Source organism: Citrobacter sp. Cpo015 (assembly GCF_030333035.1).
In the GTDB taxonomy this organism is placed as follows: domain Bacteria; phylum Pseudomonadota; class Gammaproteobacteria; order Enterobacterales; family Enterobacteriaceae; genus Citrobacter; species Citrobacter portucalensis.
On sequence record NZ_JAOWGS010000039.1, the window covers coordinates 1 to 57,671 of the forward strand.

The window sequence follows — 57,671 nt, forward strand, 5'->3', positions numbered from 1 at the left end:
GGGTGGATCAGGGTAACAACCATTTTGATGTTGTCGCCCGGCATTACCATCTCTACGCCTTCCGGCAGTTCGATGGTACCAGTCACGTCAGTAGTACGGAAGTAGAACTGCGGACGGTAGCCTTTGAAGAACGGAGTATGACGGCCGCCTTCGTCTTTGGACAGAATGTACACTTCAGATTCGAACTTGGTGTGCGGCTTGATAGAGCCCGGCTTAGCCAGTACCTGACCACGTTCGATTTCTTCACGTTTGATACCACGCAGCAGAACACCAACGTTCTCACCAGCACGGCCTTCGTCCAGCAGTTTGCGGAACATTTCAACGCCAGTACAGGTAGACTTAGCAGTCTCTTTGATACCAACGATTTCAACTTCTTCACCAACTTTGATGATACCGCGCTCTACACGACCGGTAACAACGGTACCACGACCGGAGATGGAGAATACGTCTTCGATAGGCAGCAGGAACGGCTTGTCAATCGCACGCTCTGGTTCTGGGATGTAAGAATCCAGGAAGCCAGCCAGTTCGATGATTTTCGCTTCCCACTCTGCTTCGCCTTCCAGCGCTTTCAGAGCAGAACCACGAACGATCGGAGTGTCGTCGCCCGGGAAATCGTACTGAGACAGAAGTTCACGAACTTCCATTTCTACCAGTTCCAGCAGCTCTTCGTCATCAACCATGTCGCATTTGTTCAGGAACACGATGATGTACGGAACGCCTACCTGACGACCCAGCAGGATGTGCTCACGAGTCTGCGGCATCGGGCCGTCAGTCGCAGCAACAACCAGGATCGCGCCGTCCATCTGCGCAGCACCGGTGATCATGTTTTTAACATAGTCGGCGTGGCCCGGGCAGTCTACGTGTGCGTAGTGGCGAGTCGGGGTGTCATATTCAACGTGAGAAGTGTTGATGGTGATACCACGAGCTTTTTCTTCCGGCGCGTTATCGATCTGGTCGAATGCACGAGCAGCACCGCCGTAGGTTTTAGCCAGTACGGTAGTGATTGCAGCGGTCAGGGTAGTTTTACCGTGGTCAACGTGGCCGATGGTGCCGACGTTAACGTGCGGTTTTGTACGTTCAAATTTTTCTTTAGACACGGCTATATTCCTTACTATAGTGCTCTCCCCTATGGAGAGAGCACGGGACTTAGGTTTTAATCCTGTGGATTATTTACCACGGGCTTCAATAACGGCCTGAGCAACGTTGTTCGGCGCATCGTCGTACTTCAGGAACTCCATGGAGTAAGAAGCACGGCCTTTGGTCAGAGAACGCAGCTGGGTTGCATATCCGAACATTTCAGACAGCGGAACTTCAGCATGGATAACAACGCCAGTGACGTTGGATTCCTGACCACGAAGCATACCACGACGGCGGCTCAAGTCACCGATTACGTCACCGGTGTTCTCTTCCGGAGTCTCTACTTCAACCTTCATGATAGGCTCAAGCAGAACTGGTTTCGCTTTCTTAAAGCCATCTTTGAAGGCGATAGAAGCGGCCAGTTTAAACGCCAGCTCAGAGGAGTCAACGTCATGGTAAGAACCGAAGTGCAGACGCACGCCCAGATCAACAACCGGGTAACCAGCCAGCGGGCCAGATTTCAGCTGTTCCTGGATGCCTTTATCAACGGCCGGGATGTATTCGCCAGGAATTACACCACCTTTGATGTCGTTGATGAACTCGTAGCCTTTCGGGTTTGAACCCGGCTCCAGCGGGTACATGTCGATAACAACATGACCGTACTGACCGCGACCACCAGACTGCTTAGCGTGTTTACCTTCGATATCGGTAACTTTCGCGCGAATCGCTTCGCGGTAAGCAACCTGAGGTTTACCGACGTTCGCTTCAACGTTGAATTCACGCTTCATACGGTCAACGATGATGTCGAGGTGCAGCTCACCCATACCAGCGATAATGGTCTGGTTAGATTCTTCGTCAGTCCATACGCGGAATGACGGGTCTTCTTTAGCCAGACGGCCCAGAGCCAGACCCATTTTTTCCTGGTCAGCTTTGGTTTTCGGTTCTACCGCGATGGAAATTACCGGCTCAGGGAATTCCATACGTTCCAGAATGATCGGGTGATCCGGGTCACACAGAGTGTCACCAGTGGTCACGTCTTTCAGACCGATTGCAGCAGCGATATCGCCCGCGCGAACTTCTTTGATCTCTTCACGTTTGTTAGCGTGCATCTGTACGATACGGCCGAAACGTTCACGTGCAGTTTTCACGGAGTTCAGGATGGTGTCACCGGAGTTAACCACACCAGAGTACACGCGGAAGAAGGTCAGGTTACCCACGAACGGGTCAGTAGCGATTTTGAATGCCAGAGCAGCAAACGGCTCGTCATCGCTAGCATGACGCTCAGCAGGAGTATCTTTACCGTCGTCCAGAATACCGTTGATCGCAGGTACGTCTACTGGGGATGGCAGGTAATCAATTACCGCATCCAGCATCGCCTGAACACCTTTGTTCTTGAACGCAGAACCACAGGTTACCAGGATGATTTCGTTGTTCAGAACGCGCTGACGCAGAGCTTTTTTGATCTCTTCTTCAGTCAGTTCTTCACCACCCAGGTATTTCTCCATCAGCTCTTCTGAAGCTTCTGCAGCGGACTCGATCAGGTTCTGGTGCCATTCTTCAGCCAGTTCCTGCATGTCAGCCGGGATATCTTCATAAGTGAAGGTTACGCCTGCATCTTCTTCGTTCCAGTTGATGGCTTTCATTTTCACCAGGTCAACAACACCGGTGAACGCTTCTTCAGCGCCAATTGCCAGCTGCAGCGGAACAGGGTTCGCGCCCAGACGGGTTTTGATCTGACCAACAACTTTCAGGAAGTTCGCACCCATACGGTCCATTTTGTTAACGAACGCAATGCGCGGAACTTTATATTTGTTTGCCTGACGCCATACGGTTTCAGACTGAGGCTGAACACCACCAACTGCGCAGTAAACCATTACTGCACCATCAAGCACACGCATGGAACGTTCTACTTCAATAGTGAAGTCAACGTGCCCCGGGGTGTCGATGATGTTTACGCGATGCGGTTCATACTGCTTAGCCATACCAGACCAGAATGCAGTAGTCGCTGCGGAGGTGATAGTAATACCACGTTCCTGCTCCTGCTCCATCCAGTCCATGGTGGCTGCGCCGTCATGAACTTCACCGATTTTATGGTTTACACCGGTGTAGAACAGAATACGTTCGGTAGTAGTGGTTTTACCGGCGTCGATGTGCGCACTGATACCGATGTTACGGTAGCGCGCGATGGGTGTTGTACGAGCCATTTGATTCCTCGTTTATCTTTTAGGCGTTCAATTTAAGTAGCCCAAAGCGGGCTGCTTACTAGAAGCGCCCGCCTGGTGACTAAAACTCCGAAGGGATTACCAACGGTAGTGTGCGAACGCCTTGTTGGCTTCTGCCATACGGTGAACGTCTTCACGTTTCTTAACTGCAGTACCTTTGTTTTCTGCAGCATCAGAAAGTTCGTTCGCCAGGCGCAGAGCCATGGATTTATCACCGCGTTTACGAGCAGCTTCAACGATCCAACGCATTGCCAGAGCATTACGACGGACCGGACGGACTTCAACTGGTACCTGATAAGTAGAACCACCAACGCGGCGAGACTTAACTTCGACAGTCGGGCGCACGTTTTCGAGAGCTACTTCGAAAGCTTCCAGTTCGTTTTTACCAGAACGCTGAGCCAGGGTCTCCAGCGCGCTGTATACGATAGTTTCGGCAGTAGATTTTTTACCATCTACCATCAGGATATTTACAAATTTAGCCAGCAGTTCTGATCCGAACTTCGGATCCGGCAGAATTTTACGCTGACCAATGACGCGACGACGTGGCATGGAAATACTCCGTTGTTAATTCAGGATTGTCCAAAACTCTAAGAGTTTAGTTTGACATTAATATAAAACGTTTGGCCTTACTTAACGGAGAACCATTAAGCCTTAGGACGTTTCACGCCATACTTGGAGCGTGATTGCTTACGGTCTTTAACGCCGGAGCAGTCAAGCGCACCACGAACGGTGTGGTAACGAACACCCGGGAGGTCTTTTACACGACCGCCACGGATCAGGATCACGGAGTGCTCCTGCAGGTTGTGACCTTCACCACCGATGTAGGAAGTCACTTCAAAACCGTTAGTCAGACGAACACGGCAAACTTTACGCAGTGCGGAGTTCGGTTTTTTAGGAGTGGTAGTATATACACGAGTACATACGCCACGTTTCTGCGGGCATGCTTCCAGCGCAGGCACGTTGCTTTTTGCAACTTTGCGTGCACGTGGTTTGCGTACCAGCTGGTTAACTGTTGCCATTAAATAGCTCCTGGTTTTAGCTTTTGCTTCGTAAACACGTAATAAAACGACCTCATACAATATGAGGACGCAGAATTTTAGGTCGGTGTCGAAAAGGTGTCAAGAAATATACAACGATCCCACAATTACCAGGACATCTGGCTGGGATGCTTCACCGTAAGTCTGACGAAGTCAGTATAGCTAACCCTGACGACACTGTCTGAAATTTGACCACTCAAACCGCGAGCCTTAATGTCTTCTTCCAGTACATAGACCTTAATGGAGGCATTTTGCAGACTTTCAAGGAAACGGCTTCCTTCGATTGCCGCCGTCACGCCATCCTGGAGCAATAAAAGCTCATCGTCTTTATCTACCAGGCGAAGAAGAGAGGAGAAATCGGTAAGCCACGCGGAGCGATGTAGTGTGTGCAGCATGAGGGTCTCAAAACCTTAAAATGACGTCAAAGTTGCCTAACTCACGGCGTAAATCTTCCGGTTCAAGCGCTGTCGCATCGACCACAAAATTAACCCCCTGCTGAAGGCCCCGCTCGCGTAATGAAGCGGCGCACAGCCAACATTGATCGATATCGTACAACCCTAACAGCTTGAAGGTTGCGATATAGTCTCGCGCCAGCACGGCATCCGGTTGTTGTCCCTGGAGGATTTGAAAGACGCCATCGCCGATAAAAAACACGCCGAGGTCTTCCGTTAATGCAGATGTCGCCAGCAATGCATCTAACCCTTCACGGCCAGATGCGCTGCCGTGCGGCACGGTAGAAAAAACAAAAGCAACACGTTTCATCAGAACTGCACCACGCGATCGCAGGTCAGGGATGCCTCAGCCAGCGATCCAAGTCCGCTGAGGTTAAAACCTGATTGTAAATTAGCCCCTGCCAGTCCCAGCCGCTTTGCCTCAGTTTCATCAACAATGCCGCGACGCAACGCCGCCGCCACGCAGATATTCAGCGTTACACCATGCTGTTGGTTCAGCTGTTGCCAAGCCCGCACCAGATCATATTCATCACTGGCGGGTGAAGTCAGTAAGTTGGCGTTATATACACCTTCTCGATAGAAAAAGACGCTGCATAACTCATGCCCTTCTTCGAGAAGCGCATGAGCAAATTGCAACGCGCTGCTCGCCTGCTGCGTGCCATAAGCAGGCCCTGTCACCATGATGGCAAAACGCATTACTTGTCTTGCCCCTGGAAATCGCCGCTTTTGAACTGACGAATATAGAGGTAGACCGTATGTTTGGAGATGTTCAGCCGATCGGCGACCTGATTGATGGCATCTTTAATATCGAAGATGCCTTTCTCATATAAATTCAGGACGATCTGGCGGTTCTTCGCGTTGTTGGAAACATTGCGATCGGCATTCACTTCTTCGATCGTGAATTCCAGCGTCTGGGTAACCAGATCTTCCACCGAAGAAGCGAAGTTGACCGCAGAGCCCACTTCCGGGGTTTCCGGTGGGATAAAGGTATTCATTATCTGCGAGAAAGGAACATCAAGGTTCATGTTGATGCACAGCAGACCAATCACGCGATGCTCACGGTTGCGAATGGCAATCGTCACCGACTTCATCAAGACACCGCTTTTCGCACGTGTGAAGTAACACTTCGACACGCTGCTATCCGCACCCGTCATATCATGCAGCATACGCAACGCAAGGTCAGTAATCGGTGAGCCAATTTTACGGCCCGTGTGTTCACCGTTAGCAATGCGGATGGCCGAGCATTTCAAATCCTGCAAAGAGTGCAATACGATTTCACAATGGGAACCAATGAGCATCGCCAACCCGTCCACTACCGCTTCGTAGGATTTGAGGATATCGAAGTCGGTTTGATCGAAAGGACGTTGATCCAGCAAATCTAGCTCACTGGTTTCGTTGGTTAAAAGCGACCTGGACATGAAAAAAAGCACTCCTTTTCAGGAGCCTGTCGTTATGTTGTCAGGGCAGGCTCATCACTATTATAGGGGCATCTAAAGTAATACAGCGCACAAGGCGCTTTCCAGTATTAATTATATCCTGTCGATAATAAAAAACCGCCGCCCTGTGGGCGGCGGTTTCTGTTAGCTTATTTTTTGCTGCTGTCTGCAGCTTTATCTGCCGGTGCAGCATCTGGCTGCGCGTCAGCTTTCGGTGCCGGTTTGATGTCTAACAGTTCAACATCAAAGACCAGCGTAGAGTTGGCCGGAATACCCGGGACGCCCGTTTTGCCGTAAGCCAGATCCGGTGGGATAACCAGCTGGATTTTGCCGCCTTTCTTGATGTTTTTCAGGCCTTCAGTCCAGCCAGGGATGACACCGTCAAGACGGAAAGACAGCGGCTCACCACGGGTGTAGGAGTTATCAAACTCTTTACCATCGATCAGCGTACCTTTGTAGTTGACTACCACGGTATCGCTGTCTTTCGGTGCAGCGCCAGTACCTTCTTTCTCTACTTTGTAGACCAGGCCAGTAGAAGAGGTTTTAACGCCTTTCTCTTTAGCAAATTTCTCGCGGTAAACTTTACCTTTGGCTTCGTTGTCAGCCGCGTCTTTTTCCATTTTCGCCTGGGCGGAGCTCTTCACGCGCGCTTCAAACGCCTGCAGAGTTTGTTCGATTTCCTGGTCAGACAGTTTGCTCTTGTCTGCAAACGCATCCTGAACACCAGCGATCAGCTGATCTTTATCCAGTTTGATGCCCAGTTTTTCCTGCTCTTTCAGAGAGTTTTCCATATAACGACCCAGGGACGCGCCCAGCGCGTAAGCGGCTTTTTGGTCGTCATTCTTGAATGCTGCTTTGCTGTCAGCAGTAGCGGCTGGTTTCGCAGCATCAGCAGCGAAGGTGATCGGGGCATGCAGAGCAACAGCCATTGTGGTCGCCAGCAGCGTTACTTTAAACAGTGATTTCATCCATATCTCCAGGGCCGGGGCATCTCACCCCAGGGTTAGCTAACATAAAAATGTACTATAAAGCGTTGCAGAACAAATCAACATACAGGCACGCCCTATTATCACCACTTTTCAGACTCTTTTTGTTTAAATTAGTTTCGTTACCGAAGATTGAGTGCTGTGCAAACAGGCAAAGTTAAGTAGAATTCGCCGCAGTCCGCGATCTGCCGGAGAAAAAAGAAAGAGGTGAATCATGCAGGATACAACAATGGAAACTCGCCTGGCTGAACTGGAAAGTCGCCTGGCATTTCAGGAGATCACCATTGAAGAGCTCAACGTGACGGTGACCGCGCATGAACTGGAAATGGCCAAACTGCGCGACCATCTGCGTCTGCTGACGGAAAAGCTCAAAGCAACGCAGCCGTCCCACATTGCGTCGCAGTCTGAAGAGACCCCGCCGCCACATTATTGAGACGTAAAAAAAGCGGGGATATCCCCGCTTTTTTGTGCCGGATGACGACGTAAACATCTTATCCGGCCTACGGTAGGCCTGATAAGCGTAGCGCCATCAGGCAATCATACCGATCAGTGGCAACCGCAGCCGCCGCCGTTACCTTTACCGCCACCGCCGCAGCAGCCTTCGCCGCCGTGCTCGTGACCATGGTCGTGACCGTGGCCGTGACCACCGCAGCAACCGTCATGGCCGTGGTCATGATCGTGGTCGTGACCGTGCGCACCGTGAACGTGGCCGTGAGCCAGTTCTTCTTCGGTCGCTTCGCGGATAGCAACAACTTCTACGTTGAATTTCAGATTCTGGCCAGCCAGCATGTGGTTACCGTCAACCACAACGTGGTCGTCTTCCACTTCGGTAATTTCTACCGGTACTGGACCCTGGTCAGTTTCAGCCAGGAAACGCATGCCAACCTGCAGTTCGTCAACGCCCATGAAGACGTCTTTAGGAACGCGCTGCACCAGGTTTTCGTCGTACTGACCGTATGCGTCGTTTGCGCCAACAGCAACATCGAATTTGTCGCCAACTTCATGACCGTCCAGCGCTGTTTCCAGGCCAGAAATCAGGGAACCGTGACCATGCAGGTAGTCCAGCGGTGCACTCACCGGAGACTCATCAACCAACACACCGTCTTCTGTACGTACCTGATAGGCCAGGCTGACCACCAGGTCCTTTGCTACTTTCATGATATCTCCTGAGCATGGAAAGAATAGTGGCGCAGATTGTAGCGGAATTCTGCACCCGTGTACCCTCTAGCTTAAAAAAAGCTGCGCCATATCGCTAGTCCGGATGAAAAATCCCGATCACTTGCTCTTCTTTGCGAACGTGCTCGCGCGCCTCTTTATCTGCTTCCCGCATCTGATGACCGCACTTAACACACTCAACAATATCGATATTATTTTCGCGCCACATCGCCAGCGTATCCTGCGACTGGCAGGACGGACATTTTGCACCTGCGATAAAACGTTTACGAATTGCCATGGTTATCCTCTACTCAAATTCATCCCAGCCATCCAGCTGACGTCGCTCTTGCTGCATCTCTCGTTGGAAAATTTCCTCCAGCTCGCGCCGGGCTTCCCTGGCTCGAGAGATTTGTACCGTATCTGTATGCATGGGGATCAGTTCCCGCAGCATGCGCATATCCAGCCGCCGAAAATGCAGCTGAGCACGCTGAGCCTGGTGCGGATGCATTCCCAGTGTAACCAGCGTTTTACGCCCCAACTCCAGCGCACTGGAGAACGTTTCGCGGGAAAACTGCGTCACACCAGCCTGTAATAACTCATGCGCCTCTACACGTCCGCGCGCTCGCGCAAGAATATGCAAATGCGGAAAATACTGTTGGCACAGTTCCACCAGTTTCATGGTGTCTTCAGGCTCATTACAGGTAATAACAATAGATTGCGCCGCCTCTGCCCCTGCGGAGCGCAACAGTTCCACCTGCGTGGCATCACCGTAATAAACCTTATAGCCATATTTACGCATCAGATTCACCGCGCTGATATCCCGCTCCAAAACGGTAATGCGCATTTTATTGGCCATCAACAGGCGACCAATAACCTGACCAAAACGCCCAAACCCCACCACAATCACCTGCGGTTTATCATCTTCCACCCAGGGTTTTTCGTCTTCCTCATCCGTGCCGTTAAACTGGCGGGAGAGCCATTTATCAATCAGCTTCATCACCAGCGGTGTGGTCATCATCGACAGCGTGACGGTCACCAGCAGCAACGCCATTTGGTCGCCCTGAAACAGCCTTTGCGAGGATGCCGTTGAAAACAGCACGAAAGCGAATTCACCACCCTGACTTAAAACCCCGGCAAATTGCATCCGTTCAGAGCTTCTCATGCCGTTAAAACGCGCCAGCACATACAGCACCAGCATTTTTACGACCACCAGCACGATCACGCTCGCTGCCACCCACAGAATATGGGTGTAGAGCACGCCGAGGTTGAGCGACATGCCAACGGAGATAAAAAACAGCCCGAGCAACAGGCCTTTAAACGGATCGATTGCCGTTTCCAGCTCATGTCGGTATTCGCTTTCCGCCAGCAGCACGCCCGCAATAAACGTTCCCAGCGCCATTGACAGCCCCAGCGCATCCATAAATAGAGCAGACCCCAGCACCAACAGCAGCGTGGCAGCGGTGAACACTTCCCGCACGCCAGAATCCGCAATAAAGCGGAAAACCGGACGCAGCAAATAGCGACCGCCAATCAGCATGCCGGCAAAGGCCAGCACCTTCATTCCCACTTTGATCCAGTCAAAATGTTCGTCAGCAGAACCCGCCAGCAGCGGAACCAGCGCCAGCGCGGGGATCACCGCCAGATCCTGAAACAGCAGTACCGAAAAACCCAGTTGTCCGGATTCACTGCGGTTCATGCCTTTTTCGCGCATCAACTGTAGCGCCATAGCGGTAGATGACATCGCCAGACCAATGCCGCCAACCACTGCCGCCTGCCAGGAGAACGCAGTGAGCATCAATAATCCGGCCAGCACCACCGCGCTCAGCATCACCTGCGCGGCACCGACGCCAAAAATTGAACGCCGCAGTTGCCACAGTTTGGCGGGATTAAGTTCCAGCCCAATGATGAACATCAGAAAGACTACGCCCAGCTCGGAAAAATGCAGGATTTCATCCACATCGCTGATAAATCCTAATCCCCACGGGCCGATAGCAATACCCGCCAGCAAGTAACCCAGCACCGGACCGATACCCAGCTTTGAGGCCAGGGGAACTGCGGCCACCGCCGCGAAGAGGAACAACACTCCCGCTGTCAATAAATCAGAACCTTCCATCAGCGGCCTCCCACAGGGATCGGATTCGCCAGCCAGTCACCATACGCTTTCGCATGGCTGTCCAGCTCCTGCTTCGTTTGCCGTCTGGCCCAGTAAACGATAATTGGGCTCATCCAGTGCATGCGGCACATACCGGCCGTTAGCTCGAAAGGACGCAGCACATCGCTCATTGGATAACGGTTTAGCGCGTCATAGCGGTAGGCACTTTCCGGTTCTCCGGTAGTGATAACGCTACGCCAGTACTTTCCCGCCAGTTGATTCCCTCCGGGACCGCTGGCAAATCCGCGGCTCAGTACGCGGTCAAGCCATTCCTTTAACAGCGCCGGACAGCTATAGGTATAGAGTGGGTGCTGAAAAACAATCACATCATGCTCACGCAGCAGCGCCTGTTCATGCGGAATATCGATAAAAAAATCAGGATAGTGCGCGTAAAGGTCGTGCACGGTAACATTGCTGAGCTGCATGGCCGGTTTAAGCAGAACACGGTTCGCGACCGAATCCTGAGATTCCGGATGGGCATACAGCAGCAAGACTTTCGCTGGCTGGAACATCATCCCCCTCCCGGTTTTGTCTTTTGTCTATTTTCGACGTTTTGGGCTACCATTGCGCCTCGGTGCGGCAAACGGCCCACACATTACATTATCATAATGATAAATTAACATAGTCTGAACATACGGCGCCTTATGATTGTTTTCTCATCGTTACAAATTCGTCGCGGCGTGCGCGTCTTGCTGGACAATGCCACGGCCACCATTAATCCAGGGCAGAAGGTTGGCCTGGTGGGTAAAAATGGCTGCGGTAAATCTACCCTGCTGGCATTGCTGAAAAATGAACTCAGCGCCGACGCTGGAGGATTTACCTATCCGGGAAACTGGCAGCTCGCGTGGGTGAATCAGGAAACGCCTGCGTTGCCACAGCCCGCGCTGGAATACGTCATTGACGGCGACCGCGAGTATCGTCAACTGGAAGCGCAGTTGAACGACGCCAACGAACGTAACGATGGACATGCCATTGCCACCGTCCATGGCAAGCTGGATGCCATCGACGCCTGGACCGTGCGCTCACGCGCCGCCAGCCTGCTGCATGGCCTCGGCTTCTCCAACGAACAGCTTGAGCGCCCGGTCAGCGACTTCTCCGGTGGCTGGCGTATGCGTCTCAACCTGGCCCAGGCGCTGATCTGCCGTTCAGACCTGCTGCTGCTCGATGAACCCACCAACCACCTCGATCTCGACGCGGTAATCTGGCTGGAAAGATGGCTGAAAAGCTATCAGGGCACGCTGATTTTGATCTCCCACGACCGCGACTTCCTCGATCCGGTGGTGGATAAAATTATTCATATCGAACAGCAAACCATGTTCGAGTACACCGGCAACTACAGCGCGTTTGAAATCCAGCGTGCGACCCGCCTCGCACAGCAACAGGCAATGTACGAAAGCCAGCAGGAGCGCGTGGCGCATCTGCAAAGCTATATCGATCGTTTTCGCGCTAAAGCAACGAAAGCGAAGCAGGCACAGAGCCGTATCAAAATGCTGGAACGCATGGAGCTGATTGCCCCAGCGCACGTGGACAACCCGTTCCACTTCAGCTTCCGTGAGCCGGAAAGCCTGCCAAACCCGCTGCTGAAGATGGAAAAGGTTAGCGCAGGCTACGGCGATCGCGTCATTCTCGATTCGATCAAACTGAATCTGGTGCCGGGTTCCCGCATCGGCCTGCTCGGTCGCAACGGCGCGGGTAAATCGACGCTGATTAAGCTGCTGGCCGGCGAACTGGCCCCAATCAGCGGTGAGATTGGCCTGGCGAAAGGCATCAAGCTGGGCTACTTCGCGCAGCACCAGCTGGAGTTTTTACGCGCCGATGAATCACCCATTCAACATCTGGCACGCATGGCGCCGCAGGAACTGGAGCAGAAACTGCGTGACTACCTGGGTGGATTCGGCTTCCAGGGCGATAAAGTCAGCGAAGAGACACGCCGCTTCTCCGGTGGCGAAAAAGCGCGTCTGGTACTGGCGTTGATCGTCTGGCAGCGCCCTAACCTGCTGCTGCTCGATGAACCGACCAACCACCTGGACCTGGATATGCGTCAGGCGCTGACCGAGGCGCTGATCGATTTTGAAGGCGCGCTGGTTGTCGTCTCGCACGACCGTCACCTGATCCGCTCCACCACCGACGACCTCTATCTGGTACACGACAAGAAAGTCGAGCCGTTTGATGGCGATCTGGAGGATTATCAGCAGTGGCTGAGCGATGTCCAGAAACAGGAAAACCAGGGCGACGAACCGGCGAAAGAGAGCGTTAACAGCGCCCAGGCGCGTAAAGACCAGAAGCGCCGCGAAGCGGAACTGCGCTCCCTGACGCAGCCGCTGCGTAAAGAGATTACCCGTCTGGAAAAAGAGATGGAGAAACTGCACGCACAGCTGGCGCAGGCGGAAGAAAAACTCGGCGACAGCGAACTGTACGACCAAAGTCGCAAAGCCGAACTTACCGCCTGTTTGCAGCAGCAGGCCAGTGCGAAATCCGGGCTGGAAGAGTGTGAAATGGCCTGGCTGGAGGCTCAGGAACAGCTTGAGCAGATGCTGGCCGAGTAGTCATCATTGCCGGATCCGACGCCAACACGTCTCATCCGGCATTTTTGTTGAATTATCCCTGTGTCGCCAGACGCTGGCGGATTTCTTCGAAATGCTCGCGGTTAAACAGCTTGCCGTTGAGAAAACGAGTTTTCAGCTCCCCTTCCTGCTCTTGCTCCCAGGTCTGTTCGTCATGCAGACGCAGTTCCCCTTGCTCATCACGTGTGACGCGAAGCAGACCACGGGCTGAACGTTTCAGACCATTATCAGTTTTCGGTTCTTTAAAAATCGTCCGGCCTTTGCCGTCGACTTCTCCCCACGTCGCTTTCATCGCAAAACCAAAGGTGTCACGTGTGTTGTATTGATAAGTAAAAGAACCAACGCCAAACACGATGTTTGAACTGGCAAATCCTTTCGCTTCCAGACGACGCAGGATCTCATTCGCTCGCTCAAGGGTGATGGAGTCGCCATAAATCAGTCCGACATGCGGGTCGAGCACCTTGTAACCTTTGGCGTTAATCGTGCCGCCAAAAATCTCCCACAGCACTTCCACGGACCCTTTCTCCTGAGCGGTACGATCGCTGCGGGTATCCTCATCTGCGCCAGTACCACACAGGATCTCCACCGGGTTGCCGCTATCCGGACGGAATACCACCCGACCTTCACGCGCCAGAATGATGCTTTTCAGTTCGCGGGTATATTCCGTCAGCACCTGCCAGTAGTCCCAGGTATCAGAGACTATCGATACAAATCCTTGCGGGTAGAGATCGGCAATCAGGCGGCGGAAGGTTTCAATCTCATGTTCGCGCTCACCCATACACATCACGCTGTGTTCGGTAGCCGGAATGCTGGCGCCGATAAAATAGGGCTCGCCGTCGGTGTAGTAATCGCGGGCGTACAGCAGAGATGGAATACTGTCGGTCCCTTTAAAGCTCAACAAATGCCCACTGCCCGCCTGCATGGTGTCCTGTAATCCGGACATACCGCGAAATGAAAAGTCATGGCACTGGAAGTCAAGGTGCGTCAGGTCGCTACAGGTTTGCTCTGCCCAGCGAGCGCAGATTTTGCGGTAGTGGTGAGCTATCGTGGCGTTGGTTGAAGCCTTCCACAGCTCCGCCGACAGCACGGTCTCCAGGTAATTCACCAGCCAGAAAAACTCGGGTTGGGTGTTGATGATAGTTAAAACCGGTACCGCCATCGGGACTTTGCTGCCTTCATCCAGCGCCTTGATGTGCAGCGGCAGATAGCCCATCTGATGCAGTGCACGAATATGGTCCACCGCCACCGAATCTTTGCCCAGATAGCTGTCCATGACCTGTTTGTATTCGCTGACCACCTCGTCTTCCGGGCGGGCAAAGAACGCCTCATTAAACAGGTCGACTAAAAACCACTGCATAAAACCCTGCAGGCCGAAGAATACCAGTTTGCCATCCGCCAACGGCGAGGAGAAAAAGCGATCGCTGCGCGGGGTAAAGTTGGAATACACGCGATGGGTACCCTGCGGATACTGTACGCGATGAGAAACTTTGTAGCCGTCGATAGCCAGAATCGGGTTCATTTTCATAATCAGTCTCTCCCTCAGGCGCGGTAAATCGCGTCAATATCGATAAGCTCAAGCTGCGGATGTACCAACGCTGGGGCAGCTAAAGAGGTGGTGGTGTAGATAGCGTCAATACCGTTTGCAAACAGGTGATCAACGCCCTTAGAAAAGATACCGTGGGTGACATACAGGCTGACACTGCGGGCGCCAGCATCACGTAATACTTGTGCAGAGCCTATAAACGTACCGCCTGCGTCACACAGATCGTCAACAATCAGTAGATCCCTACCCCTGACGTCTCCGGCCAATAACGCAAATCCCGTCAGGCTGCCGCTTGCCACATCACGTTTTTTGCTCAGGATGGCGTACTGCTCCACACCGGCTACTCTGGCTACAGCATCAATCTTCTTCAGCGATCCCGCATCGGGAGCAACCAGCATCAGCGCGTTTTGCTGAAACAGCCGCGATAATGACGCGCTTTGCATCAGGCAGACCTCCTGGGGGATCGCCACAAAGTTGTCGATTGCAGCCGCCGCCGCATCGCTGTGCGGGTCGAGCACGTTGACCTTGTCAAATTTCAACGTATTGAGCTGACTGGCGAAGACTTTCAACGCAAAGCTGTCACCCGATACCATATGTCTGTCCTGACGCGCCCACGGCAGCCAGGGGAGGTCGAGATGGCTGACCAGTACATCGGTCTGATGGCGTACCGCCTCAACCAGTTGCGCCAGCAGCATAAAATCGTTCATATCACGCATAGCCGTGGCACGGATGCGCATCAGGCGAGCAAAGGTTGGCAACGCATCGGTGACTTTTAACCAGACAGCACCATCAGGAAAAACACCGCTGGCAACGGCATAGGTCTGGTCGTCCAAAGTTAGTGTCAATTTTATGTTCATCGCGCTCACCCCTTAATTGTGTCCCTTCGACACAATTAATAATGTCTCTGTGACACATATTAAGCAAGCATAAAATGAATTATTTTTAAGCCGTGAGCTAATCCATTGATAAGCATTGATAAAAAACGAACCTTGCCCCCCGGTGTCGGGCTGGTACACTTGTCAGCGTTACAAATCATCGTGAGTACCTTATGACCACCGAAGCCGACTACCTGAATCAGTACGATGCCAGCCGCTTCCCTTCACCTCTGGTGACGGTAGATAGCGTGTTATTTACCCTGCATCAGCAGGCGCTGTGCGTATTACTGGTCGAGCGGGCAAACCAGCCGCAAAAAGGGCGTTGGGGATTACCCGGCGGCTTTATTGATATCGAAAACGATGATTCAACCCGCGCCACCGCGCTGCGCAAACTCACCGAAAAAACAGGCGTTTCGCCTTCGTGGCTGGAACAACTGGATACCTTTTCCGGCCCTGATCGTGACCCGCGCGGCTGGAGCCTGACGGTCACCTGGTTTGCACTAATCGCCTGGGTAGACTGCGCGCCCCATATCGCCAGCGTCAGCAATGCCCGTTGGGTGCCGGTTGATGAACTGAAAAACTATTCACTCGCGTTTGATCACGAGAAAATTATTACCGCGGCGCTACACCGCTTACGGCAAAAAACGATGTACTCGCTCCTGCCCGTATACTGCTTGCCGGAAACATTTACCCATGGGCAACTGCTCGAAGCCACTGAGGTGATCCTCGGCCAGTCGATCCAGCGTAAAAGTCTGATTCGTCGCTTTGAAGCGTCAGGAATGTTTGAAGATACCGGAGAAAGCGTGGCGACAGGGACGCGTAAAGCCCGCCTGTGGCGACGTAAACCCAACGTCGATTTTCATCTTTTCTCGCGTAACCTGCTGACTGACTAGCGACAAAATCACATATTGGCTAACCCGCACGCGCTGTGCGCGGTATAGTTATTCTTTCCGATTATTAATTGCTCCGGTGTTATGGTTGAAATCACGTCCACAGAAATGACCCCACCTACCGACGATTCGCGAGAATTCCGCCCGATGCGCGGTATCAGTAACCGCCATCTGCAGACGATGCTGCCGCGTTTAATTCGCCGCAAGGTGAAGTTCGACGCCCACTGGCAGCGTCTGGAATTGCCCGACGGTGATTTCGTCGATCTGGCGTGGAGTGAAGATCCGCAACAGGCGAAACACAAACCGCGCCTGGTGGTTTTTCACGGTCTGGAAGGCAGTCTGAACAGCCCCTACGCACATGGCCTGATTGAAGCAGCACAAAAGCGCGGCTGGCTGGGTGTGGTAATGCATTTTCGCGGTTGCAGCGGCGAACCCAATCGACTGAACCGTATTTATCACTCCGGTGAAACAGAAGATGGCACCTGGTTTTTACACTGGCTGGAGCGTGAGTTCGGTCGCGTACCGACCGCGGCGGTAGGTTATTCACTCGGTGGAAATATGCTGGCTTGCCTGCTGGCAAAAGAAGGCAACGATATTCCGATAGATGCGGCGGTTATCGTTTCTGCGCCTTTCGTGCTGGAAGCCTGTAGTTACCATATGGACAAGGGCTTCTCCCGGGTCTACCAGCGCTACCTGCTCAATCTGTTGAAAGCCAATGCCTCACGTAAGCTTGAAGCTTATCCAGGTTCGCTGCCGGTGAGTCTGGCCCAGTTGAAATCTTTGCGCCGCATTCGCGATTTTGACGATCTAATCACCGCCAAAATTCACGGTTTCGCCGATGCTATAGACTATTATCGCCAGTGCAGCGCCATGCCGTTGCTCAATCGGATCGCCAAACCAACGCTGATTATCCATGCGAAAGACGATCCGTTTATGGATCATCATGTGATTCCGAAACCGGAAAATCTGCCCTCACAGGTGGAGTACCAGCTTACTGAACACGGCGGCCACGTCGGATTTATAGGTGGCACGGTGCGCCGTCCTGAGATGTGGCTGGAATCAAGAATCCCGGACTGGCTGACAACGTATCTGGAGGCATCATCATGATTATCCCATGGCAAGATATCTCCCCGGACGCGCTGGACAATTTGCTTGAAAGCTTTGTCTTGCGCGAAGGCACCGATTATGGTGAACATGAACGCTCGCTCGAACAAAAAGTCGCCGACGTCAAACGCCAACTACAATCAGGTGAGGCCGTGCTGGTGTGGTCTGAACTGCATGAAACGGTCAACATTATGCCGAGGAAGCAGATTCACGAGTAATCCGTAGCCGCCGGCCGACTTTACTATAATTACAACCATTTCATGGAGTTGTTATGTCTGCCAAACATCCGGTGATTGCGGTAACAGGATCCAGCGGCGCGGGGACCACTACCACCAGCCTCGCGTTTCGTAAAATTTTCGCGCAGTTAAATCTGCGCGCCGCCGAGGTGGAAGGTGACAGTTTTCATCGCTATACCCGTCCGGAAATGGACATGGCGATTCGCAAAGCGCGCGATGCCGGACGGCATATCAGCTATTTTGGCCCCGAAGCTAATGACTTCGGCTTGCTGGAACAAACCTTCATCGAATACGGTCTGACGGGCAAAGGCCAGTCGCGAAAATATCTGCACACTTACGATGAGGCCGTACCATGGAACCAGGTTCCGGGGACATTCACGCCCTGGCAGCCGCTGCCTGAACCGACGGATGTACTGTTCTACGAAGGGCTGCACGGCGGTGTCGTCACCCCACAGCAAAACGTGGCCCGACATGTCGATCTGCTGGTTGGCGTGGTGCCGATCGTAAACCTAGAATGGATCCAGAAGCTGACCCGCGATACCAGCGAGCGTGGACATTCGCGTGAAGCGGTGATGGACTCGGTGGTACGTTCAATGGACGATTACATCAATTACATCACACCGCAGTTTTCCCGGACGCATATTAACTTCCAGCGCGTACCGACCGTCGATACCTCCAACCCCTTTGCCGCTAAGAGCATTCCATCACTGGATGAAAGCTTTGTCGTGATTCATTTTCGTAACCTGGAAGGGATCGATTATCCCTGGTTACTGGCCATGCTGCAGAGCTCATTCATTTCCCATATCAATACGTTAGTCGTACCTGGCGGCAAGATGGGTCTGGCGATGGAATTGATTATGCTGCCACTGGTACAGCGACTGATGGAAGGTAAGAAGATCGAGTGATGTGGTCTTTTGCCGGATGGCGGTTGATGCCTTATCCGGCCTACGCGTTTATATCCTGTAGGCCTGATAAGTGTAACGCCATCAGGCATGGCATCACGCAGCAGCAACCACTTCATAGGAATGGGTAATGTTCACCGCCTTTTCCAGCATCAACGCCACGGAGCAGTATTTTTCCGCGGAAAGATCGACGGCGCGGGAGACAGACGCATCTTTGAGATCGTTACCCGTTACGATGAAATGCAGGTTGATGTGGGTAAACAGGCGCGGCGCTTCATCACGACGCTCTGAAGTCAGCTTCACTTCGCAGTTGGTCACATCCTGACGACCCTTTTGCAGGATCGATACCACATCAATTGCGCTACAACCGCCAGCAGCCATTAATACCATTTCCATCGGGCTCGGCGCTTTATCACCGGAGTTACCGTCCATCAAAATTTGGTGGCCAGAGGCGGACTCACCGAGGAAGGTTAACCCCTCAACCCACTTTACACGCGCTTGCATATTTCGTAACTCCAATGTTTCAATTTTCCTGACAGATTACGCGCACATAACAATTCTCGCAACGGAAGGCGACCTGCGTCATGCTGAAGCGAGACACCAGGAGACACACGGCGAAAGCTATGCTAAAACAGACGGGATGCTACAGTAATACATTGACGTACTGCATGTATGCAGAGGACATCACATTACAGGCTGCAGTATATTTTTGACAGCCCCTTTCCCAGGTAGCGGGAAGCATATTTTTGCAAACCCAGAGGCAGCGTCGTTTTCTGGCTCTGGAGACAGCTTATAACAGAGGATAACCGCGCATGGTGCTTGGCAAACCGCAAACAGACCCGACTCTCGAATGGTTCTTGTCTCATTGCCATATTCATAAGTACCCATCGAAGAGCACGCTGATTCACCAGGGTGAAAAAGCGGAAACGTTGTATTACATCGTTAAAGGCTCCGTGGCAGTGCTGATCAAAGATGAAGAAGGGAAAGAAATGATCCTTTCTTATCTGAATCAGGGCGATTTTATTGGTGAATTAGGCCTCTTCGAAGAAGGTCAGGAACGTAGCGCCTGGGTACGTGCCAAAACCGCATGTGAAGTCGCTGAAATTTCCTACAAAAAATTTCGCCAATTAATCCAGGTCAACCCGGATATTCTGATGCGCCTGTCTTCTCAGATGGCTCGTCGTCTGCAGGTCACGTCTGAAAAAGTGGGCAACCTTGCCTTCCTCGACGTAACCGGTCGTATCGCGCAGACTCTGCTGAATCTGGCGAAACAGCCTGATGCGATGACCCACCCGGACGGCATGCAGATTAAAATCACCCGTCAGGAAATCGGCCAGATCGTTGGCTGCTCCCGTGAGACCGTCGGTCGTATTCTGAAGATGCTGGAAGATCAGAACCTGATCTCCGCACACGGTAAGACCATCGTCGTCTACGGCACGCGTTAACCCCATCGAAGTGGCGCGTTACCCAGTAATGCGCCACTTTTGTTTACTCCGATGTGGCGAAGACTGATATACCACCCAGAGATCAACTACGCACTACGACAAACGCTGGTGCTATGTTTACCTGTGGCTGTTGGTCTGATCATCGGTCAGCTTCATTTGGGGCTTCTCTTTTCCCTCGTCCCTGCCTGCTGCAACATTGCCGGTCTTGATACCCCGCACAAGCGCTTTTTCAAACGCTTAGTCATTGGTGCATCGCTGTTTGCCGGGTGCAGCTTGATCATGCAGCTACTGCTTGCGCAAACTATACCGCTACCATTGATCCTCACCGGCCTGACGCTCATTCTTGGCGTAACCGCCGAGCTAAGCCCCTTGCATGCGCGATTACTGCCAGCCTCGCTTATCGCGGCGATTTTCACGCTCAGCCTGGCCGGGAATATGCCCGTCTGGGAGCCGCTGCTGATCTACGCGCTGGGCACGTTATGGTACGGCCTGTTCAACTGGTTCTGGTTCTGGATGTGGCGCGAGCAACCGCTCCGCGAATCGCTCAGCTTGCTGTACCGTGAATTAGCCGATTACTGTGAAGCCAAGTACAGCATGCTGACCCAGCATGCCGACCCAGAAAAAGCGCTGCCTCCCCTGCTGGTTCGCCAACAAAAGGCGGTGGATCTGATTACCCAGTGCTATCAGCAAATGCATATGCTGTCGGCACACCACAACAACGAATACAAACGCCTGCTGCGTGCCTTTCAGGAGGCGCTGGATTTACAGGAGCATATTTCCGTTAGCCTCCACCAGCCAGAAGAAGTGCAAAAACTGGTTGAGCGTAGCCACGCGGAGCAGGTAATTCGCTGGAACGCGCGAACCGTCGCCGAACGCCTTCGGGTACTGGCCGATGATATTTTGTATCACCGCTTGCCGACCCGTTTCTCGATGGAAAAGCAGATTGGCACGCTGGAGAAAATCGCCAGGCAGCATCCGGACAATCCGGTGGGGCAATTTTGCTACTGGCACTTCAGCCGTATTGCCCGCGTGCTACGGACCCAGCGTCCGCTGTATGCCCGTGACTTAATGGCTGACAAGCAGCGTCGATTGCCGCTGATCCCTGCCCTGAAAAACTACCTGTCGTTGAAATCCCCAGCGCTGCGCAATGCCGGACGCATTAGCGTTATGTTGAGTATCGCCAGCCTGATGGGCAGCGCCTTACACCTGCCAAAGCCTTACTGGATTTTGATGACAGTCCTGTTTGTTACGCAAAATGGCTACGGGGCGACCCGGGTGCGCATCTTACACCGTTCCGTAGGTACGCTCGTTGGACTGGTTATTGCCGGCGTCACGTTGCACTTTCATATTCCCGAAGGTTTCACGCTGGCGGCCATGCTGCTGATCACCCTGGTGAGCTATCTGATCATCCGTAAAAACTACGGCTGGGCTACCGTCGGTTTTACGGTAACGGCGGTATACACCCTGCAACTGCTGACGCTAAACGGGGAAGAGTTTATCGTGCCGCGGTTTGTCGATACGGTCATTGGCTGCTTAATCGCCTTTGGCGGCACGCTCTGGCTGTGGCCACAGTGGCAGAGCGGTCTGCTGCGTAAAAACGCCCACGATGCGTTAGAAGCCGACCAGGAGGCCATTCGTCTGATCCTCAGCAACGATCCACAGGCCACGCCGCTGGCGTATCAACGCATGCGCGTCAACCAGACGCAAAACACGCTGTTCAACTCGCTGAACCAGGCAATGCAGGAGCCGGGATTTAACTCGCACTACCTTGCAGACATGAAACTGTGGGTTACGCACAGCCAGTTCATCGTTGAACACATCAACGCGATGACGACGCTGGCAAGGGAACATACGATGCTGACGCCGGATTTGGCACAGCGGTATCTGGAGTCCTGTGAAATTGCACTCCAGCGCTGTCAACAGCGGCTGGAATATGATGGGCCGGGAAGCTCGGGAGATGTGAATATACTCGAAGCGCCAGAGATGCTGTCCCATGGTCCGTTAAGCACCCTTGAGCAGCATCTGCAGCGGGTTCTTGGGCATCTGAACACCATGCATACCATTTCGTCGGTAGCATGGCGTCAGCGACCGCACCACGGGATCTGGCTGAGCCGCCGACTACGGGACATGAAAGGTTAAGAGATTTGCCGGATGCGCTACGCTTATCCGGCCAACGAATCACACCTTACCCTGTAAGCCGGATAAGGCGCTCGCGCCGCTGTCCGGCAATCAGCCCACCACCTTCGCTACCGCCTGCGCGAAGCGCTGCATCCCTTCATCGATATCCGCCTGCTCTACTACCAGCGACGGCGCGAAACGCATTACGTCCGGCCCGGCGTTCAGCACCATCACCCCTTCGTGCGCGGCGGCATAAAGGAAATCGCGTGCCCGGCCTTTAAACTGCGGCTTCAGCTCAGCGCCAATCAGCAGCCCCATCCCGCGAATATCGCTGAAAATATCGAACTGTTGATCAATCTTGTGCAAATGCTGGACAAACGCCTGACGCCGGGCCTGAATGCCTCCCAGCACGTCCGGCGTGTTGATGATATCAAACGCTGCCCCCGCTACCGCGCAGGCCAGCGGGTTACCGCCGTAGGTGGAGCCGTGCGAACCCACGTGGAACGCGGAGGCAATCTCCTGAGTGGTCAACACCGCGCTTACCGGGAAGCCGCCACCGAGCGCCTTCGCGCTGGTGAGGATATCCGGCGTCACGCCGTAGTGCATATAGGCAAACAAATCGCCGGTACGCCCCATCCCACTCTGCACTTCATCAAATACCAACAGCGCCTGGTGCTGGTCACAAAGTTCACGCAAACCTTGCAGGAATTCCGGCGTTGCCGCAGTGACGCCGCCCTCTCCCTGAATAGGCTCAACCACCACCGCGCAGGTGTGATCGTCCATCACCGCTTTGACCGCATGCAGATCGTTAAACGGAACATGGATGATATCCGCCGGTTTTGGCCCAAAGCCGTCGGAGTATTTCGGCTGCCCACCAACGGATACGGTAAACAGCGAACGGCCGTGAAACGCATTATGGAAGGCAATGATTTTGGTTTTGAACGGGCTATGACGCACGCAGGCATAGTGGCGCGCCAGCTTAAAGGCGGTTTCGTTGGCTTCAGTACCGGAGTTCATGAACAGCACGCGCTCGGCAAAGGTCGCATCAATGATTTTACGGCCTAAGCGCAACGCCGGTTCGTTGGTAAATACGTTGCTGGTATGCCACAGGGTTTCACCCTGGGTTTTTAACGCCTCAACCAATGCCGGATGGCAATGCCCTAACGCGGTCACTGCAATGCCGCCCGCGAAATCAACATACTCTTTGCCCTGTTGATCCCACACTCGACTCCCTTTTCCTTTTACCGGGATAAACTCAGCCGGTGCATAAATCGGCAGAATCACTTCATCGAATGTCGCGCGCGTAATTGCAGTTTGTTCAGTTGCCATGTCATTACCACCCTGTTAAGCAGAAACGCCAGTGAAATTATAATCACAAAATATGAATAAAAAATCACTGAATAGCAACTACAAATCAGCGATTGAGAAAATTAGCCAGCAGCTGATGCCCCTGTTCGCTGAGAATACTCTCCGGGTGAAACTGTACCCCTTCCATATCCCACTCGCGGTGACGAATGCCCATAATCTCCTGCGTCTCACTCCAGGCTGTCACCTCAAAGCACTCGGGAAGCGTCTCAGGGGCAACCACCAGAGAGTGGTAGCGCGTCACCGTTAATGGGTTAGCGAGTCCCTGAAAAACACCCTGCCCGTTATGGGTAATCGGCGAGGTTTTACCGTGCATCACTTTAGCCGCCCGAACTACGCTCGCGCCAAAGGCCTGCGCCATCGCCTGGTGGCCAAGACAAACACCCAACAAGGGGAGCTTACCGGCGAAATGACGAATAACCTCCAGTGAGATACCGGCGTCATCCGGCGTGCATGGCCCAGGGGAAATCACGATTTTTTGCGGGTTCAGCGCGTCGATTTGCGCCAGCGTCAGCTCGTCGTTGCGCCGGACAAGGACATCAGCACCCAGTTCGCAGAAGTATTGGTACAGGTTCCAGGTAAAAGAATCATAGTTATCAATAAGCAGGATCATGGCGGCTCCGGTACATAAGAACCGCGCTATTCTACTCAGTTTCCGGGGCTTCGCTTACCACTTTACGAAATATCGCCCGCAGTGCAGACAGGTCACCCATCGCCCCGCTCTGATTAGCCTGATTCCACTCCTCAACCGGAATGCCATCCCAGCTCAGCATATACCCGGCATGAATAGCTAACTGTTCGAAGAAAATACGCTGCGCCAGGCCACTGCCAATGCGAAACGGATGCAGCACATTGATTTCGCAATAATAGTGCGCAAGACGATCGACAAACTTGTCTTCCGGTAATCCCACCAGCCAGGACTCATCTTCCAGGTCCTGCATCAGCGCATTGCCCTCTTTCTCGATATAGGCGAAGTGGCAAAAGCGAGTATCGCCCTGGTAAATATCGACTTCACGCAGGTGTCCCGCCCAGTCAAAAATATCCCGATACAGCTGGCGATGAATGGCGCACAGGTGCGGTAAGCCCCGTTTAAGCGGCCCCAATTCGATAGTCGCCGCACGCAGCGCTGTCAGTTCATAAGCCGCCTGCGCTAAACGCTGCGCCTGATGAATCCCCAGACGGTTACGCATGACATTCAGGCCCGGATATAAATACGGGTCGCGACCATCACCGAATTTATCGCTCATAGTGCCTCCTCAGCTCTTCAAGACGCGCCAGGGCGTCTTCAGCACTCAGAGTAACCCGTGGAATATCTACGCCTTCCAGCCGTCGGCTGGCCTGGAAATTAGCGTTTCGCCGTTGTTCCCACAGCCTGGACTTTTGTTTATCGGTGAGTTTTTTCACGTGACCTCCCTGAATGAGCCGACACTTGCCACAAGTATAAGCAGCAATTTCGGGTTACGCAGAGAGAGGGGTGAACGCGGGCAAGAACTACCCGCGCAAGATACGATTACGGCAGGACTTTAGCAGAAAGGATAACAATCGGTTTTGACGGGACATTCTGGTATGGACCGACATCATGGGTCTGTACCTGAGAGATTTTATCCGCGACATCCATACCTTTCACAACTTTACCAAAAACAGCGTAGCCAAAGTCGCGCTGGCCGTGATCGAGGAAAGCGTTATCTGCAATGTTGATAAAGAACTGGCTGGTCGCGCTGTCTTTATCCGCTGTACGCGCCATAGCAATCGTGCCGCGAGTGTTACGCAGTCCGTTATCGGCTTCATTCTTGATTGGCGGGTTAGGTTTCTTCTGCTGCATCTGCTCGGTAAAACCGCCGCCCTGCACCATAAAGCCTGGGATCACACGGTGGAACGTGGTGTTGTTATAGAAACCACTGTTGACATAATCGACAAAGTTTTGCACTGAAACCGGGGCTTTCTGACTGTTCAGCTCCAGCTCAATGTTACCAGCAGAGGTTGTCAGCAGAACATGTGGATCACCTTTTGCTGCCAGTGCTGCGGGGGAGAGAGCAGAAAGAGCGAGAACAGCTGCAACAGCCGCCAGAGTCGATTTGAGCATGAGAATTCCTTAACAAGAGCAGAAATGAAGCAAGTGAATTGATTCTAAAGAGCCTTCAAGGACAAGGCCATCCCTTTACTTAATTTTACGTACCTGAAACAAATGTAACCTCATGGCTGCAAGTATCAATGTGATCAAGATCACATAGAAAAATGTAACGCACCAAGTTATTACCGATAAATATTTAAATGCGTCACTAAAGCGCCTAAAATCTGCCCGCTCACGGCGCAGTCAATGCGCCTTACACTTCTATACAGGCCAGTCATGACTAACAGCAATCGCATCAAGCTCACATGGATTAGCTTTCTCTCCTACGCCCTGACAGGTGCGTTGGTAATTGTCACCGGGATGGTGATGGGAAACATAGCAGATTACTTCCATTTGCCCGTTTCCAGCATGAGTAACACCTTCACCTTCCTGAATGCCGGCATTCTGATCTCTATCTTTCTGAATGCATGGTTAATGGAAATCGTGCCACTGAAAACCCAGTTGCGCTTCGGCTTTATCCTGATGGTACTGGCCGTTGCCGGACTGATGTTCAGCCATAGCCTGGCCTTATTCTCCGCCGCCATGTTTGTTTTGGGCCTGGTGAGCGGTATTACCATGTCGATTGGTACGTTCCTGGTAACGCAAATGTACGAAGGTCGCCAGCGCGGTTCCCGCCTGCTGTTTACTGACTCCTTCTTCAGCATGGCCGGCATGATTTTCCCGATGGTTGCCGCGTTCCTGTTAGCGCGCAGCATCGAATGGTATTGGGTCTATGCCTGCATCGGCCTCGTATACGTCGCCATTTTCCTGCTGACCTTCGGTTGTGAATTCCCGGCACTGGGTAAACACGCTCAGCAGTCAGACGCGCCGGTAGTAAAAGAAAAATGGGGGATTGGCGTGCTGTTTCTGGCGATCGCTGCACTGTGCTACATCCTCGGTCAGTTGGGTTTTATCTCCTGGGTCCCGGAGTACGCCAAAAGTCTGGGCATGAGCCTGAACGATGCGGGTAAACTGGTCAGCGACTTCTGGATGTCTTACATGGTTGGCATGTGGGCATTTAGCTTTATTCTGCGTTTCTTCGATTTGCAGCGTATCCTGACCGTACTGGCGGGTCTGGCTACCGTCCTGATGTATCTGTTTATCACCGGTACGCCAGAGCATATGCCGTGGTTTATTATGACGCTGGGCTTCTTTTCCAGTGCGATTTATACCACCATCATTACCCTTGGCTCCCAGCAGACGAAGGTCGCCTCACCCAAACTGGTTAACTTCGTTCTGACCTGCGGTACCATCGGCACCATGCTCACTTTCGTCGTCACCGGCCCTATCGTGGCACACAGCGGCCCGCAGGCGGCATTGCAAACAGCTAACGGCTTGTATGCGGTTGTATTCGTGATGTGCTTTATTCTTGGGTTTGTCACGCGCCATCGCCAGCATAACGCCCCAGCAACGCATTAATCTCACTGCCGGATGGTATCCACATCATCCGGCACATTCTCGCCCTCCTCTTCTTTCACTGGTCATGTAGGCCAATTCTTACAAAAACCCCTTAATTTGTACGCTATTTATACAAACACGAAAACCCAAATAATTCCGTCACTTATAAAAATGCTGACAAATCAGTTATATACCTCTTAAGGAGTATATAAGGGCGAATTTGATTTGCATCAATAAGCGCGGTTGCTGAATCGTTAAGGTAGGCAGTAATAGAAAAGAAATCGAGGCAAAAATGAGCAAAGTCAGACTCGCTATTATCGGTAATGGTATGGTCGGCCATCGCTTTATTGAGGATCTTCTTGATAAATCCGACGCTGCCAATTTTGATATTACCGTCTTCTGTGAAGAACCCCGCAAAGCGTACGACCGCGTACACCTGTCTTCCTACTTCTCCCACCACACCGCCGAAGAGCTTTCTCTGGTGCGTGAAGGATTCTACGAGAAGCACGGCGTTAAGGTGTTAGTGGGTGAGCGCGCAATTACCATTAACCGCCAGGAGAAGGTAATCCACTCCAGCGCAGGTCGTACGGTTTACTACGATAAGCTGATCATGGCGACGGGCTCTTACCCGTGGATCCCACCGATTAAAGGTTCGGAAACCCAGGACTGCTTCGTTTACCGCACCATCGAAGACCTCAACGCGATTGAGTCTTGCGCGCGCCGCAGCAAACGCGGTGCTGTTGTCGGCGGTGGTCTACTGGGCCTGGAAGCCGCCGGTGCGCTGAAAAGCCTCGGCGTTGAAACCCACGTGATTGAATTCGCCCCAATGCTGATGGCTGAACAGCTGGATCATATGGGTGGAGAGCAGTTACGTCGCAAAATTGAAAGCATGGGCGTGCGTGTGCACACCAGCAAAAACACCAAAGAGATCGTTCAGGAAGGCACCGAAGCGCGCAAAACCATGCGTTTTGCCGACGGTAGCGAACTGGAAGTCGATTTCATCGTCTTCTCTACCGGTATTCGTCCACGCGACAAACTGGCCACCCAGTGCGGTCTGGACGTCGCGCCACGCGGCGGGATCGTCATTAACGACACTTGCCAGACATCTGACCCGGACATCTATGCCATCGGCGAATGCGCCAGCTGGAACAACCGCGTGTATGGTCTGGTCGCTCCAGGCTATAAAATGGCGCAGGTTGCCGTTGACCATATTCTCGAAACTGAAAACGCCTTTGAAGGCGCGGACCTGAGCGCCAAGCTGAAGCTGCTCGGCGTTGACGTCGGCGGTATTGGCGACGCGCATGCGCGCACGCCGGGCGCCCGTAGCTACGTCTATCTCGACGAAAGCAAAGAAGTCTACAAACGCCTGATCGTTAGCGAAGATAACAAAACCCTGCTCGGCGCGGTTCTGGTGGGCGACACCAGCGATTACGGCAATCTGCTGCAACTGGTGCTGAACGCCATCGAACTGCCGGAAAACCCGGATTCACTGATTCTGCCAGCACACGCAGGCAGCGGTAAGCCGTCTATCGGTGTCGATAAACTGCCGGACAGCGCGCAGATTTGCTCCTGTTTTGACGTCACCAAAGGCATGCTGGTTGCCGCTATCAACAAGGGCTGCCATACCGTTGCGGCGCTGAAAGCGGAAACCAAAGCCGGTACCGGCTGCGGCGGGTGTATCCCGCTGGTAACGCAGGTCCTGAACGCCGAACTGGCGAAACAGGGTATCGAAGTTAACAACAACCTGTGTGAACACTTCCCGTACTCACGTCAGGAATTGTTCCATCTCATCCGCGTAGAAGGCATCAAAACCTTCGAAGAGCTGCTGGCAAAACACGGGAAAGGTTACGGCTGCGAAGTGTGTAAACCTACCGTAGGTTCCCTGCTGGCTTCCTGCTGGAATGAGTACATCCTCAAACCGCAGCACACGCCGTTGCAGGACACCAACGACAACTTCCTGGCGAACATCCAGAAAGACGGTACTTATTCCGTGATCCCGCGCTCTGCGGGTGGCGAAATTACCCCTGAAGGCCTGGTCGCTGTGGGCCGTATCGCGCGTGAATTTAACCTGTACACCAAAATTACCGGTTCTCAGCGTATCGGCCTGTTCGGCGCGCAGAAAGATGACCTGCCGGAAATCTGGCGTCAGCTGATTGAAGCCGGTTTTGAAACCGGTCACGCGTATGCCAAAGCGCTGCGTATGGCAAAAACCTGCGTAGGCAGCACCTGGTGCCGTTACGGCGTCGGCGATAGCGTGGGCTTCGGCGTGGAGCTGGAAAATCGCTACAAAGGCATTCGTACCCCGCACAAAATGAAATTCGGCGTCTCCGGCTGTACCCGTGAATGTGCGGAAGCTCAGGGTAAAGACGTGGGTATCATCGCCACTGAGAAAGGCTGGAACCTGTACGTTTGCGGTAACGGCGGGATGAAACCTCGTCATGCAGACCTGCTGGCAGCGGATATCGATCGCGAAACGCTGCTCAAGTACCTTGACCGTTTCATGATGTTCTACATCCGTACTGCCGACAAACTGACCCGTACCGCACCGTGGTTAGACAATCTGGAAGGCGGTATCGAGTATCTGAAGTCCGTCATCATCGACGACAAGTTGGGCCTGAACCAACATCTTGAAGAAGAGATGGCCCGTCTGCGTGAAGCTGTGGTGTGTGAGTGGACAGAAACCGTTAACACCCCATCCGCGCAGGTTCGCTTCAAACACTTTATCAACAGCGAAAAACGCGATCCGAATGTCCAGGTTGTGCCTGAACGTGAACAACATCGTCCGGCCACGCCTTATGAGCGTATCCCGGTGACTCTGGTGGAGGAAAACGCATGAGCCAGTGGAAAAACATCTGCAAAATCGATGACATTCTGCCTGCAACAGGCGTCTGCGCCCTGTTAGGTAACGAGCAGGTTGCGATTTTCCGCCCGTATCACAGCGACCAGGTGTTTGCGATCAGCAACATCGACCCGTTCTTTGAGTCCAGCGTGCTTTCTCGTGGGCTGATTGCTGAACATCAGGGCGAATTGTGGGTTGCCAGCCCGCTGAAAAAACAGCGTTTTCGCTTAAGCGACGGTCTGTGCATGGAAGACGAACAGTTCTCCGTGAAACATTACGAAGCGCGAGTGAAAGACGGCACGGTGCAACTGCGCGGTTAATTAATTTTGGGAGGCGCAACGCCTCCCCTTTTTTGACGTATTTGTAGGTCTTTTATTGGTAGGCCTGATAAGCGTAGCGCCATCAGGCAATTGCACAGGCACATTGCCGGATGGCGGCATAAATGCCTTGTCCGGCCTACGGTTACGATTTCTTTTTATTGTTTGTACTTCAAGGATAATCAACACATGTTCACAGACACTATTAATAAGTGTGCGGCTAACGCTGCGCGCATCGCACGCCTGTCGGCTAATAACCCGCTTGGATTCTGGATCAGTTCGGCAATGGCGGGAGCCTATGTGGGTCTCGGCATCATTCTTATTTTCACCCTCGGTAATCTGCTCGACCCGTCCGTTCGTCCTCTGGTGATGGGTGCAACCTTTGGTATCGCCTTAACGCTGGTCATTATTGCCGGTTCGGAACTGTTTACCGGTCACACCATGTTTCTGACACTCGGCGTCAAAGCAGGCACCATCAGCCACGGTCAGATGTGGGCTATCCTGCCAAAAACCTGGCTGGGTAACCTGGTCGGTTCCGTGTTTGTCGCCCTGCTTTACAGCTGGGGTGGCGGTAGCCTGCTGCCGGTCGATACCAGCATCGTCCATTCGGTTGCTCTGGCGAAAACGACCGCGCCTGCAATGGTTTTGTTCTTTAAAGGCGCACTGTGTAACTGGTTGGTTTGTCTGGCAATCTGGATGGCAATCCGTACCGAAGGCGCGGCAAAATTCCTCGCTATCTGGTGGTGTCTGCTGGCGTTTATCGCTTCCGGCTACGAGCACTCCGTTGCCAACATGACGCTGTTTGCCCTCTCCTGGTTCGGCCACCATAGCGAAGCCTATACCCTGTCAGGAATTGGTCATAACCTGTTGTGGGTGACACTCGGTAATACTTTGTCCGGTGTCGTATTCATGGGATTGGGTTATTGGTATGCTACGCCAAAATCGGAGCGTCCGGCTCCGGCAAAAATCAATCAGCCAGAGGCTGCTGCCAATAATTAAGGGGTAATGTCGTGGATCATTTGCCTATATTTTGTCAACTACGTGACCGCGACTGCTTGATCGTCGGCGGTGGTGATGTCGCAGAACGCAAAGCGCGGTTACTGCTGGAAGCGGGCGCTCGTTTAACGGTTAATGCGCTGGCGTTTATTCCGCAGTTCAAAGTATGGGCAGATGAAAACATGCTGACGCTGGTTGAGGGGCCGTTCGATGAGTCCCTGCTCGACACCTGCTGGTTGGCTATTGCCGCCACCGATGACGATACCGTCAACCAAAGCGTCAGCACCGCCGCAGAAGCACGCCGTATCTTCTGCAACGTGGTCGATGCGCCAAAAGCAGCCAGTTTTATCATGCCCTCCATTATCGACCGCTCACCGCTGATGGTGGCGGTCTCCTCCGGCGGGACATCGCCAGTGCTGGCCCGTCTGCTGCGTGAAAGGCTTGAATCCGTACTGCCTCAGCATCTGGGCCAGGTCGCGCAGTATGCCGGCAAGTTGCGCTCCCGAGTGAAGCAACAGTTTGCCAGCATGGGTGAACGTCGCCGCTTCTGGGAAAAATTGTTCGTGAATGACCGCCTGGCGCAGTCGTTGGCGAACAATGACCTGAAAGCCGTCGAGGAAACCACTGAGCAAATGCTCAGCGAACCGCTGGATCACCGTGGTGAAGTGGTGCTGGTTGGCGCCGGTCCTGGCGATGCCGGCCTGCTGACGCTGAAAGGGCTACAGCAGATCCAGCAAGCGGATGTCGTGGTCTATGACCGTCTGGTTTCCGACGACATCATGAACCTTGTACGCCGCGATGCAGACCGAGTGTTCGTCGGTAAACGTGCGGGCTATCACTGCGTACCGCAGGAAGAGATTAACCAGATCCTGCTGCGTGAAGCACAACAGGGCAAGCGCGTGGTACGACTGAAAGGTGGCGACCCGTTCATCTTTGGCCGCGGTGGCGAAGAGCTGGAAACGCTGTGCCATGCCGGAATTCCATTCTCTGTAGTGCCGGGTATTACCGCAGCCTCCGGTTGTTCTGCCTATTCCGGCATTCCACTGACCCATCGTGATTACGCTCAGAGCGTGCGTCTGGTTACCGGACACCTGAAAACCGGCGGAGAGCTGGACTGGGAAAACCTGGCAGCAGAGAAACAAACGCTGGTGTTCTACATGGGGCTGAACCAGGCGGCCACGATTCAGGAAAAATTGATCGAATTTGGCATGCAGCCCGATATGCCCGTCGCCCTGGTAGAAAACGGTACCTCCGTGAAACAGCGTGTCGTCAATGGCGAGCTGACTCAGCTAGGAGAGTTGGCGCAACAGGTTGAAAGCCCAGCGTTAATTATTGTTGGTCGTGTGGTAGGCCTTCGCGATAAGCTGAACTGGTTCTCAAACCATTAATTGAATGCAAATAAATGCCCTGACTCTCAGGGCATTTATTTTCTCGTTTATTATTCATGATTTATTCTCAAACCTGAATTAAGAAAGACTAAACTCATTCACCAACAAAATGAATCTGCGCTCTAATTTATAAAAAACACGTAAAATACCCTATTTATATCCGTACAACCCATAAATCTAATTCACATCCTAAATAATACATGACCATTGAGTAATTTGACGAAGCACGGTCATTCAGTGGCAAAATAATAAATTACCTCGAAATAAATTTATGCCTTCAATGGCATATTTTGTGCGTATTTATTTAAGGATGTCGATTATGCAAAGGAAAAAACTCATTGCTGTGGGTATTGCTCTTGCGTTGCAAACTTACTATCTCCCGGCGATAGCCGCAGATAGTAGCGACGATGACAATGATTGCCCTACTGATATATCCGTATTATCAAAAGCCGAACGTAACAAACTCTCCGCACGCTGCCTGGCAGATTATACAGAACAAGACAATCACTGGGGATGGATCGCAGGTGGTGTCGCTGCGCTAACAGCTGGTGTAGCGATAGGTATCGATAACAATGGCGGCGGCCATTCCCACCATAATGATACTCCGGCAACCCCATCAGATAATGGCGATGTAACGCCCACACCTCCTGACGACGATAGTGGCAATGTAACGCCCACACCTCCCGACGACGATGGCGGCGATGTAACGCCCACGCCTCCCGACGACGATGGCGGCGATGTAACACCTACACCACCTGATGATACCTCTGTTATTACCTTCAGTAACGGCGTCACCATCGATAAAGGCCTGAACACACTGACATTTGACGGCATCAAGCTGGATAGCGGCACGGACCTCGGCGGCGCCGTATGGAATTACGTCGAACAGGACGATCGGTGGCAGATCGCGTTACAAGACGGTAAAACGCTGCTGGTTTCCGACTGGAAAGTGACCGACGATAATGCCGCCGTCATTGAAGGTACGGTACAAGGAAGCGGCCTGTACTGGAAATATGACAGCCAGGGATATCTGATCGTTGCCGATGACCAGACAACCGTCGTCACTGGCGATGACGCATCAAATACTGCCGATCGCGGGGTTGATACCCGTGGTGAAGGTAAAACTGGCGTCATCATCTCCGGCGATCGGACAAACAACGCGTTAAGCGGTGATTCCTCCGTCAGCGATGGTGCGGTCGGCATCGTCATTACCGGTGACAACACCACCAATACGATTTCAGGACAAAGCAACGTCGACGGCGCAACCGGCGCGCTGATTTCAGGTAACGGCACCACCACCCGCATTTCCGGTGGCATTGACGTCACAGGTGGCGGCACCGGCATGGTGATCGATGGCAACGAAACCACGGTGGCGAATACCGGCACCTCTAACATCAGCGGTCAAGGTTCAACCGGCTCCATCGTCAATGGCGACAACTCGCACGTTATCAACGATGGCGAACTCTATGTGACCGACGGCGCTACCGGGGCAAAGATTACAGGTGATGATGTCCTCATCGACAACAAAGGCGATACCACCGCCAGCGGCGCAGGTTCTACCGGGCTATATATTGACGGCGACAACGCAACCATTAACAGCGAAGGGAAGCAGGATATTTCCGACGGCGCAACGGGCATCCTGATTAACGGCAACAGCGCCACCTTCGATAATATCGGCACCACCGATGTCAGCGGCGCAGGCTCTATCGGTATCAGCATCACCGGCGACAAAACCCGCATTACTAACGATGGTGAGCTAAACGTTACCGACGGCGCGACCGGAGCCAAAATGACAGGTGACGGTGCGGTGATTGATAACACCGGCGACTCAACGGTCACCGGCGCGGGGTCAACCGGGCTGTACATCGCGGGAAATAAGGCGCTGGTTATTGGCGAAGGAGATCAAACCATTGCGCAGGGCGCAACGGGTACCGTCATTGCGGGCGATAATTCCCGAATCGCGAATACGGGTGATATCACCGTGGATGGCGCGGGCTCTATCGCTGCAGTCATTGATGGAAATGATAATAGCCTGACTCAGGCAGGTGACATGCTGGTCACCAACGGCGCGACGGGTATCGTCACTGACGGGGCGGGTAACGAAATCAAAAACACCGGCAACGCGACCGTGCGCGATGCAAACTCCGTGGGTTTTGTGATCGATGGTGAAAGAAATGTCTTTAATAATAAAGGAAATATCGACGTCAGCCTGAATGGTACTGGCGCAGAAATGAGTGGCGACTCGTCACAGGCGACGCTGGATGGTGATATCAATGTGACCGCTGTCGAGGACAGCAACGGCCTATACCGTGGTGCACAGGGCCTCGATATGGCGGGTGATAACAATACGCTGAATATTACCGGCAACGTCACAATCAGCGGTGACTATGACGCAGATAGCCAGATGGCCAGCAACAGCGATACCCTCCAGGGAATCACCGTCAGCGGCACGAACAATCAGGTGGATCTAACCGGCTCACTTAACATCAATGTTAGCGATGTGAGCACGGTAAGTGGACAGTGGCTGGATACATACGGCCTCACGGTCAAAGGTAATGGCAATACCGTCAATCTGATGGGCGGTATTGATATCAACTACGCCGAAAATGGCGATGGCGAAGTATCGTCTGTTACAGGCATAAATATAGACGGAGCTAGCAGTGTCACATTAAGCGGTGAGTCCACATTGAATATCACCACCCTCCCCGGCGGCTCAGTGACACTGGCCAATGTACAAAACGGCGGCAGCTTAACGTTAGACCAAAACTCTGTAATTAAAATCACAGAAACAGTTTTGCCCAGTGAGCATTACACCTACAACGCAATATTAACCGCAAAAGGCCAGGGTTCATCGATCGATAATCAGGGAGCCATCGTTGATGACGGCGCTGTCGCCCTATTATTCGCCCGCAGCGGCGCACAGGCAAAAAACAGTGGCGATATTAGCGCCTATGCCACAAGCGGTCATGACAACCGTAATGCAATCACTGCGGCTACCGATCAAGGATCGATAGTTAGCAACGCAGCGGGAGGATCAATCACGCTGGTATCGTCACTAACCCCAGGCAGCGATGGAGGAATAGGAACCTTCCCGCTGATTTGGTACAGCAATACGCTGTACGCCATGCTGGCGGAAAACTACGGCGAAGTGAGCAACGAGGCAGGCGCCACAATAAATCTCCAGGGGGCGGGGGTCTATGGCGTATCCGCCAGTAAAGGGACGGCCCTCAATGCCGGAGATATTTACCTGGACGGCTTCGTCCCGACGCTGAACGACGATAATACCGTCGCCAGCAAAAGCTACTGGTCACCATCACAACTCTATCTGACCAGCTCGGCAATGGTGGCAGGCACCACCGACGGTGGTTATGGCGATGCAACCGCCACCAATACAGGCACCATTACCGTCAATAATGCGGGCTTCGGTATGATGGCACTTAACGGCGGCACAGCCATTAACCAGGGCACTATTAACCTGACCGCCGATGCAGGCGTCACCAAAACCGATGATAACCAACTGGTGGGCATGGCGGCGCTGAATGGTGGCATCGTGATTAACGACACCACAGGGACCATCAATATTGATGCCGATTACGGCAAGCCTTTCCTGACTGATAGCAAAAGTACCGTGGTTAACTACGGTACGGTCTGTTATGACAGCAACTGCCAGGGCAGCGACGACTACAACCCAACCGACAGCAACGTTTCCCTTACTTTTGCTGATGGCGATGTCATTACCGCCGCTGGTGAAACGCTTACCGGCGAAACCATCATTACCAATCCGATCGCAACGGAAACCGTACACATTAGCAACGCTGGCACCGTCAGCGGCGGCAAGGTCATCGTTAAAAATTACGGCGATTTAACCAATGCCGACACCGGCAGCATCAGCAGCGTCAGTATTGCAACAGGCGGCACCTATACCAACGAAGGTACAACAGCGGCAGTCTCCGTTGACGGCGGTGTCTTCAACAATACAGGCACAGTGACCGGGAAAACCGGCACCACCGTCGCAGGTTCCATTATCAACAACAGCGGGTCCATGAACACGGTTGAGCAATGGTCCAGCACCATGAACAATACCGGCATCGTGACGGACTGGACCGGCGCATCGGGTGGTGCGGTACTGAACAACAACGCTGGCGGCGAAGTCGATAAACTGACCTTCACCGCGGCGTCAACCGTCAATAACGCGGGCACCGTCAAAAACGGCTCCGTCGATAAAAACGGTACGCTCAATAACCTGGAAGGCGGCGTGATGACGCTGGCGGATAATAGCTTGTGGTCTGGCACCTTCAATAACTGGGGGACAGTGAACAGCGATGCCGATATCGCCACCGGCGGAAGCGGACACACGCTGTACAACGGCAGCACTGGCGTCATTAACGGGCAGGTCACTACCTCGAAAAATAATGGCGGCAGTAAAGCCATTAACGACGGCACCATCAACATTGATAAAACTAACAATGTGGCGATGTCCGCGCACGGCAGTGCGAAGATGGTCAATAACGGCACCATCAATGTGGGAACCGAAGGTACCACACAAACCGGTATGGTCGGGATGCAGCTGGAATCAGATGCCAAATCCGATGCGGTGATCGAGAATAACGGCACCATCAATATTTACGCCAGCAACTCCTACGCCTTCAGCCAGTTGGGCAGTAACGGCCATATCGTCAATAACGGCACAGTCTACATTGATGACAACGTGACCGGCTCCGGCTTTATCAAGCAGGATGGTAAAACCATTGAAGGCAGCGGCGAAAACGGCGACGGTACGGAAGTGCATTATGTTGACTTCACGGCCCCCACGGAACCTACCATTACCGATGGTACGACAACCGTTACCACCAGCGACAGTGCAGATTCAACGGCCACCAACAACCTGTCGGGCTATGTGGTCGGCACCAGCGCTGATGGCAGCGCCGGTAAGTTGATGGTCAGCAATGCCAGCATGAACGGCGTGGAGATTAACACCGGTTTTACCGCAGGTACTGCCGACACCACCGTCAGCTTTGACAACGTGGTCGAGGGCAGCAACCTGTCCGACGCAGGTGCCATTCAGTCCACCTCCGTGGTGTGGAATGCACAGGGCAGCACCGATGCCAGCGGCAACGTTGGCTCCACCGCTGAACTGAACAACGCGCTTAAGCAGGTGAGCGGCAGTCAGGCTATCACCGCGTTCCGTGAAGCCCGCGTGCTAAGCAACCGCTTTACCATGCTGACCGATGCCGCGCCGCAAATTAAAGATGGCCTGGCGTTCAACGTCGTAGCGAAAGGCGACCCACGCGCTGAGTTGGGCAACGATACCCAGTACGACATGCTGGCATTACGTCAGTCGTTGGATCTCACCGCCAGCCAGAATCTGACGCTGGAGTACGGTATCGCGCGCCTGGACGGTGACGGTTCGAAGACCGCGGGCGACAACGGCCTGACCGGCGGCTACAGCCAGTTCTTTGGTCTGAAGTACAGCATGGCGTTTAATGAAGGTCTGGCGTGGAAGAACAGCCTGCGTTATGACGTACACAACCTCGACAGCAGCCGTTCTGTCTCTTATGGCGACACCAACAAGGTGGCGGATTCCAACGCACGTCAGCAGTATCTTGAGTTCCGCAGCGAAGGGGCGAAAACCTTCACCATGCTCAACGATACGTTGAAAGTCACGCCGTACGCCGGGGTGAAATTCCGTCATACGCTGGAAGGCAGCTATAAAGAGCGTAGTGCGGGTGATTTCAACCTGTCGATGAACGCTGGCAGCGAAACCGCTGTGGATTCCATTGTCGGAATGAAGTTCGACTATACCGCTGAAAATGGCTGGAGCGCCAGCGCCACGCTGGAAGGCGGTCCGAACCTGAGCTACAGCAAAAGCCAGCGTACTGCGTCACTGCAAGGTGCCGCAGGTCAGTCCTTTAGCGTAGACGACGACCAAAAAGGCGGAGGCATCAACGGCCTTGCGACGGTCGGTGTGAAATACAGCGCCAAAGACGCCAGCCTGAATCTGGACGCTTACCAGTGGAAAGAGGACAACATCAGCGATAAAGGCTTTATGTTGAATTTCAGAAAAACATTTCGCTAATTAATTAAACCCGCAGCCTGGTATTATTTATTAATACCAGGCTTTTTTATTTAAATTCAATTCACTAATCGTATGTTTTATATATAAAGCGACATGTCCTTTTCTGGACTACTTAAAGTTTATGTTAGTTGATATCTTATCCGGCGAAAAATGGACTTCATCCATTTATAAATAGATATCTAACAAGGATTTTGACATGTTTAAATTTGCAAAAATCACCTTAGTTGCTGGTGTTCTGGCTACGCTGACCGCGTGTACTGGTCATATCGAAAACACAAAAAATAACTGCAGCTACGATTATTTCCTGCATCCAGCAATTTCGATTTCAAAAATTATTGGTGGCTGTGGCCCGGCTGCGAATCAGTAATAGAAGCGATTGCGCAGATACAAAAAAACCGGGAACTTCCCGGTTTTTTTAACAACACAGAGCGCATTACGGCTTGGCGACAAAACCAATCGCTTCGTAAACGGCTTTCAGCGTAACAGATGCGCGGGCGCTGGCTTTTTCTGCACCTTCTTTCATCACTTTCTGCAGGAAAGCTTCATCGTTACGGAAACGGTGATAGCGTTCCTGAAGCTCGGTCAGCATACCGGAAACGGCCTCTGCGACTTCACCTTTCAGATGACCATACATTTTGCCTTCGAAGTGCTGTTCCAGCTCCGGAATGCTCTTACCGGTGACGGCGGAGAGAATATCCAGCAGGTTGGAAACACCCGCTTTATTCTGCACGTCGTAGCGTACAACTGGCGGCTCTTCAGAGTCTGTCATCGCACGTTTGATTTTCTTAACCACAGATTTCGGATCTTCCAGCAGACCGATCACGTTGTTGCGGTTGTCATCCGACTTGGACATTTTCTTCGTCGGCTCCAGCAGCGACATCACGCGCGCGCCGGATTTAGGAATGAACGGCTCAGGCACTTTGAAGATGTCGCCATACAGGGCATTAAAGCGCTGGGCGATATCGCGGCTCAGTTCCAGATGCTGTTTCTGATCTTCGCCAACCGGTACCTGGTTGGTCTGATACAACAGGATGTCTGCCGCCATCAGTACCGGATAATCAAACAGACCGGCGTTGATGTTCTCCGCATAGCGCGCGGATTTGTCTTTGAACTGGGTCATACGGCTCAGTTCGCCGAAGTAGGTGTAGCAGTTCAGCGCCCAACCTAACTGTGCATGCTCCGGTACGTGAGACTGCACGAAAATGGTGCTTTTTTCAGGATCGATACCGCATGCCAGATACAGCGCCAGCGTATCGAGCGTTGCTTTACGCAGCTGCTGAGCATCCTGACGAACGGTGATGGCATGTTGGTCAACGATGCAGTAGATGCAATGGTAGTCATCCTGCATGCTCACCCACTGACGCAGCGCACCCATATAGTTGCCAATGGTCAATTCACCTGAGGGCTGTGCGCCACTAAAAACGATGGGCTTAGTCATTTTTTGATTCCTGATTTTCGCTATGCGGAAGCCCGAGAGCGGGCAGTAGTTCATTAATACGGTCGTAAATAACGTCGGGCTGGCTCAGCGCGATCGACTCGCCGTAGTTGTAGCCATAGGTCAGGCCAACGGACGGACAGCCAGCAGCTTTTGCCGCCTGAATATCATTGCGTGAATCCCCTACGAAGAGCATTTGCTCAGGCTTGATGCCAAGCTTACTTGCCACCAGCAGCAGCGGATCCGGATGCGGTTTTTTATTCTGCACGTCGTCACCACCGATGACCACGCTAAAGTACTTGGCGATATCTAATGCTTCGAGCAATGGCGCGACAAACGGGGTCGGTTTGTTGGTCACCAGACCCAGCGGCAATCCTTTCGCATGCAGCGCGCCCAGCGTGTCGGCAACATCAGGGAACAGGAATGTCCCCTCTTCTGCGACATCGCCGTAGTATCTGTCGAACAGCTTACGCAAAATACGTACCTGCTCCTCGGCGGGAATATCATCATCAACGGGCGGTTTACCCATCGTTTTACGTAATGTTGCGCGCTCCTGACGGGACCACGCCAGCGCGCGCTCCATCAGTACATCTGCACCGTTACCAATCCAGGTGATAACGCGTTCTTCTCCAGCAACCGGCAGTTCCAGCGCATACAGCGCCATGTCCACCGCTGCGGCTAATCCCGGCGCGCTGTCGACCAGCGTGCCGTCGAGGTCAAATGCAGCGCCCCGAATATCCTGAAACTTATCCATGACTTACCTTCGCCAGTTCATTGCGCATTTCATCAATGACTTTTTTGTAGTCTGGTTGGTCGAAAATGGCGGAGCCTGCAACAAACATATCTGCGCCTGCCGCGGCAATTTCACCAATGTTATTCACTTTGACGCCACCGTCCACTTCGAGGCGGATATCGTAGCCAGATTCATCAATACGACGACGCACTTCACGCAGCTTATCCAGGGTTTGTGGGATGAAGGACTGTCCGCCAAAGCCTGGGTTAACGGACATCAGCAGGATCACATCGAGCTTATCCATGACGTAGTCCAGATAGCTCAGCGGTGTTGCCGGGTTGAACACCAGGCCCGCTTTACAGCCATGCTCTTTGATCAGCTGTAAAGTGCGATCGACATGCTCGGAGGCTTCCGGATGAAAAGTAATGATGCTGGCGCCAGCGGCGGCGAAGTCCGGGACAATCCGATCGACCGGTTTCACCATCAGGTGAACATCAATCGGGGCGGTGATGCCATATTTACGCAGCGATTTCAGTACCATCGGTCCGATGGTCAGGTTCGGTACGTAGTGATTGTCCATGACGTCGAAGTGCACGACATCGGCACCGGCAGTCAGCGCTCTCGCGGTGTCCTCACCCAGGCGGGCAAAATCAGCCGACAGAATTGAGGGGGCGATCAAATACTGTTTCATCCGCTTCTCCTTGAGATTTATTTCTTCGCAGGCGTTACGACTCCTGGTTTATACAGTGCCAGCAGTTCGTTCACCTTTTTACGCGTGCCGCCATTGCTGCTTATGCTGCGCCGCACTTTGACCTGAAAATGTTTCGCCGCTCGGTACCATTCACGGGTATCGGGCGTATCGTGGTTCGAAATTAACACCGGGATCTGCTTACTGACCAGCTTTTCTGCCATCTCGGCCAAATGCGCCTGCTCTTTCGGGCTAAAGCTGTTGGTGTGATACGCAGTGAAATTTGCCGTCGCCGAAAGCGGTGCATAAGGCGGGTCACAATAGACCACAGAGTTGCTATCCGCACGGTTCATGCACTCTTCATAGGAGAGGCAATGAAACTCCGCATTCTGCGCTTTCTCAGCAAAATGGTACAACTCAGCTTCCGGGAAGTAAGGTTTTTTATAACGCCCAAACGGGACGTTAAACTCGCCGCGCAGGTTATAACGGCACAATCCGTTGTAACCAAAGCGGTTCAGATACAAGAACAGCACTGCTCTGCGGAACGGATCCTCGCTGGCATTAAATTCTTCTCTGAACCGATAGTACACCTCAGCCTGATTGGTTTCAGGCATAAACAGCTCACGCGAAGCCTGCACATACTCATCGGTACGCGTCTTCACGATGTTATAGAGACTGATAAGGTCGCTGTTGATATCGGCAAGAATATAACGAGAAAAGTCGGTGTTGAGAAACACCGACCCGGCACCCACGAAAGGTTCAATCAGGCACTCACCCTGAGGTAAATGCCGTTTGATATCATCAAGCAGGGGGTATTTCCCCCCTGCCCATTTCAAAAAAGCGCGATTTTTTTTCATGCTGACTAACTAATTACACCTTCTCCGGCTGTGGAGAAAGCTCCGACAGCATCCTGCGCTTTAGTCTTTGTCCCGCAATTGGGCGAAACATCAAACCATTGCAGAACATATCCTATCTTACTTCAAATCGGCCTGAACCTGATGCAGCGGTTTTGCCCACGGGTTTTTCGCCTGAATATCAGCGGGTAACGTAGACACTGCACGTTTCGCGTCTTCTTTAGACGCATACACGCCTGTCACCAGAACATACCACGGTTGACCGTTACGCGTCGTCTGGTACACCACGTAGTTCTTCAGGTTTTCTTTCTTCGCCCAACCGTTCAGGTTGTCGTAGTTAGAAGAACTGCTGAGCTGCAGCGTGTAATGGCTGGACGGCGCAGATTTTAACGCTCCAACATTACCTGCACTTTTCGCTCCGCCAGCAACAGGCGTTGTCGTTGTTGCTGTCGCCGTTGGCGCAGGCGTTGCGGTCTGCGTTGGCGTCGCAGTTGCTTTCGGCTCAGCGGTCGCTTTCGGCGTAGCGGTTACCACAGGTGCTTTAGTTGTGGTGGTCGGCGCGGTAGCAGTTACGGTTGGTTTTGCCTGAGCAACAGGTTTCGGCTCTGTCGGCGTCGCTTTCACCGTAGTTTGCGGTTTGCTCTTCGGCTCAATAACGGCCTGTTTACGTTCCTGGCGCGTAGCAGCAGGACGCTCAGTCGTTTCCGTTTTCGCCGTCTGGCGCGCAGCATTACCATTACGCATCGGCGCAACGGTCGCAGGTTCGGTCGGCAGCGTAGAGTTAACCACGGCGTTGTTAACCTGCTCCTGACCCTGCGGTTGTGTCAGAGCATTGTTCAAATCGCCCTGCACTTCAACACGCTGCTGGCCTTCGGTTGCCGCAGTTGCCTGACCTTGAGTCGGGGTAGAGGAAATCGGTGGCAGGGAAACATCCTGCTGGGTATTGCCAGCGGTCTGCTCAGTGCCCGTTGCAGGAGCCGTTGCGCTCGCCTGATCCGTTGCATTGCTGCCAGAAAGATCGATGCTCTTCTCACCAGATGCTGCCTGCTCATTGGAAGAAGATGAGGGGGCTTTCAGCGCAGAACCAATGCCGATAATCAGCAGCAGCAGTACCAGAACACCCACACCCATCATCATATATTGGCGGGAGGCAGGTTTGCTGGCGGCTTTCTTACGCTTGCGCGGACGACGTTCTACACGCTCTTCATCCACGGCATCGTCATCAGATTCATACTCTTCTTCAATGTCCTGCTCTTCTTCACGCTCTTTGCGTGCACGTGCAGGACGGCGATCGTCAGCATCCAGATCAACATCATCAAAATTGATTTGCGGCTCATTATCGCGTTCAGACGATTGACGAGAACGACCAGTACGACGATCGCTGGGATCGGGTTTCAGCTCGTCTTCTGGTTTGAATTCATCCATTTAACACCCCACTCAAAGGTTAATGCTTACGACTTTGCACATAACCTGAAGCTAAAAGACCTACGTTTCGCAACGTAAGCCTGACCTTTCTTGTTGTTACGCCTGCTGGCAATCAGCAATAGCGTTAAGAACCACCTCGTGCGACACTCCGCCGCGCACTTCACTCTTCCCTATCGCTCGCGGAAGCACCAAACGAATCTCTCCCGCTAACACTTTTTTATCTCGCAGCATGTGCGGCAGATAAGCCTCGGTGGACATTTCACGCGGCCCATTCACCGGTAAGCCTGCTCGCTGTAACAGCGTAATGATGCGCTGCGTATCAGCGGAGGTGAACTGACCCAAACGTTCTGACGTACGGGCAGCCATTACCATACCTGCTGCGACTGCTTCACCATGTAACCAATTGCCATAACCCATTTCAGCTTCGATCGCATGGCCAAACGTGTGTCCCAGATTCAGTAAAGCACGTAAGCCCATTTCACGCTCGTCTGCTGCGACAACTTCTGCTTTCAGCTCACAACAACGACGGATACAGTACGCCATTGCCGGACCATCCAGACGCAGTAACGCATCCAGATTGTCTTCCAGCCAGCTGAAAAATTCGCCGTCAAGAATGATGCCGTATTTGATCACTTCCGCCAGCCCCGATGCCAGCTCACGCGCAGGAAGCGTTTTCAGACAATCGAGATCCACCACCACGGAGGCCGGTTGGTAAAACGCGCCAATCATGTTTTTACCGAGGGGATGGTTTACGGCGGTTTTGCCGCCAACGGAGGAGTCGACCTGCGACAACAGAGTTGTCGGGACTTGAATAAAACGAACACCACGTTGATAGCTGGCTGCCGCAAAACCGGTCAGATCGCCAATCACGCCGCCGCCAAGGGCAACTAACGTGGTATCACGACCATGCGGTTTTTGCAGTAACGCGGTGAAAACCGTATCCAGAACCGTCAGGCTTTTATACTGCTCGCCATCGGGAAGGATAACGCTATCAACGTTAACACCCGCCTGTTCAAGTACGCCGCGAACCTTATCGAGATAAAGGGGAGCCAGGGTTTCGTTGGTCACCAACATAACCTGATCGCCCGATTTCAGCGGTAAGAATGAAGCTGGCTCATTGAACAAACCAGCCGCGATGGTGATAGGGTAACTACGTTCCCCGAGAGTGACTGTGATCCTCTCCATTACGCGACATCCACCTTAGTTACTTGTACCCGCAGACGAGTGTGTATTCAGCCAGAATTAGTTGCTTTCCAACATATGAATAATCTGGTTTGCTACGACTTTTGCGCTCTGATCGTCGGTGCGAATGGTCACGTCAGCAATCTCTTCGTACAGAGGATTGCGTTCGTCAGCCAACGCTTCCAGAACTTCACGAGGCGGTGATTCTACCTGCAGCAGCGGGCGTTTCTTGTCACGTTGAGTACGTGCAAGTTGTTTTTCAATTGTCGTTTCAAGATAGACCACGACGCCACGCGCGGAAAGACGGTTACGTGTTTCACGTGATTTTACAGAGCCACCGCCAGTTGCCAGCACAATACCCTGTTTTTCCGTCAACTCGTTGATGACTTTTTCTTCGCGATCACGGAAGCCGTCTTCACCTTCTACATCGAAGACCCAGCCCACATCAGCTCCGGTTCGTTTCTCAATCTCTTGATCAGAATCGTAAAATTCCATATTGAGTTGTTGAGCTAACTGGCGCCCAATAGTGCTTTTTCCGGCACCCATAGGCCCAACCAGAAAGATATTGCGTTTCTCTGCCATTTTTTCGGTACTACTAAGACTATTCGTTAATGGTAAACCCGCTTCGCAGACACCCAGCGCAGCAGGACATGAACTGAAACCTCATAAGATATTGCGAGAGTCAGACTGAAAATTATCTCAATACTCAAGCGGGTTTGGCAACTGAATAAATCACCAAACCTAACGCATTTCTGGTCGTGGCAGGCATGCTACCCTGCAAACATCAGACCTGGCGACGTATCGCGCAGTCAAATGACACCCAATAAGCCTATGGCACACCACCGGAAAGGCAAAGCGTATTCACTGCCGCATAAGTAAAGAAAAGTACCGACGCTCAAATCGGTACTCCTTGTATGCTAAATACACCCTCACGTCAAATCCCTGAAACGTGTTCAGTGCAAAAACAACGGCTTTTCATGCATAAGTTATTCCGTTGAAACCAGTCTGGGCGTAATAAAGACCACTAATTCGCGCCGTTCGTCTTCTTTACCATCATGGCGAAAAAGAGAGCCAAGCCAGGGAATGTCGCCTAATAGCGGCACGCTGTCGGCTGCGGATTTATTCTTATGTGAAAAAATCCCGCCAAGCGCAATCGTCTCGCCGCTTTTTACCTCGACCTGCGTTTCAATCTCCTGCTTGTCGATAGCCAGCACTTCGCCATCTGCCTGCTGTAGAACCTGTCCGGGAACATTCTGGCTGATATGCAGTTTCAGCCTGATTCTCCCTTTCTGCAACACCGTTGGTGTTACCTCCATCCCCAGTACCGCTTCCTTGAACTCGACGGATGTCGCACCGCTTTCACCGCTGGAGACCTGATAAGGGATCTCACTGCCCTGCTTAATACTGGCAGGTTGCAGGTGAGATGCCAGTAATCGTGGACTGGCGATGATATCCAACTGCTGTTTTTGCTCCAGCGCAGACAACTCCAGTTCCAGTAAACGACCGTTAATACGGCCAATGTTAAATCCCACACGGGATGTGGCGGTGGCTACAGAAAGGTCGCTGGCGAGCGTCGTGACATTCCCAACCGCCCCCGAGTGTTGTGCGTCAGCCAGCGACCACTTCACTCCCAGCTCGCGCAAACTTTTTTCATTAATAGTCACGATATCCGCCGCCAGTTCGACCTGGGCAACCGGCAAATCCATTTCCGATACCCACTTTTCCAGGGTGTTAAGCGCAACGCTATTATCACGCAGCAGTAAGCGGTTGGTCCGTTTATCCACCGTCATGCTTCCCTTGGCACTGAGCAGCTTTTCTCCTGCTTTTGCCAGCTCGGCAGCATCGGCATAGTGCAAAATAATGCTGCGCTGCTCCAGCGGCATACTGGCCTGAATACGCGCCTGTTCATTGTCCTGGCGGGCCGCATTTTCACTCTGCCATTGAACAGAATGTACATGCAGGATGTTTCCCTCCTGGCGTAATACCAGTCCGGCACTTTTTACCACCGTCTGCAATGCCTGCTTCCAGGGGACATCCGTCAAATGCAGCGACAGCACACCGCTGACATCTGGCGAAACCACCAGGTTTTTCTGTTCCTGTTCAGCCAGCGCCTGCAATACTTGCGTAACCGGCACATCATCGACCACCAGCGTCACGTTTTGCGGTTTCGTCGCCAGTGCGCTCGTTATCCCGACCGCCAGCGCTATTACTATCCACGCTATCCATCGCTTCATTTACCGCTCCTTGTCGTTGCCACTGCCACCGCGGCGGTTCGCAGTTTTTTTCTGTGCCCAGGGTTATGTTCTGGGCCGTTATCTGCGTAATCGTCCAACCGTTTTTCAGGACGTCATTTGGCTTAACCCGCCGCCATTTTTTCTGGCTATCCTGAACGATGCCAATGGGTCGCGTGCCCTGGCTCACCATGCCCTGAAAACGCCATGTCGACAGCTCAGCAATTTGGCAACGGTCCTCCGGCGGCAGGAAGGGATTACGCATACCGGTGAGCATCAGTACGCTTACGCATATCAACAGCCAGCGTTCAACCGTCATTCAGACGCTCCAGCTGTAGCGTTAGCAGCAGCTCCGTGTCTTCTGCGCTAAGCGAAAATCGGCTGACGTTCATCCCCTGATCCGCCAACTGGACAAACGTCTGCGGGATAGCATCCCAGGCCGATATCAGCGCCATCTCTCCGCCTTGCGCAGAGGGTTGCCAGTGGATAAGACGAGTAAGTGAAGTCTGAAACAGTAGTGGAGAGAACAGGGTCAGTTTCTCTTCCGGCTCTGCTGGTGATGCCGCCAGCAGATAGACATCTCGCCATTGCATCTGAATAGCTGCCCGTTGCTGGACCAGCGTCTCGCGTTGCATCGTCCGCTCCCGCGCTACGGGATAAAGACATAACGTCACCAGTATGAGTAGCCCCAACATCCAGCCGCACCAGCAGATGAGTCGAAAGCGCGGCGACTGCGCTAACCAGACATCACAGAGCGTTATCATGCGCACCGCTCCGTGTCAGTCGATAGTGGAATTGCCAGCGTCCCTGCGCATCCTGCTGCGTTTCACCGGAGCTGCTCAACTGAAATAATGGCCGCTGGCGTAATTGCGTTTCCAGAGTCTTCAGCGCGGCAAAGTTCAGCGTGTTTCCCGTCAGTTCCAGCGTGTCCTGTTGCCAGGTCATTTTTGTTAACCACGCCTGCTCAGGCAGTAATTCCGCCAGCTCTTGCAATACCGACTGCCAGCTTCGGGTCTGCTCACGCTGTTTGTTCCGTGCCTGCACCTGTTGCCATCGTTGCTGGCGCTGCTGCATACGCGGCTTTAGCGCCATTAAGGCCTCGACACGCGTCTTTTCGGCATCTGCCAGCAACAATTCAGCCCGATTTTCTACACTCAACACGCTGTAATTGCGCAACAACACGCCAATACTAAGCAGTAGCGAAGCGCTAAATAAGATGCCCCAGAAGCGCAGGCAAGCGTAACGCCGAGTCTGACGCCAGGGCAGAAGATTAATGGTCGCTATCATCGGTACGCGCCTCCCATAGCGAGTCCCAGCGCAATGGCGAAGTGATGACTTTGCGTTGGAATGGGCGGCTGGCGTACAGACACGGCGCTCAAAGGATCGAAGCCGCCAGGGAAGCATTGCGCAATGGCTGTCGTGGGCAGAGATAATGTCGTGGCAAGCTCATCGATACTGCCAATATCGCCCGTTGATTTACGTCCCCATACCGAACGGGTCGCCCATAACCACTGGGCGTCATCACGCCATACCAGACACTGCTGATGTTCTGGCAAGAAGGGAATAAATCGCTGTAACGCGCTGGCATCCGGCGTAATCGCCGTAACCTGCACCTTCAGGGTTTGGATAAGCGTCAGAAGCGCTGAAATCTCTTTGCTTTGCGCAGCAGTGACGTTAAATGCCGGGCTCAACGTGTCTTCGCTATAATCAAAATGCAGCGCATCCGGCGCCATATCGAGTTCACGCGCCATCGAACCGGACAACCATGCGGTTTGCTCTGGCTCGCGTAACGTCATTGTCGGACGAGGAAACTTTTTTTGTAACGTCCTGTTGGCGGGAAAAGAGAGATGAATATGGTGTCGGCGAGGAAGCTCCCGGCTCCACGGCAGCAGCGCGGCGACCAGCTGTTCAGGCTCGCGAATGTGGCCATCGACGATAACCTGCGGCGCCAGCGGTATACGCCACCAGCGTTGCAGATACCAACCTGATGCTTCACGAACGATAGCGACAGCCAGCGCTTCATGTTGCTGAATATGCAGACCAATTTTCCAGATATTGAAAGCCATTGCTGATGATCTCCTTATCACCCGTCGCTTTAACGGGTATATCAATGCGTCTGGCTTGCCTTTATACTACCGCGCGTTTGTTTATAAACTGCCCAAATGCCACTAAATGGGAAATCTCCAGTGAAGTTCGTAAAGTATTTATTAATCCTTGCAGTATGTTGCATCCTGCTGGGAGCAGGCTCGATTTATGGCCTTTATCGCTATATCGAGCCGCAATTACCTGACGTCGCGACGCTCAAAGATGTGCGTTTACAGATCCCGATGCAGGTTTACAGCGCTGACGGCGAGCTAATCGCGCAATATGGCGAGAAACGTCGAATCCCGGTCACGCTGGATCAGATGCCGCCGGTAATGGTTAAAGCCTTTATCGCCACAGAAGACAGCCGCTTTTATGAGCACCATGGGGTAGACCCGGTGGGGATCTTCCGTGCGGCCAGCGTCGCATTGTTCTCTGGTCACGCGTCGCAAGGGGCGAGTACCATTACCCAACAGTTGGCGAGAAACTTCTTCCTGAGCCCGGAACGTACGCTGATGCGTAAGATCAAAGAAGTGTTCCTGGCGATCCGCATTGAACAACTGCTGAGTAAAGATGAGATCCTCGAACTGTATCTGAACAAGATCTATCTGGGGTATCGCGCCTATGGCGTGGGTGCTGCCGCGCAGGTCTATTTCGGTAAGACGGTGGATCAACTCAGCTTAAGTGAAATTGCGGTGATTGCCGGTCTGCCAAAAGCGCCGTCAACCTTCAACCCGCTCTATTCGATGGACCGTGCAACCGCGCGACGTAACGTTGTACTGTCGCGTATGTTGAGCGAAAACTACATCACGCAGGCCCAGTACGATCAGGCGCGCGGCGAGGCCATTGACGCTAACTACCACGCGCCGGAAATCGCTTTCTCTGCACCGTATCTGTCTGAAATGGTGCGCCAGGAGATGTATAACCGTTATGGCGAGAAAGCCTATGAAGACGGGTATCGCATCACCACCACCATTACGCGCAAAGTACAGCAGGCAGCTCAGCAGGCAGTACGTAACAACGTGATGGATTACGACATGCGCCACGGCTACCGCGGCCCGTCGAACGTGCTGTGGAAAGTGGGCGAAAGCAGTTGGGACAGCAAGAAAATTACCGATACGCTGAAAGCGCTGCCGACTTATGGCCCCCTGCTGCCGGCGGTTGTTACCAGCGCCAATCCGCAGGAAGCCATTGCCGCGTTGGCGGATGGTACATCAGTGTCATTACGGATGGATGGTATGCGCTGGGCGCGTCCTTACCGTTCGGATACTCAACAAGGCCCAACGCCGCGTAAAGTGACCGACGTAGTACAGACTGGCCAGCAAATCTGGGTACGCCAGGTGGGAGATGCCTGGTGGCTGGCGCAAGTGCCGGACGTCAACTCCGCCCTGGTCTCCATCAATCCGCAAAACGGCGCGGTGCTGGCGCTGGTTGGTGGTTTTGACTTCAACCAGAGCAAGTTTAACCGTGCAACCCAGGCGTTACGCCAGGTGGGCTCCAACATCAAGCCATTCCTGTATACCGCCGCAATGGATAAAGGTCTGACGCTGGCGAGCATGCTCAACGACGTGCCGATCTCCCGCTGGGATGCCGGTGCTGGTTCCGACTGGCAGCCGAAGAACTCCCCGCCGCAGTACGCCGGTCCTATCCGCTTACGTCAGGGGCTGGGTCAGTCGAAAAACGTGGTGATGGTACGCGCCATGCGCGCCATGGGTGTGGATTACGCGGCAGAGTATCTGCAACGTTTCGGTTTCCCGGCACAGAACATTGTGCATACCGAGTCACTGGCGCTGGGTTCGGCTTCGTTCACGCCGTTGCAGGTGGCGCGCGGTTACGCGGTGATGTCTAATGGCGGCTTCCTGGTCGATCCGTATTTCATCAGTAAGATCGAAAGCGATATGGGCGGCGTTATCTTCGAAGCGAAGCCGAAAATTGCCTGCCCGGAATGCGATATTCCGGTGATTTACGGCGATACCCAGAAATCTAACGTGCTGGAAAACAGTAACGTAGAAGATGTCGCCGTCTCGCAGGAACAGCAGAATGCCGCCGTGCCTATGCCGCAGCTTGAGCAGGCGAACCAGGCACTGGTCGCGCAAAGCGGAACACAAGAGTACGCTCCGCACGTGATCAACACGCCGCTGGCCTTCCTGATAAAAAGCGCGCTGAACACCAATATCTTTGGTGAACCAGGCTGGATGGGAACCGGTTGGCGCGCAGGTCGCGATTTACAGCGTCATGATATCGGCGGGAAAACCGGGACTACCAACAGCTCTAAAGATGCGTGGTTCTCCGGTTACGGACCAGGGGTAGTAACGTCGGTATGGATCGGCTTTGATGACCATCGCCGCAACCTTGGTCATACAACGGCTTCCGGCGCGATCAAGGACCAAATCTCCGGCTACGAAGGCGGTGCGAAGAGTGCGCAGCCTGCATGGGATGCTTACATGAAATCCGTACTGGAAGGTGTGCCTGAACAGCCGCTGACGCCACCGCCGGGTATCGTGACGGTTAATATCGATCGCAGCACAGGACAACTGGCGAACGGTGGCAATAGCCGCGCTGAGTACTTCATTGAAGGCACTCAGCCGACGCAACAGGCGGTGCATGAGGTGGGGACAACCATTATCGATAATGGTGAGACACACGAACTGTTCTGATCGATTGCCGGATGGCGCTTCGCTTATCCGGCCTACAATTTCGGTACAATTATTTGATCTTCCGGAATTTTGTAGGCTGGATAAGGTATCAGTTGGCAATCGTAATTAAAGCCGTCCCTGCCCTTTCAGCCATTCACGGACGAGGAACAGCGCACTGACATTACGTGCTTCATGAAAATCAGGATCTTCCAGCAGGTCCATCAAATGCGCCAGCGGCCAGCGCACCTGCGGTAATGGCTCGGGTTCATCACCCTCCAGCGATTCAGGATATAAGTCCTCTGCCACCACGATGTTCATCTTGCTGGAGAAATAAGATGGCGCCATGCTGAGTTTCTTTAAAAACGTCAGATCTTTTGCGCCAAACCCCACCTCTTCTTTCAGCTCCCGATTCGCCGCCTCAAACACGCTTTCGCCAGGATCGATTAATCCCTTGGAAAAACCCAGTTCGTAGGACTCGGTCCCGACCGCGTATTCGCGAATAAGGATCAGATGGTCGTCAACAATCGGCACAATCATTACCGCTTCACGCGTGGATGGACGCATACGTTCATAAACGCGGCGTACGCCATTGCTGAACTCAAGGTCCACGCTTTCGACCTTAAACAGCCGGGATTGGGCGATGGTTTCCACTTTCAAAATCGTGGGTTTCTGTAATGATTTGCTCATTGTGAGGATCTTTGCTGTGAAATCTGGGGTTATTGTGCGATATACCGCACGGTTTCGGCAATGTGAATTGCCGTTTATTTACATTTATGTAACGTACTAAAAGTTAATCCCTATTTCAAATTAAAAGTCAATAGGTTGAAATAACTCCAGGAATTTGCTGATATTCCATTTTTGGTGATTTTGCTATGATTCGCATTTACTGGGCTGTACTTAAAGATGCTCAAGTTCGACTCCACACTTGCCGATAGCCAACCACAGAATCACGAATATTGAACAGGGTGCGACTGACCACGCCTGACAGACTAAGTAAGATGGGGAAAGCATGAGCACCATTCTGATTTTTTTAGCTGCTTTGCTGGCCTGCTCATTGCTTGCAGGATGGCTACTCAAATCAAAATCCAGGCAGAAAAATTTACCCTTGAGCAGCGTCTTCTCAGACGCCTCGAAACGTAAACTCACACCTGAAGAACGCAGCGCAGTCGAAAACTATCTCGAAAGCCTTAGTCAAATTCAGCAAGTACCCGGTCCCACAGGAGCCAGTGCTGCACCGGTCTCATTAACGTTGAATGCCCAAAGTAATAGCGTCATCGTGCTTACTCGTTCGATTACACGTTACGGCATTACCACCGACGATCCTAACAAATGGCGCTACTATCTTGATTCCGTTGAGGTACATCTTCCCCCTTTCTGGGAACAATACATCAACGACGAAAACAGCGTTGAGATAATCCACACCAATACGATACCGCTGGTTATCTCGTTGAACGGCCATACGCTGCAGGAATATATGCAGGAAGCGCGAGGTTATGCGTTACAGCACACCGCTTCTACCCAGGCGTCCATTCGTGGTGAAGAAAGTGAGCAGATTGAACTGCTGAATATTCGCCAGGAAACCCATGAAGAATATGCGCTCAGCCGCCCTTCGGGATTGCGCGAGGCGTTACTGATAACCGCCTCATTCCTGCTGTTCTTTTTCTGTTTGGTTATCCCGAATACGTTTGTTCCGTGGGCAGTTGGTGGCGCGGTGTTGCTGTTAGCTGCGGGTCTGTGGGGATTGTTCGCCCCGCCGTCCAAAAGCGCCCTGCGGGAAATTCATTGTCTGCGCGGTACGCCACGTCGCTGGGGGTTATTTGGCGAAAACGACCAGGAACAAATTAATAATATCTCGCTGGGTATTATTGATCTGATCTACCCACCTCACTGGCAACCTTACATCGCCCAAGACCTTGGCCAGCAAACGGATATCGATATTTATCTCGATCGCCACGTTGCCCGCCAGGGGCGTTTTTTATCTCTGCACGATGAAGTGAAAAACTTCCCGTTACAGCACTGGCTGCGCAACGCCGTCATCGCAGGCGGCTCGTTACTGGTACTGCTGATGCTGCTGTTTTGGATCCCGCTGGATATGCCGATAAAGGTCACGCTCTCCTGGATGAAGGGCGCGCAAACTATCGAAGCCACCAGCGTTAAACAGCTCGAAAACGCGGGCGTTCGCGTGGGTGACACGCTGCACCTGAGTGGTACGGGTATGTGTAACATTCATACCCAAGGAAGCTGGAATGCGCAGCCTGCCACGCCGTTTATGCCTTTCGATTGCTCGCAAATTATCTGGAATGACGCGCGCGCATTGCCGCTGCCTGAGTCTGACCTGGTGAATAAGGCTACCGCGCTCACGCAGGCCGTGAGCCGTCAGCTGCATCCCAAACCTGACGATGACTCTCGCGTCAGCGCATCGCTACGCTCAGCAATCCAAAAGTCCGGCATGGTATTACTGGACGATTTTGGTGAGATTGTCCTGAAAACGGCCGATCTGTGTGCAGCCAAAGATGAATGTGTGCGCTTAAAAAATGCGCTGGTTAACCTCGGTAACAGTAAAGACTGGGCCGCGCTGGTGAAACGGGCAAACGCAGGCAAACTGGATGGCGTGAACGTGCTGCTGCGTCCGGTAAGCGCAGAGTCACTGGATAATCTGGTAAATACCTCTACGGCACCGTTTATTTCACGCGAGACTGCACGAGCAGCCCAGGCGCTGAATAGCCCTGCCCCTGGCGGTTTCCTGATTATCAGTGATGAAGGCAGCGATCTGGTCGATCAGCCGTGGCCGACGACCTCGCTATATGACTATCCACCTCAGGAACAGTGGAACGCCTTCCAGCGCCTGGCACAGATGCTAATGCAGACGCCGTTTCGCGCGGAGGGGATCGTCACCAATATTTCGACTGACGCCAATGGCACCCAGCACATTGGACTGCACCGTATCCCGGACCGCTCAGGTTTATGGCGCTACCTTGGCACGACGCTGCTGATGTTCTCCATGCTCGGATGCGCTATCTACAACAGCATACAGGCATTCAGACGCTACCAGCGTCACCGCACCCGCATCGCGGAAATTCAGAGCTACTACGAAAGTTGCCTCAATCCAACACTGATTGATAACCCGGAAAGCCTGATTCGATAACACGCTCGCGCGACAGGATATGCTACCCTGTCGCGCATCATGTTTTCTTCTGGGGAGTTTCCATGCATATCAATATTGCCTGGCAGGATGTCGACACCGTGTTGTTAGATATGGACGGCACGCTGCTCGACCTGGCATTCGATAACTATTTCTGGCAAAAACTGGTGCCGGAAACCTATGGCGCGAAGCAGGGTATCTCTCCTCAGGAAGCTCAGGACTATATTCGTCAGCAGTATCATGCCGTGCAGCATACGCTAAACTGGTATTGCCTTGATTACTGGAGCGAGTGCCTGGATCTGGATATTTGCGCCATGACCACGGAACAGGGACCGCGCGCCGTTTTGCGCGAAGATACCGTACCGTTTCTTGATGCCTTAAAAGCCAGCGGCAAACGCCGTATTCTGCTCACCAACGCGCATCCGCATAATCTGGCGGTGAAGCTTGAGCATACCGGTCTGGCCTCACACCTTGATTTATTACTTTCCACCCACACATTTGGTTATCCCAAAGAGGATCAGCGGTTATGGCACGCTGTGGCTGAAGAAACGGGAATGAGTGCAGAGAAGACGCTGTTTATTGACGACAGCGAACCCATTCTCGACGCCGCTGCTCTGTACGGTATTCGTTACTGCCTCGGCGTGACCAATCCCGACTCCGGCATCGCCGAAAAACAGTACGCACGCCATCCGTCACTGAATGACTACCGCCGACTGATCCCCTCACTGATGTGAAGGAGACGCCATGAAAGAAAAGCCCTCTGCTGAAGTCAGGCTGGATAAATGGCTGTGGGCTGCACGCTTTTACAAAACGCGTGCGCTAGCCCGCGAAATGGTTGAAGGCGGTAAGGTGCACTACAACGGCCAGCGCAGTAAGCCAAGCAAGATTGTCGAGCTGAACGCCACCCTCACCCTTCGCCAGGGAAATGACGAACGAACAGTCATTATCAAGGCCATTACCGAGCAGCGTCGCCCGGCAACGGAAGCCGTTACGCTGTATGAAGAAACCGCGGAAAGCGTGGAAAAACGCGAAAAAATGGCGCTGGCGCGTAAACTTAACGCGTTAACCATGCCGCACCCGGACAGACGACCGGACAAGAAAGAGCGCCGCGACCTGTTACGATTTAAACACGGCGACAGCGAGTGACTGTCACCTGCAAGAGAGATGATTATGCCGCAACATGACCAATTACATCGTTATCTGTTTGAAAACTTTGCCGTGCGCGGCGAGCTGGTGACCGTATCGGAAACCCTGCAACAGATCCTCGAAAATCATACTTACCCGCAGCCGGTCAAAAACGTGCTGGCTGAGCTGCTGGTTGCCACCAGCCTGCTCACCGCCACGCTGAAATTTGCCGGTGATATCACTGTGCAGTTGCAGGGTGATGGTCCGCTGAGCCTGGCCGTCATCAACGGCAACAACAATCAGCAGATGCGCGGCGTGGCCCGCATGCAGGGTGATATTCCTGAAGATGCCGATCTGAAAACGCTGGTGGGCAACGGTTACCTGGTGATCACCATTACCCCGGAAGAAGGCGAGCGTTATCAAGGCGTGGTCGGTCTGGAAGGTGACACGCTGGCAGCGTGTCTGGAAGATTACTTCATGCGTTCTGAACAGCTGCCGACACGCCTGTTCATCCGCACTGGCGACGTTGATGGCAAACCCGCTGCTGGCGGAATGCTGCTGCAGGTAATGCCGGCGCAAAACGCGCAGGCAGATGATTTCGATCACCTGACAGCCCTGACCGAAACCATCAAAGCCGAAGAGCTGCTGACGCTGCCGGCCAACGAAGTGCTGTGGCGCCTGTACCACGAAGAAGAGGTTACTCTCTACGATCCGCAGGACGTTGAGTTCAAATGCACCTGTTCACGCGAACGCTGCGCGGGCGCACTGAAAACGTTGCCGGACGAAGAAGTGGACAGCATTCTGGCGGAAGAAGGCGAGATCGATATGCACTGCGATTACTGCGGTAGCCACTATCTGTTTAACGCCATGGATATTGCTGAGATCCGCAGCAATGCCTCCCCTGCCGATCCACAGGTTCATTAATCACTGTCTTGCCTGATGGCACGGCGCTTATCAGGCCTACGGAAAATCTGTCGTAGGCCTGATAAGACGTTCGCGCTGCCATCCGGCAAAAACGATGTCGGCAACACACTCACTCGGTGTAATAAGTCATCGGCAGTCTTTTGCCATCAATAGTGATATCCCGCCAGATTCTGGGGGCTGAGCCCAGTTGCTGATTCGCCACCGCCTGCAGCAATTTATCCTTAGTGAATCCTTCAGGTAGCCTGGCAACAGCTAACAAATCCCATTTGTTTTTTTGCATGCCGAAGACCAGACTCTCCCCATCGCCAAAGGCATATAACACCTGCTCAGGATGACCATCCGCATTGAGGTCCTGACTCACCAGTACGCACGCATTCTGCTCAGCACAAGAGGTGATGCGATACCCCTGTGTTTTGACAAACGCCCAGAACGCATCGTCTGGCTTCTGGCTCCCCGGAGCCATCACAACCTTCGATACTAACTGTGTTGCGGTTAGCTCTTTAACCGGATCCCGGCGCCCTTGCAGCAGAG

54 protein-coding genes and 1 pseudogene (1 of these 55 running past the window's edge) are annotated in these 57,671 nt (G+C 53.0%); 20 read left to right on the top strand and 35 right to left on the bottom strand.

The window, feature by feature from the left end:
* The 9 genes from tuf to fkpA form a co-directional block, all read right to left on the bottom strand.
* Positions 1 to 1,097: elongation factor Tu (gene tuf / locus OGY67_RS21670; protein WP_118262821.1), on the bottom strand; the 1,097-nt coding region annotated here is incomplete at its 3' end.
* A gap of 69 nt (positions 1,098 to 1,166) precedes the next feature.
* On the bottom strand, positions 1,167 to 3,281 hold the full coding sequence (gene fusA / locus OGY67_RS21675) for an elongation factor G (RefSeq protein WP_003023659.1): 2,115 nt from the start codon (positions 3,279 to 3,281) through the stop codon (positions 1,167 to 1,169).
* Between the two features lie 96 nt (positions 3,282 to 3,377).
* Positions 3,378 to 3,848, bottom strand: a complete 471-nt coding sequence (gene rpsG, locus OGY67_RS21680) for a 30S ribosomal protein S7 (RefSeq protein ID WP_003023657.1) — start codon at positions 3,846 to 3,848, stop codon at positions 3,378 to 3,380.
* A 95-nt stretch (positions 3,849 to 3,943) separates the two neighbouring features.
* Positions 3,944 to 4,318, bottom strand: coding sequence for a 30S ribosomal protein S12 (gene rpsL / locus OGY67_RS21685; RefSeq protein ID WP_003023654.1), 375 nt, complete (start codon positions 4,316 to 4,318; stop codon positions 3,944 to 3,946).
* Positions 4,319 to 4,443: 125 nt separating this feature from the next.
* A complete protein-coding gene (gene tusB, locus OGY67_RS21690) occupies positions 4,444 to 4,731 on the bottom strand; it encodes a sulfurtransferase complex subunit TusB (RefSeq protein ID WP_008786292.1) in 288 nt (95 codons plus the stop codon).
* A 7-nt stretch (positions 4,732 to 4,738) separates the two neighbouring features.
* Positions 4,739 to 5,098 (bottom strand): sulfurtransferase complex subunit TusC, encoded by a 360-nt coding sequence (gene tusC / locus OGY67_RS21695; protein ID WP_003827771.1) that lies wholly within the window; start codon positions 5,096 to 5,098, stop codon positions 4,739 to 4,741.
* Positions 5,098 to 5,484 (bottom strand): sulfurtransferase complex subunit TusD, encoded by a 387-nt coding sequence (gene tusD, locus OGY67_RS21700; RefSeq protein WP_057067137.1) that lies wholly within the window; start codon positions 5,482 to 5,484, stop codon positions 5,098 to 5,100. Before tusD ends, tusC begins: the two co-directional genes overlap by 1 nt.
* Positions 5,484 to 6,206 carry a helix-turn-helix transcriptional regulator gene (locus tag OGY67_RS21705; RefSeq protein WP_003023643.1) on the bottom strand — a complete coding sequence of 241 codons (723 nt, stop codon included), beginning with the start codon at positions 6,204 to 6,206 and terminating at the stop codon, positions 5,484 to 5,486. Before OGY67_RS21705 ends, tusD begins: the two co-directional genes overlap by 1 nt.
* Before the next feature lie 167 nt (positions 6,207 to 6,373).
* Complete coding sequence (gene fkpA / locus OGY67_RS21710; RefSeq protein WP_003827768.1) at positions 6,374 to 7,192, bottom strand: FKBP-type peptidyl-prolyl cis-trans isomerase; 819 nt, start codon at positions 7,190 to 7,192, stop codon at positions 6,374 to 6,376.
* Positions 7,193 to 7,424: 232 nt separating this feature from the next.
* Between fkpA and OGY67_RS21715 the strand changes: the two genes are divergently transcribed.
* A complete protein-coding gene (locus tag OGY67_RS21715; RefSeq protein ID WP_003023639.1) occupies positions 7,425 to 7,643 on the top strand; it encodes a protein SlyX in 219 nt (72 codons plus the stop codon).
* A gap of 113 nt (positions 7,644 to 7,756) precedes the next feature.
* Here OGY67_RS21715 and slyD read toward each other — a convergent pair whose 3' ends face one another.
* The 4 genes from slyD to kefG all read right to left on the bottom strand — a co-directional run bounded on the left by slyD (position 7,757) and on the right by kefG (position 11,029).
* Complete coding sequence (gene slyD, locus OGY67_RS21720; protein WP_008786294.1) at positions 7,757 to 8,368, bottom strand: peptidylprolyl isomerase; 612 nt, start codon at positions 8,366 to 8,368, stop codon at positions 7,757 to 7,759.
* A 94-nt stretch (positions 8,369 to 8,462) separates the two neighbouring features.
* Positions 8,463 to 8,663: a YheV family putative zinc ribbon protein gene (locus tag OGY67_RS21725; protein WP_003023632.1), complete on the bottom strand. Its 201-nt coding sequence runs from the start codon at positions 8,661 to 8,663 to the stop codon at positions 8,463 to 8,465.
* Positions 8,664 to 8,672: 9 nt separating this feature from the next.
* Positions 8,673 to 10,478, bottom strand: a complete 1,806-nt coding sequence (kefB, locus tag OGY67_RS21730) for a glutathione-regulated potassium-efflux system protein KefB (protein WP_103014752.1) — start codon at positions 10,476 to 10,478, stop codon at positions 8,673 to 8,675.
* A complete protein-coding gene (gene kefG, locus OGY67_RS21735) occupies positions 10,478 to 11,029 on the bottom strand; it encodes a glutathione-regulated potassium-efflux system ancillary protein KefG (RefSeq protein WP_003023629.1) in 552 nt (183 codons plus the stop codon). Before kefG ends, kefB begins: the two co-directional genes overlap by 1 nt.
* Positions 11,030 to 11,161: 132 nt before the next feature.
* Here kefG and OGY67_RS21740 point away from each other — a divergent pair, with 132 nt between their 5' ends.
* Positions 11,162 to 13,063 (top strand): ABC transporter ATP-binding protein, encoded by a 1,902-nt coding sequence (locus tag OGY67_RS21740; RefSeq protein ID WP_003827754.1) that lies wholly within the window; start codon positions 11,162 to 11,164, stop codon positions 13,061 to 13,063.
* A 52-nt stretch (positions 13,064 to 13,115) separates the two neighbouring features.
* On the opposite strand, the gene OGY67_RS21745 is transcribed toward OGY67_RS21740, so the two are convergent.
* Both OGY67_RS21745 and prs read right to left on the bottom strand, forming a co-directional pair.
* Positions 13,116 to 14,606, bottom strand: coding sequence for a nicotinate phosphoribosyltransferase (locus tag OGY67_RS21745; RefSeq protein ID WP_286574487.1), 1,491 nt, complete (start codon positions 14,604 to 14,606; stop codon positions 13,116 to 13,118).
* A gap of 14 nt (positions 14,607 to 14,620) precedes the next feature.
* A complete protein-coding gene (prs, locus tag OGY67_RS21750; RefSeq protein ID WP_008786297.1) occupies positions 14,621 to 15,481 on the bottom strand; it encodes a ribose-phosphate diphosphokinase in 861 nt (286 codons plus the stop codon).
* 191 nt (positions 15,482 to 15,672) lie between these two features.
* Here prs and OGY67_RS21755 point away from each other — a divergent pair, with 191 nt between their 5' ends.
* From OGY67_RS21755 to OGY67_RS21770, 4 genes and pseudogenes are all read left to right on the top strand, one after another.
* A complete protein-coding gene (locus tag OGY67_RS21755; RefSeq protein ID WP_008786298.1) occupies positions 15,673 to 16,392 on the top strand; it encodes an NUDIX domain-containing protein in 720 nt (239 codons plus the stop codon).
* Positions 16,393 to 16,427: 35 nt separating this feature from the next.
* Positions 16,428 to 17,496, top strand: a pseudogene (locus OGY67_RS21760) (hydrolase).
* The gene (locus tag OGY67_RS21765) at positions 17,493 to 17,711 is read left to right on the top strand and encodes a YheU family protein (RefSeq protein ID WP_137377643.1); all 219 of its coding nucleotides are present in this window, start codon (positions 17,493 to 17,495) and stop codon (positions 17,709 to 17,711) included. The pseudogene OGY67_RS21760 and the gene OGY67_RS21765 overlap by 4 nt, the downstream one beginning before the upstream one ends.
* A gap of 53 nt (positions 17,712 to 17,764) precedes the next feature.
* Positions 17,765 to 18,634, top strand: a complete 870-nt coding sequence (locus tag OGY67_RS21770) for a phosphoribulokinase (protein WP_286574488.1) — start codon at positions 17,765 to 17,767, stop codon at positions 18,632 to 18,634.
* Positions 18,635 to 18,727: 93 nt separating this feature from the next.
* Here OGY67_RS21770 and OGY67_RS21775 read toward each other — a convergent pair whose 3' ends face one another.
* Entirely contained in the window at positions 18,728 to 19,135 is a 408-nt protein-coding gene (locus tag OGY67_RS21775) for an OsmC family protein (RefSeq protein WP_003827750.1), read from the bottom strand.
* Positions 19,136 to 19,443: 308 nt separating this feature from the next.
* Here OGY67_RS21775 and crp point away from each other — a divergent pair, with 308 nt between their 5' ends.
* Together crp and OGY67_RS21785 are read left to right on the top strand one after the other, a co-directional pair.
* Positions 19,444 to 20,076: a cAMP-activated global transcriptional regulator CRP gene (crp, locus tag OGY67_RS21780; RefSeq protein WP_000242758.1), complete on the top strand. Its 633-nt coding sequence runs from the start codon at positions 19,444 to 19,446 to the stop codon at positions 20,074 to 20,076.
* 51 nt (positions 20,077 to 20,127) lie between these two features.
* The gene (locus OGY67_RS21785; RefSeq protein ID WP_008786302.1) at positions 20,128 to 22,215 is read left to right on the top strand and encodes a YccS/YhfK family putative transporter; all 2,088 of its coding nucleotides are present in this window, start codon (positions 20,128 to 20,130) and stop codon (positions 22,213 to 22,215) included.
* Positions 22,216 to 22,305: 90 nt separating this feature from the next.
* Here the strand turns inward: OGY67_RS21785 and argD are convergent, their stop codons facing one another.
* The 5 genes from argD to ppiA form a co-directional block, all read right to left on the bottom strand.
* The gene (argD, locus tag OGY67_RS21790; protein ID WP_008786303.1) at positions 22,306 to 23,523 is read right to left on the bottom strand and encodes a bifunctional acetylornithine/succinyldiaminopimelate transaminase; all 1,218 of its coding nucleotides are present in this window, start codon (positions 23,521 to 23,523) and stop codon (positions 22,306 to 22,308) included.
* An 85-nt stretch (positions 23,524 to 23,608) separates the two neighbouring features.
* Complete coding sequence (pabA, locus tag OGY67_RS21795) at positions 23,609 to 24,172, bottom strand: aminodeoxychorismate synthase component 2 (protein ID WP_136391418.1); 564 nt, start codon at positions 24,170 to 24,172, stop codon at positions 23,609 to 23,611.
* 31 nt (positions 24,173 to 24,203) lie between these two features.
* Positions 24,204 to 24,806: a putative adenosine monophosphate-protein transferase Fic gene (locus OGY67_RS21800; protein ID WP_005121664.1), complete on the bottom strand. Its 603-nt coding sequence runs from the start codon at positions 24,804 to 24,806 to the stop codon at positions 24,204 to 24,206.
* A complete protein-coding gene (gene ficA / locus OGY67_RS21805; protein WP_003827708.1) occupies positions 24,796 to 24,963 on the bottom strand; it encodes a FicA/YhfG family antitoxin in 168 nt (55 codons plus the stop codon). The genes OGY67_RS21800 and ficA overlap by 11 nt, the downstream gene beginning before the upstream one ends.
* Positions 24,964 to 25,069: 106 nt before the next feature.
* Positions 25,070 to 25,642, bottom strand: coding sequence for a peptidylprolyl isomerase A (ppiA, locus tag OGY67_RS21810; protein WP_003023595.1), 573 nt, complete (start codon positions 25,640 to 25,642; stop codon positions 25,070 to 25,072).
* A gap of 264 nt (positions 25,643 to 25,906) precedes the next feature.
* Here ppiA and tsgA point away from each other — a divergent pair, with 264 nt between their 5' ends.
* The 7 genes from tsgA to OGY67_RS21845 all read left to right on the top strand — a co-directional run bounded on the left by tsgA (position 25,907) and on the right by OGY67_RS21845 (position 39,050).
* Complete coding sequence (tsgA, locus tag OGY67_RS21815) at positions 25,907 to 27,088, top strand: MFS transporter TsgA (protein ID WP_032945197.1); 1,182 nt, start codon at positions 25,907 to 25,909, stop codon at positions 27,086 to 27,088.
* Between the two features lie 271 nt (positions 27,089 to 27,359).
* Positions 27,360 to 29,903, top strand: a complete 2,544-nt coding sequence (nirB, locus tag OGY67_RS21820) for an NADPH-nitrite reductase large subunit (protein ID WP_008786307.1) — start codon at positions 27,360 to 27,362, stop codon at positions 29,901 to 29,903.
* A complete protein-coding gene (gene nirD / locus OGY67_RS21825) occupies positions 29,900 to 30,226 on the top strand; it encodes a nitrite reductase small subunit NirD (RefSeq protein ID WP_003023590.1) in 327 nt (108 codons plus the stop codon). Before nirB ends, nirD begins: the two co-directional genes overlap by 4 nt.
* A gap of 186 nt (positions 30,227 to 30,412) precedes the next feature.
* Positions 30,413 to 31,222: a nitrite transporter NirC gene (gene nirC / locus OGY67_RS21830; protein ID WP_008786308.1), complete on the top strand. Its 810-nt coding sequence runs from the start codon at positions 30,413 to 30,415 to the stop codon at positions 31,220 to 31,222.
* Positions 31,223 to 31,233: 11 nt separating this feature from the next.
* On the top strand, positions 31,234 to 32,607 hold the full coding sequence (gene cysG, locus OGY67_RS21835; protein ID WP_286574489.1) for a siroheme synthase CysG: 1,374 nt from the start codon (positions 31,234 to 31,236) through the stop codon (positions 32,605 to 32,607).
* A gap of 319 nt (positions 32,608 to 32,926) precedes the next feature.
* Positions 32,927 to 38,683, top strand: coding sequence for a pectate lyase-fold domain-containing protein (locus OGY67_RS21840; RefSeq protein ID WP_286574490.1), 5,757 nt, complete (start codon positions 32,927 to 32,929; stop codon positions 38,681 to 38,683).
* A 196-nt stretch (positions 38,684 to 38,879) separates the two neighbouring features.
* Positions 38,880 to 39,050: a YhfL family protein gene (locus tag OGY67_RS21845; RefSeq protein ID WP_008786311.1), complete on the top strand. Its 171-nt coding sequence runs from the start codon at positions 38,880 to 38,882 to the stop codon at positions 39,048 to 39,050.
* Positions 39,051 to 39,116: 66 nt separating this feature from the next.
* On the opposite strand, the gene trpS is transcribed toward OGY67_RS21845, so the two are convergent.
* The 12 genes from trpS to OGY67_RS21905 all read right to left on the bottom strand — a co-directional run bounded on the left by trpS (position 39,117) and on the right by OGY67_RS21905 (position 49,297).
* Positions 39,117 to 40,121, bottom strand: coding sequence for a tryptophan--tRNA ligase (trpS, locus tag OGY67_RS21850; RefSeq protein ID WP_003827687.1), 1,005 nt, complete (start codon positions 40,119 to 40,121; stop codon positions 39,117 to 39,119).
* Positions 40,114 to 40,872 carry a phosphoglycolate phosphatase gene (gene gph, locus OGY67_RS21855; RefSeq protein WP_003837920.1) on the bottom strand — a complete coding sequence of 253 codons (759 nt, stop codon included), beginning with the start codon at positions 40,870 to 40,872 and terminating at the stop codon, positions 40,114 to 40,116. Before gph ends, trpS begins: the two co-directional genes overlap by 8 nt.
* Positions 40,865 to 41,542 carry a ribulose-phosphate 3-epimerase gene (gene rpe / locus OGY67_RS21860; protein ID WP_003023561.1) on the bottom strand — a complete coding sequence of 226 codons (678 nt, stop codon included), beginning with the start codon at positions 41,540 to 41,542 and terminating at the stop codon, positions 40,865 to 40,867. Before rpe ends, gph begins: the two co-directional genes overlap by 8 nt.
* A gap of 17 nt (positions 41,543 to 41,559) precedes the next feature.
* The gene (gene dam / locus OGY67_RS21865; protein ID WP_003827684.1) at positions 41,560 to 42,396 is read right to left on the bottom strand and encodes an adenine-specific DNA-methyltransferase; all 837 of its coding nucleotides are present in this window, start codon (positions 42,394 to 42,396) and stop codon (positions 41,560 to 41,562) included.
* A 117-nt stretch (positions 42,397 to 42,513) separates the two neighbouring features.
* Positions 42,514 to 43,818, bottom strand: a complete 1,305-nt coding sequence (gene damX, locus OGY67_RS21870) for a cell division protein DamX (RefSeq protein WP_286574491.1) — start codon at positions 43,816 to 43,818, stop codon at positions 42,514 to 42,516.
* Positions 43,819 to 43,914: 96 nt separating this feature from the next.
* Positions 43,915 to 45,003, bottom strand: a complete 1,089-nt coding sequence (gene aroB, locus OGY67_RS21875; RefSeq protein WP_003827681.1) for a 3-dehydroquinate synthase — start codon at positions 45,001 to 45,003, stop codon at positions 43,915 to 43,917.
* Positions 45,004 to 45,060: 57 nt separating this feature from the next.
* Entirely contained in the window at positions 45,061 to 45,582 is a 522-nt protein-coding gene (gene aroK / locus OGY67_RS21880; RefSeq protein ID WP_003023552.1) for a shikimate kinase AroK, read from the bottom strand.
* Positions 45,583 to 45,986: 404 nt separating this feature from the next.
* Positions 45,987 to 47,234, bottom strand: a complete 1,248-nt coding sequence (gene hofQ, locus OGY67_RS21885) for a DNA uptake porin HofQ (protein ID WP_286574492.1) — start codon at positions 47,232 to 47,234, stop codon at positions 45,987 to 45,989.
* On the bottom strand, positions 47,137 to 47,550 hold the full coding sequence (locus tag OGY67_RS21890; RefSeq protein WP_057067153.1) for a HofP DNA utilization family protein: 414 nt from the start codon (positions 47,548 to 47,550) through the stop codon (positions 47,137 to 47,139). Before OGY67_RS21890 ends, hofQ begins: the two co-directional genes overlap by 98 nt.
* A complete protein-coding gene (locus OGY67_RS21895) occupies positions 47,540 to 47,995 on the bottom strand; it encodes a HofO family protein (protein WP_032945211.1) in 456 nt (151 codons plus the stop codon). Before OGY67_RS21895 ends, OGY67_RS21890 begins: the two co-directional genes overlap by 11 nt.
* Positions 47,979 to 48,518 (bottom strand): PilN domain-containing protein, encoded by a 540-nt coding sequence (locus OGY67_RS21900; protein WP_048236940.1) that lies wholly within the window; start codon positions 48,516 to 48,518, stop codon positions 47,979 to 47,981. Before OGY67_RS21900 ends, OGY67_RS21895 begins: the two co-directional genes overlap by 17 nt.
* The gene (locus OGY67_RS21905) at positions 48,515 to 49,297 is read right to left on the bottom strand and encodes a type IV pilus biogenesis protein PilM (RefSeq protein WP_057067154.1); all 783 of its coding nucleotides are present in this window, start codon (positions 49,295 to 49,297) and stop codon (positions 48,515 to 48,517) included. Before OGY67_RS21905 ends, OGY67_RS21900 begins: the two co-directional genes overlap by 4 nt.
* Positions 49,298 to 49,417: 120 nt before the next feature.
* Here OGY67_RS21905 and mrcA point away from each other — a divergent pair, with 120 nt between their 5' ends.
* The gene (mrcA, locus tag OGY67_RS21910) at positions 49,418 to 51,970 is read left to right on the top strand and encodes a peptidoglycan glycosyltransferase/peptidoglycan DD-transpeptidase MrcA (protein ID WP_162623412.1); all 2,553 of its coding nucleotides are present in this window, start codon (positions 49,418 to 49,420) and stop codon (positions 51,968 to 51,970) included.
* A 105-nt stretch (positions 51,971 to 52,075) separates the two neighbouring features.
* On the opposite strand, the gene nudE is transcribed toward mrcA, so the two are convergent.
* On the bottom strand, positions 52,076 to 52,636 hold the full coding sequence (nudE, locus tag OGY67_RS21915) for an ADP compounds hydrolase NudE (protein WP_048236942.1): 561 nt from the start codon (positions 52,634 to 52,636) through the stop codon (positions 52,076 to 52,078).
* A gap of 322 nt (positions 52,637 to 52,958) precedes the next feature.
* On the opposite strand from nudE, the gene igaA reads away from it, so the two are divergent.
* The 4 genes from igaA (at position 52,959) to hslO (ending at position 57,140) form a co-directional block, all read left to right on the top strand.
* Positions 52,959 to 55,094, top strand: coding sequence for an intracellular growth attenuator protein IgaA (igaA, locus tag OGY67_RS21920; RefSeq protein WP_032945218.1), 2,136 nt, complete (start codon positions 52,959 to 52,961; stop codon positions 55,092 to 55,094).
* Positions 55,095 to 55,156: 62 nt separating this feature from the next.
* Positions 55,157 to 55,825 carry a GMP/IMP nucleotidase gene (yrfG, locus tag OGY67_RS21925; protein WP_003023533.1) on the top strand — a complete coding sequence of 223 codons (669 nt, stop codon included), beginning with the start codon at positions 55,157 to 55,159 and terminating at the stop codon, positions 55,823 to 55,825.
* A 10-nt stretch (positions 55,826 to 55,835) separates the two neighbouring features.
* Complete coding sequence (hslR, locus tag OGY67_RS21930; protein ID WP_003837900.1) at positions 55,836 to 56,237, top strand: ribosome-associated heat shock protein Hsp15; 402 nt, start codon at positions 55,836 to 55,838, stop codon at positions 56,235 to 56,237.
* Between the two features lie 24 nt (positions 56,238 to 56,261).
* A complete protein-coding gene (gene hslO / locus OGY67_RS21935; RefSeq protein WP_003023531.1) occupies positions 56,262 to 57,140 on the top strand; it encodes an Hsp33 family molecular chaperone HslO in 879 nt (292 codons plus the stop codon).
* Between the two features lie 109 nt (positions 57,141 to 57,249).
* Here hslO and OGY67_RS21940 read toward each other — a convergent pair whose 3' ends face one another.
* Positions 57,250 to 57,671, bottom strand: the end of a protein-coding gene (locus OGY67_RS21940) for a DUF4153 domain-containing protein (RefSeq protein WP_286574494.1). It continues 1,297 nt past the right edge of the window; only the last 422 of its 1,719 coding nucleotides appear in the window; the start codon falls outside the window, past its right edge; its stop codon occupies positions 57,250 to 57,252.

Bases quoted from the DNA above. Each gene is read 5' to 3' on its own strand.
- rpe (WP_003023561.1), bottom strand. From the start codon at position 41,542: ATGAAACAGTATTTGATCGCCCCCTCAATTCTGTCGGCTGATTTTGCC.
- OGY67_RS21715 (WP_003023639.1), top strand. From the start codon at position 7,425: ATGCAGGATACAACAATGGAAACTCGCCTGGCTGAACTGGAAAGTCGC.
- pabA (WP_136391418.1), bottom strand. From the start codon at position 24,172: ATGATCCTGCTTATTGATAACTATGATTCTTTTACCTGGAACCTGTAC.
- dam (WP_003827684.1), bottom strand. From the start codon at position 42,396: ATGAAAAAAAATCGCGCTTTTTTGAAATGGGCAGGGGGGAAATACCCC.
- hslO (WP_003023531.1), top strand. From the start codon at position 56,262: ATGCCGCAACATGACCAATTACATCGTTATCTGTTTGAAAACTTTGCC.
- hslR (WP_003837900.1), top strand. From the start codon at position 55,836: ATGAAAGAAAAGCCCTCTGCTGAAGTCAGGCTGGATAAATGGCTGTGG.
- kefG (WP_003023629.1), bottom strand. From the start codon at position 11,029: ATGTTCCAGCCAGCGAAAGTCTTGCTGCTGTATGCCCATCCGGAATCT.
- aroB (WP_003827681.1), bottom strand. From the start codon at position 45,003: ATGGAGAGGATCACAGTCACTCTCGGGGAACGTAGTTACCCTATCACC.
- trpS (WP_003827687.1), bottom strand. From the start codon at position 40,121: ATGACTAAGCCCATCGTTTTTAGTGGCGCACAGCCCTCAGGTGAATTG.
- OGY67_RS21755 (WP_008786298.1), top strand. From the start codon at position 15,673: ATGACCACCGAAGCCGACTACCTGAATCAGTACGATGCCAGCCGCTTC.
- OGY67_RS21775 (WP_003827750.1), bottom strand. From the start codon at position 19,135: ATGCAAGCGCGTGTAAAGTGGGTTGAGGGGTTAACCTTCCTCGGTGAG.
- nirC (WP_008786308.1), top strand. From the start codon at position 30,413: ATGTTCACAGACACTATTAATAAGTGTGCGGCTAACGCTGCGCGCATC.
- tusB (WP_008786292.1), bottom strand. From the start codon at position 4,731: ATGCTGCACACACTACATCGCTCCGCGTGGCTTACCGATTTCTCCTCT.
- kefB (WP_103014752.1), bottom strand. From the start codon at position 10,478: ATGGAAGGTTCTGATTTATTGACAGCGGGAGTGTTGTTCCTCTTCGCG.
- fusA (WP_003023659.1), bottom strand. From the start codon at position 3,281: ATGGCTCGTACAACACCCATCGCGCGCTACCGTAACATCGGTATCAGT.
- igaA (WP_032945218.1), top strand. From the start codon at position 52,959: ATGAGCACCATTCTGATTTTTTTAGCTGCTTTGCTGGCCTGCTCATTG.
- OGY67_RS21705 (WP_003023643.1), bottom strand. From the start codon at position 6,206: ATGTCCAGGTCGCTTTTAACCAACGAAACCAGTGAGCTAGATTTGCTG.
- rpsL (WP_003023654.1), bottom strand. From the start codon at position 4,318: ATGGCAACAGTTAACCAGCTGGTACGCAAACCACGTGCACGCAAAGTT.
- tusD (WP_057067137.1), bottom strand. From the start codon at position 5,484: ATGCGTTTTGCCATCATGGTGACAGGGCCTGCTTATGGCACGCAGCAG.
- nudE (WP_048236942.1), bottom strand. From the start codon at position 52,636: ATGAGCAAATCATTACAGAAACCCACGATTTTGAAAGTGGAAACCATC.
- OGY67_RS21800 (WP_005121664.1), bottom strand. From the start codon at position 24,806: ATGAGCGATAAATTCGGTGATGGTCGCGACCCGTATTTATATCCGGGC.
- OGY67_RS21765 (WP_137377643.1), top strand. From the start codon at position 17,493: ATGATTATCCCATGGCAAGATATCTCCCCGGACGCGCTGGACAATTTG.
- damX (WP_286574491.1), bottom strand. From the start codon at position 43,818: ATGGATGAATTCAAACCAGAAGACGAGCTGAAACCCGATCCCAGCGAT.
- OGY67_RS21895 (WP_032945211.1), bottom strand. From the start codon at position 47,995: ATGATAACGCTCTGTGATGTCTGGTTAGCGCAGTCGCCGCGCTTTCGA.
- rpsG (WP_003023657.1), bottom strand. From the start codon at position 3,848: ATGCCACGTCGTCGCGTCATTGGTCAGCGTAAAATTCTGCCGGATCCG.
- hofQ (WP_286574492.1), bottom strand. From the start codon at position 47,234: ATGAAGCGATGGATAGCGTGGATAGTAATAGCGCTGGCGGTCGGGATA.
- gph (WP_003837920.1), bottom strand. From the start codon at position 40,872: ATGGATAAGTTTCAGGATATTCGGGGCGCTGCATTTGACCTCGACGGC.
- OGY67_RS21840 (WP_286574490.1), top strand. From the start codon at position 32,927: ATGCAAAGGAAAAAACTCATTGCTGTGGGTATTGCTCTTGCGTTGCAA.
- nirB (WP_008786307.1), top strand. From the start codon at position 27,360: ATGAGCAAAGTCAGACTCGCTATTATCGGTAATGGTATGGTCGGCCAT.
- ppiA (WP_003023595.1), bottom strand. From the start codon at position 25,642: ATGCTCAAATCGACTCTGGCGGCTGTTGCAGCTGTTCTCGCTCTTTCT.
- OGY67_RS21770 (WP_286574488.1), top strand. From the start codon at position 17,765: ATGTCTGCCAAACATCCGGTGATTGCGGTAACAGGATCCAGCGGCGCG.
- OGY67_RS21725 (WP_003023632.1), bottom strand. From the start codon at position 8,663: ATGGCAATTCGTAAACGTTTTATCGCAGGTGCAAAATGTCCGTCCTGC.
- yrfG (WP_003023533.1), top strand. From the start codon at position 55,157: ATGCATATCAATATTGCCTGGCAGGATGTCGACACCGTGTTGTTAGAT.
- slyD (WP_008786294.1), bottom strand. From the start codon at position 8,368: ATGAAAGTAGCAAAGGACCTGGTGGTCAGCCTGGCCTATCAGGTACGT.
- OGY67_RS21905 (WP_057067154.1), bottom strand. From the start codon at position 49,297: ATGGCTTTCAATATCTGGAAAATTGGTCTGCATATTCAGCAACATGAA.
- prs (WP_008786297.1), bottom strand. From the start codon at position 15,481: ATGAACATAAAATTGACACTAACTTTGGACGACCAGACCTATGCCGTT.
- tusC (WP_003827771.1), bottom strand. From the start codon at position 5,098: ATGAAACGTGTTGCTTTTGTTTTTTCTACCGTGCCGCACGGCAGCGCA.
- OGY67_RS21890 (WP_057067153.1), bottom strand. From the start codon at position 47,550: ATGACGGTTGAACGCTGGCTGTTGATATGCGTAAGCGTACTGATGCTC.
- nirD (WP_003023590.1), top strand. From the start codon at position 29,900: ATGAGCCAGTGGAAAAACATCTGCAAAATCGATGACATTCTGCCTGCA.
- OGY67_RS21740 (WP_003827754.1), top strand. From the start codon at position 11,162: ATGATTGTTTTCTCATCGTTACAAATTCGTCGCGGCGTGCGCGTCTTG.
- argD (WP_008786303.1), bottom strand. From the start codon at position 23,523: ATGGCAACTGAACAAACTGCAATTACGCGCGCGACATTCGATGAAGTG.
- OGY67_RS21745 (WP_286574487.1), bottom strand. From the start codon at position 14,606: ATGAAAATGAACCCGATTCTGGCTATCGACGGCTACAAAGTTTCTCAT.
- OGY67_RS21845 (WP_008786311.1), top strand. From the start codon at position 38,880: ATGTTTAAATTTGCAAAAATCACCTTAGTTGCTGGTGTTCTGGCTACG.
- crp (WP_000242758.1), top strand. From the start codon at position 19,444: ATGGTGCTTGGCAAACCGCAAACAGACCCGACTCTCGAATGGTTCTTG.
- OGY67_RS21785 (WP_008786302.1), top strand. From the start codon at position 20,128: ATGTGGCGAAGACTGATATACCACCCAGAGATCAACTACGCACTACGA.
- fkpA (WP_003827768.1), bottom strand. From the start codon at position 7,192: ATGAAATCACTGTTTAAAGTAACGCTGCTGGCGACCACAATGGCTGTT.
- OGY67_RS21900 (WP_048236940.1), bottom strand. From the start codon at position 48,518: ATGATAGCGACCATTAATCTTCTGCCCTGGCGTCAGACTCGGCGTTAC.
- tsgA (WP_032945197.1), top strand. From the start codon at position 25,907: ATGACTAACAGCAATCGCATCAAGCTCACATGGATTAGCTTTCTCTCC.
- aroK (WP_003023552.1), bottom strand. From the start codon at position 45,582: ATGGCAGAGAAACGCAATATCTTTCTGGTTGGGCCTATGGGTGCCGGA.